The 45,113-nt window shown below is 43.8% G+C and carries 47 protein-coding genes and 1 pseudogene; 28 read left to right on the top strand and 20 right to left on the bottom strand.

The window, feature by feature from the left end:
- Window positions 1-166: 166 nt before the first annotated feature.
- From NXS09_RS10375 to NXS09_RS10355, 5 genes are all read right to left on the bottom strand, one after another.
- Window positions 167-427, bottom strand: a complete 261-nt coding sequence (locus NXS09_RS10375) for a hypothetical protein (protein ID WP_259292447.1) — start codon at window positions 425-427, stop codon at window positions 167-169.
- A 344-nt stretch (window positions 428-771) separates the two neighbouring features.
- Window positions 772-1,026, bottom strand: coding sequence for a hypothetical protein (locus tag NXS09_RS10370; RefSeq protein ID WP_259292429.1), 255 nt, complete (start codon window positions 1,024-1,026; stop codon window positions 772-774).
- 341 nt (window positions 1,027-1,367) lie between these two features.
- Window positions 1,368-2,642, bottom strand: a complete 1,275-nt coding sequence (locus NXS09_RS10365) for a hypothetical protein (protein WP_259292446.1) — start codon at window positions 2,640-2,642, stop codon at window positions 1,368-1,370.
- Between the two features lie 283 nt (window positions 2,643-2,925).
- Window positions 2,926-4,293 (bottom strand): tRNA uridine-5-carboxymethylaminomethyl(34) synthesis GTPase MnmE, encoded by a 1,368-nt coding sequence (gene mnmE, locus NXS09_RS10360; protein ID WP_259292445.1) that lies wholly within the window; start codon window positions 4,291-4,293, stop codon window positions 2,926-2,928.
- 71 nt (window positions 4,294-4,364) lie between these two features.
- Window positions 4,365-5,282, bottom strand: a complete 918-nt coding sequence (locus NXS09_RS10355) for a hypothetical protein (RefSeq protein WP_259292444.1) — start codon at window positions 5,280-5,282, stop codon at window positions 4,365-4,367.
- Window positions 5,283-5,404: 122 nt separating this feature from the next.
- Here NXS09_RS10355 and NXS09_RS10350 point away from each other — a divergent pair, with 122 nt between their 5' ends.
- A complete protein-coding gene (locus NXS09_RS10350; protein WP_259292443.1) occupies window positions 5,405-5,737 on the top strand; it encodes a zinc ribbon domain-containing protein YjdM in 333 nt (110 codons plus the stop codon).
- Window positions 5,738-5,807: 70 nt separating this feature from the next.
- Here NXS09_RS10350 and NXS09_RS10345 read toward each other — a convergent pair whose 3' ends face one another.
- From NXS09_RS10345 to lpxC, 3 genes are all read right to left on the bottom strand, one after another.
- Window positions 5,808-6,635 (bottom strand): zeta toxin family protein, encoded by an 828-nt coding sequence (locus tag NXS09_RS10345; RefSeq protein ID WP_259292442.1) that lies wholly within the window; start codon window positions 6,633-6,635, stop codon window positions 5,808-5,810.
- On the bottom strand, window positions 6,632-6,868 hold the full coding sequence (locus tag NXS09_RS10340; protein WP_259292441.1) for a hypothetical protein: 237 nt from the start codon (window positions 6,866-6,868) through the stop codon (window positions 6,632-6,634). Before NXS09_RS10340 ends, NXS09_RS10345 begins: the two co-directional genes overlap by 4 nt.
- A 315-nt stretch (window positions 6,869-7,183) precedes the next feature.
- Window positions 7,184-8,101 carry a UDP-3-O-acyl-N-acetylglucosamine deacetylase gene (lpxC, locus tag NXS09_RS10335; protein ID WP_259292440.1) on the bottom strand — a complete coding sequence of 306 codons (918 nt, stop codon included), beginning with the start codon at window positions 8,099-8,101 and terminating at the stop codon, window positions 7,184-7,186.
- Between the two features lie 487 nt (window positions 8,102-8,588).
- Here lpxC and gap point away from each other — a divergent pair, with 487 nt between their 5' ends.
- The 4 genes from gap to NXS09_RS10315 all read left to right on the top strand — a co-directional run bounded on the left by gap (window position 8,589) and on the right by NXS09_RS10315 (window position 11,616).
- Entirely contained in the window at window positions 8,589-9,596 is a 1,008-nt protein-coding gene (gap, locus tag NXS09_RS10330) for a type I glyceraldehyde-3-phosphate dehydrogenase (protein ID WP_259292439.1), read from the top strand.
- A 315-nt stretch (window positions 9,597-9,911) separates the two neighbouring features.
- Entirely contained in the window at window positions 9,912-10,577 is a 666-nt protein-coding gene (locus NXS09_RS10325; protein ID WP_259292438.1) for a CsgG/HfaB family protein, read from the top strand.
- 17 nt (window positions 10,578-10,594) lie between these two features.
- Complete coding sequence (locus tag NXS09_RS10320) at window positions 10,595-10,963, top strand: DUF4810 domain-containing protein (protein WP_259292437.1); 369 nt, start codon at window positions 10,595-10,597, stop codon at window positions 10,961-10,963.
- Window positions 10,963-11,616: a DUF799 domain-containing protein gene (locus NXS09_RS10315; protein WP_259292436.1), complete on the top strand. Its 654-nt coding sequence runs from the start codon at window positions 10,963-10,965 to the stop codon at window positions 11,614-11,616. Before NXS09_RS10320 ends, NXS09_RS10315 begins: the two co-directional genes overlap by 1 nt.
- Before the next feature lie 71 nt (window positions 11,617-11,687).
- Here the strand turns inward: NXS09_RS10315 and NXS09_RS10310 are convergent, their stop codons facing one another.
- Window positions 11,688-12,014 (bottom strand): FKBP-type peptidyl-prolyl cis-trans isomerase, encoded by a 327-nt coding sequence (locus tag NXS09_RS10310; RefSeq protein WP_259292435.1) that lies wholly within the window; start codon window positions 12,012-12,014, stop codon window positions 11,688-11,690.
- A gap of 202 nt (window positions 12,015-12,216) precedes the next feature.
- On the opposite strand from NXS09_RS10310, the gene NXS09_RS10305 reads away from it, so the two are divergent.
- From NXS09_RS10305 to NXS09_RS10295, 3 genes are all read left to right on the top strand, one after another.
- The gene (locus NXS09_RS10305; RefSeq protein WP_259292434.1) at window positions 12,217-13,167 is read left to right on the top strand and encodes a D-2-hydroxyacid dehydrogenase; all 951 of its coding nucleotides are present in this window, start codon (window positions 12,217-12,219) and stop codon (window positions 13,165-13,167) included.
- Between the two features lie 250 nt (window positions 13,168-13,417).
- Complete coding sequence (locus NXS09_RS10300; RefSeq protein WP_259292433.1) at window positions 13,418-14,665, top strand: M48 family metallopeptidase; 1,248 nt, start codon at window positions 13,418-13,420, stop codon at window positions 14,663-14,665.
- A gap of 113 nt (window positions 14,666-14,778) precedes the next feature.
- On the top strand, window positions 14,779-15,510 hold the full coding sequence (locus NXS09_RS10295; protein WP_259292432.1) for an LOG family protein: 732 nt from the start codon (window positions 14,779-14,781) through the stop codon (window positions 15,508-15,510).
- A 105-nt stretch (window positions 15,511-15,615) separates the two neighbouring features.
- On the opposite strand, the gene NXS09_RS10290 is transcribed toward NXS09_RS10295, so the two are convergent.
- Window positions 15,616-16,107, bottom strand: a complete 492-nt coding sequence (locus NXS09_RS10290) for a dihydrofolate reductase (RefSeq protein WP_259292431.1) — start codon at window positions 16,105-16,107, stop codon at window positions 15,616-15,618.
- 361 nt (window positions 16,108-16,468) lie between these two features.
- Between NXS09_RS10290 and NXS09_RS10285 the strand changes: the two genes are divergently transcribed.
- Both NXS09_RS10285 and NXS09_RS10280 read left to right on the top strand, forming a co-directional pair.
- Window positions 16,469-17,356 carry a DegV family protein gene (locus tag NXS09_RS10285; RefSeq protein WP_259292430.1) on the top strand — a complete coding sequence of 296 codons (888 nt, stop codon included), beginning with the start codon at window positions 16,469-16,471 and terminating at the stop codon, window positions 17,354-17,356.
- Between the two features lie 349 nt (window positions 17,357-17,705).
- On the top strand, window positions 17,706-17,960 hold the full coding sequence (locus NXS09_RS10280; protein WP_259292429.1) for a hypothetical protein: 255 nt from the start codon (window positions 17,706-17,708) through the stop codon (window positions 17,958-17,960).
- A gap of 77 nt (window positions 17,961-18,037) precedes the next feature.
- Here the strand turns inward: NXS09_RS10280 and gnd are convergent.
- A pseudogene (gene gnd / locus NXS09_RS10275) lies at window positions 18,038-19,484 on the bottom strand (decarboxylating NADP(+)-dependent phosphogluconate dehydrogenase).
- Window positions 19,485-19,967: 483 nt separating this feature from the next.
- Between gnd and ggt the strand changes: the two are divergent.
- The 3 genes from ggt (at window position 19,968) to NXS09_RS10260 (ending at window position 22,905) form a co-directional block, all read left to right on the top strand.
- On the top strand, window positions 19,968-21,755 hold the full coding sequence (gene ggt, locus NXS09_RS10270; protein ID WP_259292428.1) for a gamma-glutamyltransferase: 1,788 nt from the start codon (window positions 19,968-19,970) through the stop codon (window positions 21,753-21,755).
- A 217-nt stretch (window positions 21,756-21,972) separates the two neighbouring features.
- A complete protein-coding gene (locus NXS09_RS10265; protein ID WP_259292427.1) occupies window positions 21,973-22,503 on the top strand; it encodes a rhodanese family protein in 531 nt (176 codons plus the stop codon).
- 90 nt (window positions 22,504-22,593) lie between these two features.
- Complete coding sequence (locus NXS09_RS10260) at window positions 22,594-22,905, top strand: ArsR/SmtB family transcription factor (protein ID WP_259292426.1); 312 nt, start codon at window positions 22,594-22,596, stop codon at window positions 22,903-22,905.
- 56 nt (window positions 22,906-22,961) lie between these two features.
- Here the strand turns inward: NXS09_RS10260 and efeB are convergent, their stop codons facing one another.
- The 3 genes from efeB to efeU all read right to left on the bottom strand — a co-directional run bounded on the left by efeB (window position 22,962) and on the right by efeU (window position 26,372).
- Window positions 22,962-24,239 carry an iron uptake transporter deferrochelatase/peroxidase subunit gene (gene efeB / locus NXS09_RS10255; protein ID WP_259292425.1) on the bottom strand — a complete coding sequence of 426 codons (1,278 nt, stop codon included), beginning with the start codon at window positions 24,237-24,239 and terminating at the stop codon, window positions 22,962-22,964.
- A gap of 101 nt (window positions 24,240-24,340) precedes the next feature.
- A complete protein-coding gene (efeO, locus tag NXS09_RS10250) occupies window positions 24,341-25,522 on the bottom strand; it encodes an iron uptake system protein EfeO (protein WP_259292424.1) in 1,182 nt (393 codons plus the stop codon).
- A gap of 1 nt (window position 25,523) precedes the next feature.
- Window positions 25,524-26,372, bottom strand: coding sequence for an iron uptake transporter permease EfeU (efeU, locus tag NXS09_RS10245; protein ID WP_259292423.1), 849 nt, complete (start codon window positions 26,370-26,372; stop codon window positions 25,524-25,526).
- 412 nt (window positions 26,373-26,784) lie between these two features.
- On the opposite strand from efeU, the gene mltA reads away from it, so the two are divergent.
- The 3 genes from mltA to NXS09_RS10230 all read left to right on the top strand — a co-directional run bounded on the left by mltA (window position 26,785) and on the right by NXS09_RS10230 (window position 29,384).
- Window positions 26,785-28,116, top strand: a complete 1,332-nt coding sequence (gene mltA / locus NXS09_RS10240) for a murein transglycosylase A (RefSeq protein ID WP_259292422.1) — start codon at window positions 26,785-26,787, stop codon at window positions 28,114-28,116.
- A gap of 219 nt (window positions 28,117-28,335) precedes the next feature.
- Window positions 28,336-28,737 (top strand): DUF4878 domain-containing protein, encoded by a 402-nt coding sequence (locus NXS09_RS10235; RefSeq protein WP_259292421.1) that lies wholly within the window; start codon window positions 28,336-28,338, stop codon window positions 28,735-28,737.
- A 128-nt stretch (window positions 28,738-28,865) separates the two neighbouring features.
- A complete protein-coding gene (locus tag NXS09_RS10230; protein ID WP_259292420.1) occupies window positions 28,866-29,384 on the top strand; it encodes a C40 family peptidase in 519 nt (172 codons plus the stop codon).
- Window positions 29,385-29,526: 142 nt separating this feature from the next.
- On the opposite strand, the gene NXS09_RS10225 is transcribed toward NXS09_RS10230, so the two are convergent.
- Complete coding sequence (locus NXS09_RS10225) at window positions 29,527-30,276, bottom strand: OmpA family protein (RefSeq protein WP_259292419.1); 750 nt, start codon at window positions 30,274-30,276, stop codon at window positions 29,527-29,529.
- 82 nt (window positions 30,277-30,358) lie between these two features.
- Complete coding sequence (locus NXS09_RS10220) at window positions 30,359-30,952, bottom strand: phosphoribosylglycinamide synthetase (protein ID WP_259292418.1); 594 nt, start codon at window positions 30,950-30,952, stop codon at window positions 30,359-30,361.
- Between the two features lie 283 nt (window positions 30,953-31,235).
- On the opposite strand from NXS09_RS10220, the gene NXS09_RS10215 reads away from it, so the two are divergent.
- Window positions 31,236-31,808, top strand: a complete 573-nt coding sequence (locus NXS09_RS10215) for a YdcF family protein (protein WP_259292417.1) — start codon at window positions 31,236-31,238, stop codon at window positions 31,806-31,808.
- A 31-nt stretch (window positions 31,809-31,839) separates the two neighbouring features.
- Here NXS09_RS10215 and NXS09_RS10210 read toward each other — a convergent pair whose 3' ends face one another.
- Together NXS09_RS10210 and NXS09_RS10205 are read right to left on the bottom strand one after the other, a co-directional pair.
- Entirely contained in the window at window positions 31,840-32,316 is a 477-nt protein-coding gene (locus NXS09_RS10210) for a CYTH domain-containing protein (RefSeq protein WP_259292416.1), read from the bottom strand.
- Window positions 32,317-32,333: 17 nt separating this feature from the next.
- A complete protein-coding gene (locus tag NXS09_RS10205) occupies window positions 32,334-32,756 on the bottom strand; it encodes a CopD family protein (RefSeq protein ID WP_259292448.1) in 423 nt (140 codons plus the stop codon).
- 125 nt (window positions 32,757-32,881) lie between these two features.
- Between NXS09_RS10205 and NXS09_RS10200 the strand changes: the two genes are divergently transcribed.
- The 3 genes from NXS09_RS10200 to NXS09_RS10190 all read left to right on the top strand — a co-directional run bounded on the left by NXS09_RS10200 (window position 32,882) and on the right by NXS09_RS10190 (window position 33,912).
- A complete protein-coding gene (locus NXS09_RS10200; protein ID WP_259292415.1) occupies window positions 32,882-33,175 on the top strand; it encodes a hypothetical protein in 294 nt (97 codons plus the stop codon).
- A gap of 230 nt (window positions 33,176-33,405) precedes the next feature.
- Complete coding sequence (locus tag NXS09_RS10195) at window positions 33,406-33,642, top strand: hypothetical protein (RefSeq protein ID WP_259292414.1); 237 nt, start codon at window positions 33,406-33,408, stop codon at window positions 33,640-33,642.
- Window positions 33,643-33,675: 33 nt separating this feature from the next.
- Window positions 33,676-33,912: a hypothetical protein gene (locus tag NXS09_RS10190; protein ID WP_259292413.1), complete on the top strand. Its 237-nt coding sequence runs from the start codon at window positions 33,676-33,678 to the stop codon at window positions 33,910-33,912.
- Between the two features lie 269 nt (window positions 33,913-34,181).
- Here the strand turns inward: NXS09_RS10190 and NXS09_RS10185 are convergent, their stop codons facing one another.
- Window positions 34,182-36,056: a ribonuclease catalytic domain-containing protein gene (locus tag NXS09_RS10185; protein WP_259292412.1), complete on the bottom strand. Its 1,875-nt coding sequence runs from the start codon at window positions 36,054-36,056 to the stop codon at window positions 34,182-34,184.
- 213 nt (window positions 36,057-36,269) lie between these two features.
- Window positions 36,270-36,947, bottom strand: a complete 678-nt coding sequence (gene tsaA / locus NXS09_RS10180) for a tRNA (N6-threonylcarbamoyladenosine(37)-N6)-methyltransferase TrmO (protein WP_259292411.1) — start codon at window positions 36,945-36,947, stop codon at window positions 36,270-36,272.
- A 103-nt stretch (window positions 36,948-37,050) separates the two neighbouring features.
- Between tsaA and NXS09_RS10175 the strand changes: the two genes are divergently transcribed.
- From NXS09_RS10175 to NXS09_RS10140, 8 genes are all read left to right on the top strand, one after another.
- Complete coding sequence (locus NXS09_RS10175; protein ID WP_259292410.1) at window positions 37,051-37,686, top strand: nicotinamidase; 636 nt, start codon at window positions 37,051-37,053, stop codon at window positions 37,684-37,686.
- Window positions 37,687-37,735: 49 nt separating this feature from the next.
- A complete protein-coding gene (waaC, locus tag NXS09_RS10170) occupies window positions 37,736-38,710 on the top strand; it encodes a lipopolysaccharide heptosyltransferase I (RefSeq protein ID WP_259292409.1) in 975 nt (324 codons plus the stop codon).
- A gap of 212 nt (window positions 38,711-38,922) precedes the next feature.
- Entirely contained in the window at window positions 38,923-39,672 is a 750-nt protein-coding gene (locus NXS09_RS10165; RefSeq protein WP_259292408.1) for an electron transfer flavoprotein subunit beta/FixA family protein, read from the top strand.
- A gap of 11 nt (window positions 39,673-39,683) precedes the next feature.
- Entirely contained in the window at window positions 39,684-40,619 is a 936-nt protein-coding gene (locus NXS09_RS10160) for an electron transfer flavoprotein subunit alpha/FixB family protein (RefSeq protein ID WP_259292407.1), read from the top strand.
- 163 nt (window positions 40,620-40,782) lie between these two features.
- Window positions 40,783-41,838, top strand: coding sequence for a threonine aldolase family protein (locus tag NXS09_RS10155; RefSeq protein WP_259292406.1), 1,056 nt, complete (start codon window positions 40,783-40,785; stop codon window positions 41,836-41,838).
- Window position 41,839: 1 nt separating this feature from the next.
- Complete coding sequence (locus NXS09_RS10150; RefSeq protein WP_259292405.1) at window positions 41,840-42,469, top strand: IMPACT family protein; 630 nt, start codon at window positions 41,840-41,842, stop codon at window positions 42,467-42,469.
- Window positions 42,470-42,658: 189 nt separating this feature from the next.
- Window positions 42,659-43,930 carry a phosphoribosylamine--glycine ligase gene (gene purD, locus NXS09_RS10145; RefSeq protein WP_259292404.1) on the top strand — a complete coding sequence of 424 codons (1,272 nt, stop codon included), beginning with the start codon at window positions 42,659-42,661 and terminating at the stop codon, window positions 43,928-43,930.
- Window positions 43,931-44,259: 329 nt separating this feature from the next.
- The gene (locus tag NXS09_RS10140; protein ID WP_259292403.1) at window positions 44,260-44,829 is read left to right on the top strand and encodes an L-threonylcarbamoyladenylate synthase; all 570 of its coding nucleotides are present in this window, start codon (window positions 44,260-44,262) and stop codon (window positions 44,827-44,829) included.
- The last annotated feature ends 284 nt before the right edge of the window (window positions 44,830-45,113 follow it).

The raw sequence follows: 45,113 nt of genomic DNA, 5'->3' as shown, positions 1-45,113 counted from the left end.
GCTGTTGGCTGCGTACACACTGATAATATTGTACGGCTTGGTATTTAAAGTCTAATGTATATTTGCTCATAAGAAAACTGCACCTTAATGGGTTGGAGGGGTGTCCAACTTTTGGGGTGCAGTTCAAGGTTTCAGACGGCCTTTTTAATCTTGTAGTCAATATTTATTAGCGGCTTTCGGTACGGCCTAAGTGGTCATAGTGGTATTGGAAAACCGCATCGGAAGTTTGTCCACGGGGCGCAATAAATTTAACGCTGTCATCATTTTTACGCGCGCGAATCATACCTTCATGTTGCACTGCTTGTAACCCTGCAATCGGGCCTGAATCGTTAGCATGGTCATATTTAGGCATATGAGCGCCGCGGGCGGAAGCAAAAGAAGCGGCGAAAGTAGCTAAAGCGGCGAAAGTAAGTACGGTTTTTTTCATAATGAAAATCCTCTGACGTATATGTGTTTGGCATTTAGTTTAGCATTCGGCAACATTTGAAATCTGCCGTCTGTCTTGTTTGTGTGTGTATTGTATAAAACAACACATCCCCGATAAATACCATTTTCATTTAACATTCGTTTCTTAATGAGAAATGATTAAAGGATGATACCCTCTATAACCATTATGATTTTTTAAATCCATATTCAGCCATGCAAGATTAAAAATCTGATTTTCCAAACAACTTATGCTTATTCATAATTCACTATAAAATCAACCTATATAAACAGGCCGTCTGAAAGTTTTACCTGCTTTCAGACGGCCTGTTTTTAATATTGTATTGATTAACGGGCTTCGGTACGGCCTAAATATTCGTAACCAGCAATTTCTTTTTCACCAGTGCTACCGGGAAAAACAAATCTAACCATATCATCATCTTTAGTAACCACTACCGGACCGTTATGTGAAACTTGCTCTAAACCGGCAATCGAGCCTGAATCGTTGGCATGGTTATATGCCGGCATATGGGCGCCTTTGGCAGAAGCGAAAGAAGTAACAAGAGTAGCTAAAGCGGCGAAAGTAAAGATTGTTTTTTTCATGATCATTGTCCTCATGTGTATTTTTATTGGGTTTTAAATATCAGGCAATGTTTTTTATCGGCTGCCTGTTTTGTTGATGTGTGTATTGTATGAAATAACTAATGGTTGATAAATAGCTATTTTATTGAATATTCATTTCTTAATAAGAAACTATTAAATATTGATAACCCATATAAAACCGGAAACTGCTATTTTTCAGACGGCCATATTTTTCACTATCGATAAAACCAATCTGTATATCCCCATCACATCAATCGAGACGCCCGCAATATAAAACTACTTATTAAATCCCAAATAAAAAGCCGTCTGAAAAATTTCAGACGGCCTAAGCATATTAGTGATTATTCTTGTATTTCTTCGCCTTCAAATGTATTCAGAGATCTAATATTTTCATCATCTTCTTCTTGATCTTCATCTACATTAGTCGGGCCTAATTTGAATGCACCTATTAATTCAGGCAAGGTTACAACTTTTTCTTGATCAGGCTGGAATGTAAACACCGGATTACCAAAATGGTTTAAGCGCGTCGACATTTCAATATTAATCGCTTTTTCTTCACCATTAACCTGTGAGTAAGTACGACGGGCAACCATACGGCCTTTGCCGTCTAAATAGATGCTTTCAATCATAGGGCTGCCGAATATTCTTTCAAAGAAATTGAAAGTATAGCTTCCACTATCGGCATCTTGTTCTGTTGTTTTTCCGAATATCTTCGCAACAATTTCATGCACCTGTTGATATCCTTCTTCAGTTGCCCCTTTTTCAAAATCTTCTTGCTGCATGCGGGTCAGTTCATTATCGAAGTCGCGATAAAGATTATCGTAGTATGTTTTTAGGTTTTCATTATTCCATATAATATTAATGTGATATTTGGCACCGGCCTGTCTACCAAATTTGTCCATATCGATTAATTGATAGGCATCGGACGGAATGTCTTTGTATGCGGTATAACTTGATTTAATAAATGCTTTAATAGCGGAGCGTAGAGGGATTTCTGCTTTATCCAAGTCTTTCCAATCAAGCCGGATACCCTGCCCTGCCAATCTTTGGGTTAATTCTTTATTCTCTAGAAAAATATCCAACAACATTGGCAAAGTGGCGGGTAAATCCACTGTTACCGTCATATTTTTTCCATCTAAAAGCATCGGAATTTGTATTTTGCTGTATTCATTTTTATTGTTATTCACAATTTCGGGAATAAACTCTATTTTTTCAGCATGTAAATCCACAGCACCTTTCATATTGATCTGTACATTTTGAAAATATTCCGTCATAACAGGGCGGCTTTGTGCAAAATCCACCACTGTTCTACCAAATCTTTCTTTTATCAAATCATGGATTTCAGATAATTCTATCTCTGATTCAGAATTATCCAGCTTATCATGAAATTTTTTTTCTGTTTCGGCTGCCATTTCAGCCGCCATTTCGGGAGCTAAACCTTTATCTTTATCACTTAAGAAAAAGCGTGCATTGCTTTCAAAATTGTAGCTGTAATCTTTTGTGAGGCTTCGTTCCATCGAAATGGTCATCATTTCTTGCGGCGTTTTATTATTTAAATTGCTACATGCACTTAAGCCTAAAACCGCTGCAGTAACGGCCAATAAAGTTTTCTTCATTATTTTTACCTTTTATTAAATTGGTTTAATTTTTTCAAAGAAAATTTAATTATGCATGAATTATTTATTTTTATCCAACAATTAAAGTTAAACATCATAGGTTTTTGATAAAGGCTAATCACGTTGGATTTATGCTGTTAGCGGCCTGATATAAAGCACTGTGATTAAGAATATTTATCTTGGAAAATCGCTAAAAATAATAGGAAATAGGAAAGTTGCTATATTTCAAATAATTAGGCCGTCTGAAACCTTTCATTTCAGACGGCCTATTTTATACGGCTTGTTATTTACCGATGCAGAATCTGGAAAAGATAACACCCAATAAATCATCTGCCGTAAACTCACCTGTAATTTCACTACAAGCCGCTTGTGCCAAACGCAAATGCTCGGCCAGCAATTCGATTTGGTCGTTGCCGCATAGCGCGGCATTTTCCAATTCGATTTCTGCCGCGTGTAGGGCGGTAAGGTGGCGGCTACGGGCTAAAAACAGGCTTTCGCTTTCGCCCTGCCAGCCGATTTCTTTTAATAATGCCTGTTTGAGCAAATCCAAACCCTCGCCGGTTTTGGCAGAAAGTTTAATCAGCGTATCGGCGCCGGTTTCGGTTGATTGGCCGTCTGAAATCAGGCGCACTGTTTCGCCGGTTAAATCGCTTTTATTGTGGATTTCGATTTTTTTCAGGCCATCCGGCAAGCCGTTGAGTATTGCCTGTGTTTTGGCATTAATGCCCTCGCGCGGATCAATCAGAATCAGCGCAACATCGGCCTCGCTAACCGCCTTTTGGCTGCGCTCGATACCGATTTTTTCGACAACATCATCGGTTTCGCGCAAGCCCGCGGTGTCGATAATATGAACCGGCACGCCGTCGAGCGTGATTTGTTCGCGTACCGTATCGCGGGTGGTGCCGGCAATATCGGTAACAATCGCAATATCATCGCCGGCCAAAGCATTCAGCAGGCTGGATTTGCCGACATTGGGCGCGCCCACCAAAACCACATTCATGCCCTCACGCAAAATCGCGCCCTGTTGGGCACTGTCGATTACGGTTTTCAGACGGCTTTGCAGATTGGCCAGTTTGCCGCGGGCATCGGCGGCTTCGAGAAAATCAATGTCTTCTTCGGGAAAGTCTAATGTTGCTTCGACCAACATGCGCAGGGTAATCAGTTCATCGACCAAAGTGTGGATATGTTGCGAGAATGCGCCTTTTAACGAACGCACGGCCATACGGGCGGCAGAACGGCTGGAAGCATCAATCAGGTCGGCCACACTTTCCGCCTGCGCCAAATCCAGTTTATTGTTGAGAAAAGCGCGTTTGGTAAATTCACCCGGCTCGGCCATACGCGCGCCCAATTGCAGGCAGCGTTGTAGCAATATATCCATCACCACCGGCCCGCCATGCCCTTGCAGCTCGATAACGTCTTCACCGGTAAAGCTGGCAGGGGCGGCAAAATAAAGCATCAGGCCGTTATCAATGGCTTGGCCGTCTGAATCAAAAAAATCGGTATAAAGGGCAACACGTGGCTTAGGGCTTTTGCCGCCGCTGATTTCTTGCGCCAACGGCAGCAGGTTTTTACCGGATAAACGGATAACGCCGACACCGCCGCGCCCGGGCGCGGTGGCAATAGCGGCAATCGTGGGATTAGACGGAAGCATAAGGATATTCTCAAAAAATAATATTAGTATAGCAAAAGGCCGTCTGAAAAGGGTTCAGACGGCCTTTGTGGTTATGTGTTATTTTTGGTTTCAGGTATTGGTTTTAGATATTGTTTTTTCTTTATTTTATCAGTTATTTTATATGGCCATAATATTATGCTTTTTGGATTACTTTGTGGTAAAGGATGGTAAAATGCATAATTATCCTTATTATCCTTGCTTTCTAATCCAACAACTTTAATTTTATTGCCAAAGACTTCATAGATTCTTTCATATGCTAATTTTCTAATTTCTAATAATTTATCATCAACACCCCATGCTAAAATAAAAACTTCATCAGGATTTAAATATTCTTTTAAAAATTTTTTTGGGTCATCTAAAAATATTGAATAAATTTTATTTTCTTTATTATCCAAACCATTTTTATTCAAATATTGTTGGATTTCTTTTACTTTTTCTTTATATTCTTTATCTTCTTTATATTTTTTTACTAAACGTTCTTTTATTTTATCAAGTTCATTATTATTGGAGAAATTATTGAAATAAAAATGAATAAAATCGGTACTCTTAGAATTCATAAAATCAGATAGATTAATAACTTTAGCATAGTTTAATTTAGGTTCACATTGATTCATGACTCTCATTATTTGATATTGAGTATCGTCAGGAATTGCCGTTACAAACTCCATTTCTTTTGGTTCTGGTAATTCATTACTTCTATCTTTATATTTATCTTTATCTTTGTCTATATCTTTATCTTTAGGCCTACCCCCTCCCGGATTCATCATAATCACATTTAAATCATTATCTTCTTTTTTAAAATCATCTTTAAACTTATCATTTTTTTCGTCATAAAATTCTTCATAAAATTCTTTTCTTATTATCTCTAAATATCTTCTAAATTTAACCCCGCTTGAATTTTTATAAAAAAATCCCCTAACTATAAATTGATCTTTAAAAGGTTTTTCTAATTCGTTTTTATCTGCCATAACTCTACCCATATAAAATTAAAAATCATCATCCAAAAATACTATCATAAAATAGCCAAGTGCCAATAAGTGTTATCGCTTATAATGCCGTTTTTAAAATAATGATATTTAAGGAACACAATATGACTTTTCCCGCCTGCCCGCAGTGTAGCTCGGAATTCACTTATCACGACGGCATCCAGCTTGTCTGCCCCGAATGTGCTTATGAATGGCAGGAAGGCGAAGCGGCCGATAGCGAAGACGTTTTGTCGGTAAAAGATGCCAATGGTACGCCGCTGGCCGATGGTGATACGGTGGTTTTGATTAAAGATTTAAAGGTGAAAGGCAGCTCGATGGTGATTAAACAGGGTACTAAAGTGAAAGGTATCCGTTTGCAGGAAGGTGATCATGATATTGCCTGCCGTATTGATGGCAGCTCAATGAATCTGAAATCGGAATTTGTGAAAAAAGCCTGATTGCTATGCTTGAATAAAAAAGGCCGTCTGAAAGGTTTCAGGCGGCCTTTAATTATATGATTATAATAAATTAATGGTTTAGCAATTGCTTAACCCTATCTAAATTTTTCATAATCTTGGCAAGATAATCTTTATCGGCGTTTCTGTTTTGAGCCGAATTTAATATATTTTCCCAGCCGTTTTTCAATTCTAAAATGGCCTGCTCATCCATTTCCCGACCTTGAATCAAAGCTTCATAAGGCGTTCTTTTTTCTTCCGGTGATAATGAATCAAAAAGAATTTGGCCTGCCCGTGTTACCACTCTGATACGGTCAAATTGTTTTGCTTGGTTTTTAACGGTTTCGGTAAAGCCGTTAAAGGCTAAACGGTGATAATCATCCGGAACCAATCTCGGCGAATGGGCATGGGCGTTTACTTGCAGTTCATAGCGTTGATAGATGCCTAAAATACTTTGTTCAAAATGAACGGCAACTATCATCATTTCTACTTGATAGCCTTTTGCTTTCAATTTATCCACAAAAGCGCCCACTTGATCGGGGTTTCTGAATGTGCCTTCTTCAACAAAATTGTAATGGTTGGCAATCACTTGATTTCGCAATAAAGCCACCAATTTTCCGGCATCTGCCTGAGTAACTTCAGATGGAAATTTATTTTTGCCTTTAGGCAGTTTTTCCCGCATACGGTCGGCATCAACATGAATATAACCACCGCTTTTGCGCAGCTCTTTTTTAATTTGAACCGCTATTTGGGTTTTTCCGGCACCGGGTTGGCCGGAAACCAAAATGGCAATCGGTTTATTATGCTGTGATGCTTTATCGATACGGTGTTGATAAAATCTTTCAACAATGGTTTTGCTCTGATTATCAGATAATGGTTTATATTGAGGTTGTGAAGTCATAATAATTCCCTTATCACGTCGTCTTTATCCAATAAACGTTTAATAATATATTCATCATCAAGATCTAATTCATCCATTAAATCATCAACCAATTTTTGTTTTGCTTCTAAAAATTTTAAATATTTCTCGTTTGGTTGGTCTTTTTCGGATTCGTTAAAAATCTCATTCACCAAGGTTTGTTGGCTTTGCCCTAAAATTTCAATGGCGACTTCATATTCAAACGGTTTTAACATTGCCATACTCCGGTGCAAATAATTTAAAATGCAAAAATGTTTTTGTGTAATAAAGTATAAAAACGGCCTGCAAAATAGCAGAGCTCGTTTTGGTTAAGAAATAATATTACTTTTATATTATTATGATTTATAAAGAAAAATCATTGTTTATGGTTATAATATTTATCTACTTATTTAAAATAAGTATTAAAATGGAGCAATCCTGTTGAAATAAAGTTCCATGCTTTTTTATTTTTTATAAAAGCCCGATTTATATTGAATAGAAAAAAGCCGTCTGAAAGGTTTTCAGACGGCTTTTTTATTTAGGTTTGATTATCAGGCGACATTAGGCAAACCGTGGAATGCAGCCGGCAAGTCTTTATCGTTGGGGAATTCGACCCATTCATAAGCGGTTTCATCGGCTAAAATAGCGCGCAATAAAGCATTGTTAATGGCATGGCCGGATTTATAGCCTTCAAAAGCGCCGATAATCGGATGACCTAAAATATATAAATCGCCAATAGCATCTAAGATTTTATGGCGCACAAATTCATCCGGATAGCGCAAACCTTCAGGGTTTAAAACATCGGTATCATCAATCACAATGGCATTGGAAAGATTGCCGCCCAAGCCGAGATTGTGGGAGCGCATCAGCTCGACTTCCTGCATAAAACCAAACGTACGGGCGCGGGCGATTTCGTCGACATAGGATTTACCGGCAAAATCAATTTCAAAAGTCGGATTGCTGCGGTTGAATACGGGATGGTCGAATTCAATGGTTAGGGTTACTTTAAAGCCATTATAGGGCGTGAAGCGTACCCATTTTCCGGGTTCTTTGATTTCTATTGTTTTTAAAACTTTCAAAAAGCGTTTTTGCGCTTTCTGATCAACAATACCGGCATCTTGCAGCAGATAAATAAACGGCAGGCTTGAGCCGTCCATAATCGGGATTTCGGGTGCGTTTAATTCGATTAATACATTATCCACACCATAAGCAGCCAATGCAGACATAATATGTTCGATGGTGCCGACACGGACGCCGTTTTCGGTAACGATGGTTGACGATAAGCGGGTATCGTTAATCAGATAAGGCGTTAACGGAATCACTTCGCTTTGTTCCCCTGTTAAATCGGTACGGCGGAAGGAAACGCCGCTGTTTTCCGCTGCCGGATGCAGGGTAAGCGCGACACGTTCGCCGGAATGGAGGCCGACACCGGTAACATGAATGGATTTTGCCAGTGTTCTTTGCAGCATATTGTTGTCCTTAGTTTCTTGCTTGTTTTGATAATACGATAAAATAGAACCAACAACATAATATTTTTAATAGTATTTACTTATTACAAGATAAAAACCTTGTCTATCGGCTATTTTAGCTTTTGGATATCTTGGTGTAAAAAATGTGGATAAGTGAATTTTATCCATACAATGAAATTTTATTTCAGTTTTTATTCGTTAGTTACGGTATTATTTAAAAATACCTGCTCACAATCTTTTTTTAAAATAGAATATTGTTTTTAATATTTAAAATAGGGTTATCCACAAAAATAACAACGGCTCATTATCATTATCCGGTTATATTTTAAATTATATTAAATAGCTTATTTTCAATAGTTTAGATAATTTATTTACTTAACTTGAATCACATTTTATGTATTTTTATAAAAATAACACTAGGAAGTAATTTTATTTCATGATACAAAGGGTACATTGATTTAAAAATTTTACAATAAGGAGCAAATAAATGAGCATTAAAGTTGCTATCAACGGTTTCGGCCGTATCGGTCGCTTGGTTTTGCGCAAAATGATTGATCACAAAGATTTTGAAGTTGTGGCCGTGAATGATTTAACACCTGCCGATATGCTGTTGCACCTGTTTAAATACGACACCATGCAGGGCCGTTTTCAGGGGGAAGCGGTATTAAAAGATAATGCTATGGTGATAAACGGTAAAGAAGTAAAAGTGCTTTCCGAACCGAATCCTGAAAATCTGCCCTGGGCTGAGTTGGGTGTTGATGTAGTGCTGGAATGTACCGGATTCTTTAATAAAAAAGAAAAAGCCGAAAAACACATTCAGGCCGGTGCTAAAAAAGTGATTCTTTCCGCGCCCGGCGGCGATATCAAAACCATTGTTTACGGTGTGAACGAAAATACTTTAGATGGTAGTGAAACGGTGATTTCCGCCGCTTCCTGTACCACTAATGCATTGGCATTGATGGTTGATGTTTTGCATAAAAAATTTGGTATTGTCGAAGGGTTAATGACAACTATTCACGCATATACCGGCGATCAGAATACGCTTGATGCACCACATCGCAAAGGTGATTTCCGCCGCGCCCGTGCGGCCGCAGAAAATATTGTTCCGAATACGACCGGTGCGGCAAAAACCATAGGTTTGGTGATTCCCGAACTGAAGGGTAAATTAGATGGTGCGGCGCAACGTGTGCCGGTAGCTACCGGTTCTTTAGCAGAATTGTTTTCTGTATTGGAACGTTCCGTAACGGCTGAAGAAATCAATGCGACTATGAAAGAAGCAGCCAATGAAATTTATGCTTATAACGAAGATCCGATTGTGTCTTCCGATGTAATCGGCCTTGAAGCCGGTTCTATGTTTGATGCCACGCAAACAAAAGTGATGACAGTAGGCGATAAACAATTGGTGAAAACAGTTACTTGGTATGATAATGAAATGTCTTATGTTTGCCAGTTGATACGCGTATTGGCTCATTTTGGTAAATTGATTAAAAAATAATCTTTTACAGAATAATAAAGGCCGTCTGAAAGGTTTCAGACGGCCTTTTTATATGGAATATTTATACTTAACATTATATTTTATAAAGATAATTTTTTATAAAACTAATTATTGATGTAAAGTAAAAAATTCTGTTGTTCTCTTTATAAACGTATGATATAAATGTTAATTTACGAAATATAAAATTAAATATTGATAAGTTTTAACCTGAGTAATCAATTTTAGATTGCTGTAAATTGGCGATATAAACGCGGCTTATACAACGGGTTGATATCGTTTTGTTATTTCTTACGTTTTGTAGAAAGTAGTATTTTTATGAATCAAAAAATTTTCTTAGCCATTGCCGTGGCTTTGTCGGCTGCCGGTTGTGCAACCGAATCTTCTCATGTGGTCGAAGTGGCGAAAGTCGCTTCTTACAACACGCAATATCACGGTGTTCGTGCGCCTATTTCGGTGGGCAATTTCGATAACCGTTCCAGCTTCCAAAGAGGTGTGTTTTCAGACGGCCAAGACCGTTTGGGTAGCCAGGCTAAAACCATTTTGGTAACGCATTTGCAGCAAACCAACCGCTTTAATGTATTGAACCGCACCGAATTGAGCGCTTTGAAACAAGAAGCCAATATTAGTGGTCGTGGTCAGGCATTAAAAGGGGCTGATTTTGTGATTACCGGCGATGTAACCGAATTCGGCCGTAAAGATGTCGGCGATCATCAGCTCTTCGGTATTTTAGGCCGTGGTAAATCGCAAATCGCCTATGCCAAAGTGGCTTTGAACGTGGTGAATGTGCGTACTTCCGAAATCGTATATTCGGTTCAAGGAGCCGGTGAATACTCATTATCAAACCGTGAAATTATCGGCTTTGGCGGTACTTCCGGTTACGACGCAACTTTAAACGGCAAAGTATTGGATTTAGCCATCCGTGAAGCCGTGAATAATTTGGTAGCCGGTATTGAAAACGGCGCTTGGACACCTGTACGTTAATAAGAGGCCGTCTGAACATGAAAATGCATAAAATGAAATATGTCATGATGGTGGCGGCTGCAATGGTTTTGGCCGGTTGTTCGATGGGCGGTAATAAAAAGCTCTATTATTGGGGTGATAACAGCGAAACCGTTTATCAACATATGAAGAGTGACGGCGAACCGCTAGGCAAACAAATTGATGAAATGACGAAATATTTTAAGAAAGCGCAAAGTAAAAAACAAAACGTTGCCCCCGGTGCTCATGCCCATATGGGTTTGCTGATGATTGATAGCGGCAACACTGATGAGGCTATCGAACATTTTGAACAAGAAAAACAATTATTTCCAGAGTCCGGTGTATTTATGGACTTCTTGTTGAAAAATGCCCGTGGAGGTCAATTATAATGCGCAGCTTAAAATTATTGCCTTTGGTGGCCGCTTTAGCATTATCGGCTTGTGCCACACAACCGTATGATTACACGGCTTTTAAAGAAAGCGATCCCAAATCGATTCTGGTTTTACCACCTTTAAACGAATCCCCCGATGTTAACGCAACGGCGGGCATGGCTTCTGCGGTTACCTTGCCTTTGGCCGAATCCGGTTATTATGTTTTCCCGGTAGCGGTGGTACAAGAAACGTTTAAACAAAACGGTTTAACCAATCCGGCCGATATTCATGATGTGCAACTGGATAAATTGAATCAGATTTTCGGTGCCGATGCGGTTTTGTATATTAAAGTAACCGAATATGGCACGAAATTTATGGTGATTCAAAGCGATACCCGTGTCAGTGCCGAAGCGAAACTGGTCGATGCCCGTACCGGTAAGGAATTGTGGACGGGTTCGGCAACCGCTTCTACGCTTGAAAGAGGCAGTAGCCAAGCGGGTTTATTGGGTGCCTTGGTGCAGGCCGTGGTTGAACAGATTGCCAGCTCGGTGAGCGATAGAGGTTATGATATTGCGCAGATGACAGGTTCACGTTTGTTGTCGGCCGGTACGCCCAAAGGCATTTTGTACGGGCCAAGATCGCCTCATTATCATACCCAACATAATAAATAATCGATCTTGATTATAAAGGCCGTCTGAAAGATTTCAGACGGCCACTTTTATATCAGATAAAACAAAACGTTTTATTCATAAACTTTCAATAATTCCACTTCAAAAATCAAAGTGGCATTAGGCGGAATCACGCCGCCGGCACCGTGTGCGCCGTAGCCCATTTCCGGTGGAATCGTCAGTTTACGTTTACCGCCTTCTTTCATGCCGCCGAAGCCTTCGTCCCAGCCTTCAATCACTTGGCCGACGCCTAAAGTGATGGTGAGCGGTTGGCGGCGGTCTAAGCTGGAATCGAACTTGGTGCCGTCTTCCAACCAACCGGTGTAATGCACGGTGATTTCTTTGCCTTTAACGGCTTCGGTACCGTGTCCGGTAACGATGTCTTCAATTTTCAAACTCATGGTGTTTTACTTTCTTTATCGGTTTATACACGCCGCAAGGATAGCATAGAGCCGGCGGTGAAAAAACCGTAAGCCGGTTATTGCCATCATAAATGCTTCATATTGAAGAAACACGGAAACGCTTTGTGTTTTGCGATGGCTTGTCTTGTATCATAATCAGCGATATAAAAACGCATAATATGATGTGATGGAAAGGGAAAGAATGAATACTTTAAAAGTTGTGGTATTGGATAGAGGCACATTGCCGGGCGGGGCATTTGCCTTTGATTTTCCATTTGAAATCAAAGAATATGAAAATACGCTGCCCGAACAAACCGCCGAGCGTATTCAAGAAGCGGATATTGTGGTTACCAATAAAGTGGTGATGGATAAAAACAGCATTGCCGCCGCGCCAAATCTCAAACTGATTGCCGTAGGTGCAACCGGTGTAAACCATATTGATATGCAGGCGGCTAATCAAGCGGGGGTTACCGTATGCAATGTCCGCAATTATGGTAATGATTCCGTTGCCGAACATGCTTTTATGCTGATGATTGCGCTCATGCGCAATCTGCCGGCCTATCAGCGCGATATCGCAGCAGGGGTGTGGGAAAAATCGCCTTATTTCTGCCATTTCGGTGCACCGATACGCAATTTGAACGGCAAAACCTTGGCTATTTTCGGGCGTGGCAGTACCGGACGCACTTTGGCCGGTTTTGCACGGGCATTCGGTATGAAAGTGATATTCGGCGAACACAAACACGCGCAAACCGTGCGCGAGGATTATGTTTCTTTTGATGAAGCCATTCAATCCGCCGATGTGGTTTCCCTACATTGCCCGCTCACGGCGGAAACTACCAATATGATTGGGGAAACGGAATTACAGCAGATGAAAATGGATGCCATATTGATTAATTGCGCCCGCGGCGGTTTGGTTGATGAAAATGCTTTGGTGGCGGCTTTAAAATACGGCGGCCTTGGCGGAGCGGGTGTGGACGTATTAACGCAAGAGCCGCCGCGTGATGGGAATCCGCTGCTAAAAGCCCGTTTGCCGAATTTGATTATTACGCCGCATATGGCATGGGGCAGCAATGAAGCGACTAGCCGTTTATTTGATATCTTGCTGGATAATATCAATCAATTTGTTGCCGGAACGCCTAAGAATGTGGTTTGACGGATAAGCAAAAGGCCGTCTGAAAGGCGGATATTTTCTGCCTTCAAAGTATAAAAAAAGCATATAAAAAAAACCCTTGAAATCAATCAAGGGCTGAACTTCATGTTTTTCCGAAAGGATAAACAGTTATGAAAAGTTGCTGTTAGTTATTATACTGAGGCGGTTTATTTAAAGCCAGTATAGCCGTATATTGGTTAAAACATTGTAGGGTTTACGCTACAATATTGTTTCTATTGGATTTATATTTTAAATGAATAACCATACCATCTATATCTTATTTTTATTTTTCTTCGCCCTTTCCACTCTACTACAACTGTATCTTTCCATCCGCCAAAGCCGTGCGGTATTGAAACATCGAGGCGATGTGCCTAGTGATTTTGCATCGGCCGTATCGCTTGAAGAACATCAGAAAGCCGCGGATTACACATTGGCGAAACAACGCTTTGCCCGCTACCGAATTTTATTTGAAGCATTTTTATTGCTGGTGTTCACATTGGGCGGCGGTTTAAATGTTTTGGCGGCATTAAGCATTAAGTTTTCAGACGGCCCTATCACACAAGGCGTATTGCTGATTGCCCTTTTTACTTTGGTAAACAGCATACTCAGCCTACCGATGGAATGGTATTCGACATTCAAACTTGAAGCCCGCTTCGGCTTTAACCGCAGTACCCCGGCTACATTTTTTGCCGACCGTTTCAAAGGCTTATTATTGGGTGCGGTTATCGGCGTGCCGCTATTGTATGTAGTGATTTATTTAATGGGCGTTACCGGCAGCTTGTGGTGGCTTTGGGTGTGGTGCGTGTGGCTCGGCTTTTCCATGTTGATGTTGTGGGCTTTTCCAAAATGGATTGCGCCTTTGTTTAACCGTTTCGAACCTTTACCCGAAGGCCGTCTGAAACAACAAATTGAAAACCTGCTCAGCCGCACTGGTTTTCAAAGCAACGGTATTTTTGTAATGGACGGCAGCAAACGCTCGGGGCACGGTAATGCCTATTTCACCGGCTTGGGCACCAATAAGCGGATTGTGTTTTACGATACCCTGATTGAAGATATGCAGCCGGACGAAGTCGAAGCGGTATTGGCGCACGAACTTGGCCATTTTAAACATAAGCATATTGTCAAACAGATGATCATCACTTTTGTTTTGGCGTTGGTTATCTTGTTTATTTTAGGGCTACTCATGCCACAAGCTGCTTTTTATCAAGGTTTGGGGGTCGCTTATCCCAGCCATGCTATGGCATTGTTGCTGTTTTTTATGGTGTTACCGGTTTTTACCTTCCCGTTTTCGCCTTTAAGCAGTTTAATGTCGCGTAAAAACGAATTTGAAGCCGACCGTTTCGCCGCCAAAACCGCTTCCGGCAACGACTTGATTAACGCCTTAATCAAACTCTACCGCAGCAATGCCGCCAGTTTGGTATCCGACAAATGGTATGCCCGTTTTTACGACTCACATCCGGGCGCAAGAGAACGGATAAGCGCCTTGAAAAAGGCCTCATAGCCAGTTTGTATTATGATGGTTGGCCAACATTAAATTGAGCATATTCAATTTTTCAGACGGCCTTTTCCCACATATTCGGTTAAAATGCCGCATCCTAAAGCGAAAGTTAGACTATGAATCTTTATCATAAATTACCTGCACCGATTTTATCGGAAGAAACCCGCCGCGATATTCAGGCGCGTGAATCGTATCATGTGTTGAAAATCATTTCCGAGTTTGTCGAATCAGGCGAAGAGTTGCGGGCGATTCAACCTGCCGTCAGTATTTATGGCAGTGCGCGTACATCAACCGATCACCCCGATTATCTGTTTACCGAAAGCCTGTCGCGTAAACTTTCCGACGCCGGTTTTTCCGTCATTTCAGGTGGCGGGCCGGGCATTATGGAAGCGGCCAATAAAGGTGCATTTGCCGGAAAAAGCCCGGCTGTCGGACTAAATATCGTATTGCCGCACGAACAAAGTGCCAATCCGTATCAGAATTTATCGATTAAATTCCAACATTTTTTCCCGCGCAAAGTGATGTTTGTGAAACATGCCGTTGCCTATGTGGTGATGCCCGGCGGTTTCGGCACAATGGACGAATTGTTTGAAAGTCTAACATTGGTGCAAACCGGCAAAACCCCCAGCCGTCCGATTATTTTAGTCGGTTCCGCTTTCTGGAAAGGCCTGCTCGATTGGATTAAAGAACAATTGCTCGGCAACGGCCTGATTTCGCCGGAAGACTTGGATTTAATCCAGCTGATTGATGATGAGGATGAAATCATCGAACATATTTTCGCCCACTATGAAGACCGCTTAGAAAATATGTGTGAATCACAAAACAATACTTGGGAATTGGGTTTGTAATAGAGGCCGTCTGAAAACTAGTCTATATTTATTTATTAAATCAATAAATTTTTGATTTTATTAAGAACTGAATCATATTTTCAAACAGATTCAGTTCTTTTTTATTTATATTGAATTTAGTTTTTCATAATGCACAAAAGCATATACGGTACCGTTTGCAGCCGTGTGTGATTCCCGGCTTTTTATTTGCCATTCTTTGCCGATAGGCGGGAAAAAGGCATCACCGTCTATCTGCCGTTCTATTTCCGTGATGCGTAAATCGGTGGCAACAGAGAGTGCTTCGGCATAGATTTGCGCGCCGCCGATAATCATAATTTCAGCGGCATCGGCACATTTTGCCAATGCATCTTTTAGAGAGGGTGTGGTTTCCGCACCTTCGGCAATATAGTTTGCTTGTCGGGTAATCACGATATTACGGCGGCCGGGTAGGGGTTTTTTCGGTAGGGATTCCCATGTTTTGCGCCCCATAATAACGGGCTTTCCGGTGGTATACGCACGGAAAAAAGCGAAGTCTTCAGGCAGGTGCCAAGGCATGGTGTTGTTGATGCCGATGCAGCCGTTTTGGGCGCAGGCAGCGATAAGGGTGATTTTTTGCATGGGCTATTCCGTAGGTTGGTTTTCGGATAAATGGATTTTAGTCGAATATTAAAATATTGTCTGAAGCCATTGTTCTTCTCAATTTTAGTTTTATATGCCGATATCAATATTTTATTTAATTTAAATATTTTGTTGTTTATTTTTAATGAAATATTTGTTAAACACTAAAAATTTTACTCTAGATATTAGTTTGTTATTGATAATCATGGACAAAATAAAAAATACCACTTATGATTAAATCAAACTGATTATTTTATTATAAAGAAACAAAATAAAGATATTGGCGTTGTGCCGCCACAACGCGAATAATCTGATTTTTGTTATACGAATGAGTTATTTTAAAGAAATGAAGGGAAACATCGTGGCCGGCTCTTATTCACTCTACCGTTGTGCTGTTTTATCAACTTCTACCGGTATGCTGGACAGTGTTCTCGACCGCAATAGTCCTATTGATATTTTGCGTTTATCCGTTCATATGGGCGGTCATAAATATGCGGACGGATTGGATTTAAAGGCTGCGGAATTTTCAGATTGGTTGCGCAACCATCCTAAAGAAGTGATTACCACTTCCCCGCCGGATATGGAATATTTGCGTAAAACATTTTATTATTTAAAATCACAAGGTTATCATGAAGCTATCGTTACCACTATTAGTAGTCGGCTGAGTGATACAGCGGAATTAATACGTCAATTGGCAGAAGAAATGGCCAATGATTTGGTGATTCATGTAATCGATACCGGCACTACTGCCATGCCGGAAGGTTTTTTTGCGTTGGAAGCGATCCGCTTGCTTTCTTTGGGGAAAAAACCTGCCGAAGTCGTGGGTTATTTAGAAAAGCTCAAATCACGTTGCGACGTACTTTTGGCGGTTCAATCGCTAACACCACTAACAAAAAATAATGGTTTATTGCGTATGGGTGCGGCTGTTAATGACTGGTTGGGCTTGAAAACCGTATTACGTTTTAATGAAAAAGGGATTTCACATTTGGCCAGTGTTCAAAACAATGATCAGATGATTGACCGGTTAATTGAAGCATTAATGGTGATAACGGCAGATAAAAATCCTACCCATTTGGTGATTTCGGGCGGTTATTGTGGCGATGAAGCGCTTTACCAAAAATTTGCCTGTAAGCTGAATAAAAAAACCGGCTTGCATTTGGAAAACGGTATTCCGGTTTCACCGGCGGTGGGGGTATATACGGGATTAGATGCCATAGGTATCGGTATCGTTGAGCGCTTCCACGATTAATTTGATAACATCATGAAATAAAAGGCCGTCTGAAAGTTTTCAGACGGCTTTTATTTGGGATTTAATAAGTAGTTTTATATTGCGGGCGTTCCGATTGATGTGATGGGGTATATATAGATTGGTTTTATCGATAGTGAAAAATATGGCCGTCTGAAAAATAGCAGTTTCCGGTTTTATATAGGTTATCAATATTTAATGATTTCTTATTAAGAAACGAACATTCAATAAAATCGCTATTTATCAACCATTAGTTATTTAATACAATACACACATCAACAAAACAGGCAGCCGATAAAAAACATTGCCTGATATTTAAAACCCAATAAAAATACACATGAGGACAATGATCATGAAAAAAACAATCTTTACTTTCGCCGCTTTAGCTACTCTTGTTACTTCTTTCGCTTCTGCCAAAGGCGCCCATATGCCGGCATATAACCATGCCAACGATTCAGGCTCGATTGCCGGTTTAGAGCAAGTTTCACATAACGGTCCGGTAGTGGTTACTAAAGATGATGATATGGTTAGATTTGTTTTTCCCGGTAGCACTGGTGAAAAAGAAATTGCTGGTTACGAATATTTAGGCCGTACCGAAGCCCGTTAATCAATACAATATTAAAAACAGGCCGTCTGAAAGCAGGTAAAACTTTCAGACGGCCTATTTCTTATCGGGCAATGTAATTAAATATCGTATGTTGTCGATGCGGTATCGCCGCCTTTACCCGTCCAATTGGTGTGAAAAAACTCACCGCGTGGTTTATCGGTGCGCTCATAGGTATGCGCGCCGAAATAGTCGCGTTGTGCTTGCAACAGATTGGCCGGTAAGCGCGCTGGTATAACCGTCGAGGAATGTGATGGCTGAAGTCATACAGGGCATGGGAATGCCGCATTCGATGGCTTTAGCGGTAACCTTACGCCATGCATCCAAACAGTTTTCAATGATTTCTTTAAAATAAGGATCAGCGCCCAAGAAAACCAAATCGTGATTGGTTTCATAAGCATCGCGGATATTGCCTAAAAATGCGCTGCGGATAATACAGCCTTCACGCCACAATAAAGCGGTTTTGCCGTAGTTTAACGCCCAATCGTGGTTTTCACTGGCTTCGCGAATCAACATAAAACCTTGTGCATACGAAATAATTTTGGATGCCAACAATGCTTCGCGCAATGCTTCCACCCATTCGGTTTTATTGCCTTCCACCGGTTTGATGGTTTTATTAAACAATTTGCCTGTTTGGGTACGCTGTTCTTTTAAAGCCGATACGCAGCGGGCAAATACCGATTCGGTAATCAATGTAAGCGGAATGCCCAAATCTAAAGCATTGATGCCTGTCCATTTACCGGTACCTTTTTGGCCGGCAGTATCCAAGATTTTTTCAACCAGCGGTTCACCGTTTTCATCTTTAAAGCCTAAAATATCGGCTGTAATCTCAATTAAGTAAGAATCCAGCTCGGTGCGGTTCCAAATGCTGAAAATCTCATGCATTTGTTCATAATTCAAACCTAAGCCGTCTTTCATAAATTGATAGGCTTCACAGATGAGCTGCATATCGCCGTATTCAATGCCGTTATGCACCATTTTCACAAAATGTCCGGCACCGTCGCGGCCGACCCAATCACAACAAGGCTCACCTTCGGGCGTTTTAGCCGCAATCGCCTGCAAAATCGGTTTCACATAAGGCCAGGCTTCTTCATTGCCGCCGGGCATAATCGAGGGGCCGTGTCGTGCACCCTCTTCACCACCGGAAACACCGGCACCGATAAAACGGATGCCTTTTTCAGCCAATTCGCGGGTTCGGCGGGTTGAATCGGTGAAATTGGCATTGCCGCCGTCAATAATAATATCGTCTTTATCAAGGAGGGGAACAAGTTGGCTGATAAAGTCGTCTACTACTTCACCGGCCCTAACCATCAGCATAATTTTTCTGGGCTTTTCCAATTTATCGACTAATTCTTGCAAAGAATGGGCACCGATAACTTCCGTATCTTTAGCAGGACCGTTAAGAAAGTTATCTACTTTGGAAACAGTGCGATTAAATGCGACAACTTTGAAGCCTTTATCGTTCATATTGAGAATCAGGTTTTGACCCATGACGGCCAAACCAATGACGCCGATATCACCTTTCATTGGAAAATCCTTTTTTATGTGAATGCCTAAGTGTGAACTTTAACTGATTCGGTGTAGTTAAACAACGCTTAAAAAGGAAAGGCTGAGTAAAGCAGTTTTATTTGAAAGCCTGCTTTTTAAAGCATTACAACTTATATTTAAATAATAAAAAGATATTGATATTGAAATATGGTTTTTTTTGTGGATAACTTATTTTTTATTTTAATTTCAATTTTTTATTTACATTTTTTAGTTTGGGAAAACCCTATTTTCCTTTTGCGGAAAAATGTGGACGGTTTTTCCGTTTTTTAAGTGTTTGTGGAGTATAAAATGGTTATCCACAGCTTTCAGACGGCTTATCCCGATTAGACTGTTTTTCTGAAAGCGGTTTTTTAAAGGATAGTAAAAAATTAATATTTTATATTAAACATTGAGTTATATTATTTTTGTAGTATCAGTCAATATTTTTAATAAATATCGGTAAAAACAGATGGGAGAAAAATAATGAAGATAAAAATTTTATGGGGTTTGCTGGCAACATTAACTTTAGTCTCGCAGGCAGCACCTTTGCCGGATTTGAGTGTTGATCCCCAAGTTGTTGAAATTTCCGTTCAAACCGTTGAAAAACGGGCACCGGAACAAGGTACGGGGCTGACCGACCAAAAATTGGTGCGCGCAAAAGAATTTATGGCGGCATCGGCCAATCCGTTGGCAACCGAAGCAGGTTATGACATTTTAAAGCGCGGCGGCAGTGCCATTGATGCCATGATTGCCATGCAGACTACATTAAGCCTTACCGAGCCGCAATCTTCCGGTTTAGGCGGCGGTGCTTTTTTGGTGTATTGGGACAATAAAGAGAAAAAACTCACTACTTTCGATGCGCGTGAAACCGCGCCGGAATCGGCTACGCCAGAGCTTTTTTTAGATGAAGAAGGCAAACCGTTGCAATTTATGGAAGCCGTTGTCGGCGGCCGTTCGGTTGGGGTGCCGGGTATTCCGAAACTATTGGAAGATGTGCACAAACGCTATGGAAAACTGCCGTGGAATACCTTATTCGATAAACCGATTGCATTGGCACAAGAAGGTTTTGCCGTATCACAACGGATGGCACGTTCTATCGAGCAGAACCGCGAACAATTACAACGTTATCCCGCTACGGCAGCTTATTTTCTACCCGGTGGCAAACCACTTGCAGAAGGTACGGTTTTGAAAAATCCCGAGTTTGCCGCTACGGTTAAATTATTGGCCGAAAAAGGCAGCGAACCGTTTTATAACGGCCAGCCCGCTATCAATATTGCGAAAGCGGTAAGCAGTGCGCCGGATAATCCCGGCTTGATGACGCCTAGTGATTTGCAAAGCTATCGGGTTATCGAACGGCCGCCGGTTTGTGCGCCTTATCGCGAATATGAAATTTGCGGCGTGGGTGCGCCGAGTTCGGGCGGGATTGCTTTGGGTCAGATTTTCGGTATTTTGCGAAATTTCGATATGAAGGCATTGGGGCCGGAAAATATGTTGAGCTGGCGGCTATTGGGTGATGCTTCCCGCTTGGCGTTTGCCGATCGCAATTATTATGTGGCCGATCCCCAATTTACCGATATACCCGAAAATATTATGCTTCATCCGGCTTATTTAAGGCTGCGTGCCGGTTTGATTGCCGATCATTACGGGGCTTTGAAAAACATTACGCCCGGCGTGTTTTCGCGTACGGAACAGGCAGGCAAAGGTAATGATTTGGAATTGCCTTCTACCAGTCATTTGGTGATTGTGGATAAAGAAGGCAATGTGGTTTCGATGACGACATCTATTGAAAATGCTTTCGGTTCGACCCTAATGGCCAATGGTTATCTGCTGAATAACGAACTAACCGATTTTTCGTTTACGCCGGTTGACGAAGAAGGCAAAATTGTTGCCAACAGTGTGGCAGCTGGTAAACGACCGCGTTCTTCCATGTCGCCGACCATTGTTCTGAAAAATGGTGAGCCTTATCTGGCACTCGGTTCGCCCGGTGGTAGTCGTATTATCGGTTATGTTGCTAAAACCCTGATGGCACATCTTGATTGGGGTATGGATATCCAGCAGGCGATTTACTATCCGAATTTTTTAAACCGTACCGGCGTTTACGAGCTTGAAGAAAATACCTCTGCCGCTGCCAAAGCCCCTACTTTGGAAAGATTGGGCTATCAGGTACAGGTACGCGATTTGAATTCGGGTGTACAGGGTATCGTTATCACGCAGGAAGGCTTGGAAGGCGGGGCGGATCCGCGTCGGGAAGGCAAAGTGATGGGCGATTAAAATGACTTAGCGGAAACTTTTTAAATCGGTTTTCCGGCTATTCGATTAGAGGCCGTCTGAATATGTTTCAGACGGCCTTTTTCTTTTTTAAAAAGCATTTCTTTATATATAATTTTTGTTATATAATAAAAATTATATATAAAAATTATGCGGAAATATAGCGCCGATGTTTTCAAGATAAACGGCAATATTAAATCATGTTTAAAAAGGAATTTTTATGTTTGCAAATACAATAACCGCAGTTGATGTTCAAAAAAAATTACAGCAGGGCGCTGTATTGGTGGATATACGAAATCCCGACGAATACCGTCGCGAGCACATTAAAGCAGCTATATTGCAGCCTTTGGATCAAATAAACGAACATGGTTTGCCGACAACATTACAACAAGCAGAATGTTTGATTTTCCATTGTAAATCCGGTATGCGTACCCGTAATGCGGCGGAAAATCTGGCACGGGCGGCGGCCGGTAAAGAAGTATGGGTTTTAGAAAACGGCTTGGACGGTTGGAAATCATCGGGGCTGCCGATAGAAAAAGACCGATCCCAACCTTTAGAAATGATGCGGCAGGTTCAGATTGTTGCCGGTTCGTTGATTTTATTGGGTGCGTTGTTGGGGTGGGCGGTATCACCGTCGTTTTATTTATTATGCGCTTTTGTCGGTGCCGGTTTGTTGACTGCGGGATTAACCGGTTTTTGCGGCATGGCACGGCTTTTAGCATTGATGCCGTGGAATCGGCGGGCACAATAATCAAAGGCTGTCTGAAAAATCTTTAACGCTTTGACGGTATTTGCTTATACAATTTATAAATACAAAATTGCGGATATAAAGTGAATCGATATGCAGGATATGTTTGCCAAATATGACGAAGCCACGGCTTTTCTAAAATTGATGGCCAATACCAACCGGTTGGCTGTGTTATGCAGTTTGCAGGATCAAAAATACAATGTAACCGAATTGGCCAATATGACCGGATTGCCGCAGGCCGCCATGTCGAGCCAGCTTGCTCTGCTGCGCGAGGCCGGTTTGGTGGATTGTGAAATCAGGCATCGGGAACGTTTGTATTACATTGCCGACGAACGTGTCGGCAAAACCATTCAATTACTGTATTCGTTTTTTTGTGAAGATAATGAAAATGGTAATAAAAAATAACCGTTTATTTGTATAAAAAGGCCGTCTGAAAACTTATTTTCAGACGGCCTTATATTTTAAGCAGTCAGCAAACTTTGTCCTAAAAATTCGCCTTTTTCAATACCGGGCAGGGTGAAGAAATAGCCGCCGCCAAACGGGCTGATGTATTCCTCTAAAGGCTCGGTATCCAAAAGTTTCTGTACAAAGATAAAGCCGTCTTCAAGGTTGGCCTGATAGCAGATAAAGACCAAACCCACATCAAGCTGCCCGGCTTTGGAAAGCCCGCGTGAATAATCGAACGGACGGCGGAATAACTGGTGTTTTTTCATAAATTCCGGATCGCGCGGATTGGCTACGCGGATATGGCTGTCGGTCGGAATCACTTCGCCATCGGGATCTTTGCTGTAATCAGGGGTATCTTGCTCATGTTGCATACCCAAGGGTGCGCCGCTGTATTTTTCACGGCCAAAAATAGTTTGTTGTTCCTGCAACGGTGTTCTGTCCCAGAATTCGACAAAATGGCGGATGATGCGCACGGCCTGATAAGTGCCGTTTTTGGTCCAAGCCGGTTCGTCCATACTGTTGGCGGCGATACCCGTCCATAAAACTTCGTCGGCAATTTTGGGGTCGGATACGTCGGGATTGGCGGTACCGTCGTGGAAACCGAGTAGGTTGCGCGGGGCGGAACCGGGTTGGGTTTTGGGTAGGAAGCCGTCGATACTCCAACGGATAACGGCCCAATTAGCGGTATTTTTAATAATATCGCGTAAGGCGTTTTGGCAGGTTTCGGGTGAGAACGCACAAATTTGTATGCTTAAATCACCATCACACCATTGGGCTTGGAGTTTATCGTTAAAGAAATCTTTTAATTCCTGCAAATGGATGGGCTTTTTATCGGCGAGGCCAAAACGTTCGTCAAACAGACTGGAACCGACGCTAACGGTAATGGTTAAGCCGTCAGGCTGGAAAACTTTGCCGAGAATACCGCTGCCGGAAGGCGGGAGTTTGATATCTTCGTCTTGCAGTTCGCCGCCATGAGTAAGAAATTCGATTCGTGCGGTTATAATACGCAACAGCTTTTCCAAATCTTTTTGATTTTTGGCGGATACGTCAAAGGCGGCCATAATGCCGAATTGCTGCGGCGGTGTGGTAATACCGGCCTGATGCATACCGTAGCAGTCGTAACTTTCCGGGTTATGCTGCATTAAGGCGGCTTTTTCTTCCTCTTTGCCCTTTTTTGTACCCCATGCAATACCGCCTGCTGCGGCGACAATGCCGGTGGCGCCTGCTGCCAATGCGGTTTTCAGCAGGGTACGTTTTTCGGGTTGGGCTGGGGATTGGTTGTCTTTATTCATAATCAATAGATATTTATTTGGTATTTCTTAAATGGCTTTCAGACGGCCTAACTTATTGTTTTTAGGCCGTCTGAAAAATGTCGGCAATACTTTAAATAGGATTATTCAAGACCTAAAGTACCGCGTAATTTAGATAAATCTTCAGCCAATGCGTTAATCGGCGCCTGTAGGGTTTTGCGGTCGGCATCGGTGAGTTTATCGTAAGGTTCATAACCGCCGTCGGCAGTTTCATATTTCGCCAGAATGTCATTAACCTGCTTGAAGTTAACATCCGTTTGATCCAAGATTGCCTGATTTTTCTCGGCAATCATCGGGCGGAATAACTCGACAATTTTTTGCGAGCCTTCAACGTTGGCTTTAAAGTCGCTCAAGTCGGTACGGCTGTAACGGTCTTCTTCACCACTGATTTTGCTGTTTGCTACTTCTTCGATCAATTCGGAAGCACCGCCGACCACGCCACCTACCGGGAAGGTTAGATCTTTAATTTCTGCTTGAAGTTTGTTGACATCAGCCTGAAGTTTGTCGGCAATCGGCGCCAAGCCTTCGGTGCTGTTGTCTACCCACAAGCCGTATTCGATACGGTGGAAACCGGTAAAGGCTTCGTCTTTGGCGCCGGCTTTGAAATCGTCTTCACGCGCATCAATGGCGGGGTCGAGTTCGTTGAACAATTCGGCAATCGGTTCGATACGTTCGTAATGACTACGGGTATCGGCAAACATAGATTTGGCTTTTTCTATTTCACCGGCTTTCACTGCGGCAACAAATGCAGCGGTTTTGGGAACCAGTTGGTCTACTTCTTTTTGAACATAAACTTTATATTCGGCCAGCGGTTGGGCAAGTCTTTCCAAATCGGCTTCACCGCCTGCGCGTTTAAAGCCGCTGTCGGTTACAGTGAGTTTGCCGCGCGGATTGTTTAACAGGCCGCAAGTCATGGCGTATTCGCCCGGCAGCAGGGTAACAGTCATTTTATCGCTCAGGCCGGGGGCGATATTTTCACGCTCGTCTACCACCATCACGCCTTTTAGAATTTCCCATTCCAGTTTGCGTCCACTGTTGTTTTTAATATTGAACACGACTTTACCACTGGGGATAGTTAATTCCATCGGTTCGCAGGCCGTATCGTTCACCGATACGTTAAACGAACCGTCTTCATTGGTTGCGGGAGCCGCCGATGCGCCGCTACCGTCGGTTGTTTGAGCGGTTTGCTCCGCTTCGGGCGGTTGGCAGGCAGCCAAACCGAATGCCAGTAAGACTGATAAAGCAGTCATATTCAGTGTTTTCATGTTAAACCTCTTTTTCATGTGTTTTTAAAGATTGTGGAGGAACAGCAGGTTTGCTGCCGCGTAAGAACCAATACATAACCGGTATGAGATATATCAGCCATACCAATATTTCGCCTTGGGTCGGATGGTCGGTATAACCGAAGAAGCCGCCGAGCAAAACACCTAAAGGACTGTCTTGATGCAAAATATGCGAAGTATCGAAAGCGATGGTTTGCAGATGGTTCCACACCCCCGCTTCATGCAGTGCACGCAACGAACCGGCCAAAAGCCCTGCGGCCACCACAATTAGAAAAGCACCGGTAATGCGGAAAAACTTAGCCAGATTCAAACGCATACCGCCCTGATAAACCAACATACCGATTAAAGCAGCAACGGCCAAACCGGCCAATGCGCCTACCGGCATTTGCCAAGACGGGCTTTGTTGGAAAACCGCAATCAGAAAAAATACGCTTTCCAAGCCTTCGCGGGCAACGGCTAAAAATGCCATACCGACCAAAGCCAAGCCCTGACCATTCCCTCGATTTAAGGCCGCCTGAACGGATTCTTGAAGATGTTGCTTCATTGAGCGGGCGGCTTTTTTCATCCATAAAACCATATAGGTCAGCATGCCGACAGCCACCAGCCCGATAAGGCCGACAACCAATTCCTGCTGTTTCTGCGGGATTTCACCTGTTGCGGTATATATGGTATAGCCTAAAATGACACACATCAGCACGGCTAGGATAACCCCTAACCAAACTCTAGGCATCAGCCTACTGTTTCCGGATTGTTGTAAAAACCCGGCAACAATGCCGACAATCAGCGCGGCCTCAATGCCTTCGCGCAACATAATTAAAAAAGCAATAAACATAAAAACCAAACTTTTCAACAGCTGTTCTTTTTTTACGGTATACCTGTTTAAATTTAAATGCAAATTATTTTTATTATTAATTGCAATTAAAATCATGACCATAATAAGGCCGTTTGAAATAGTTTCAGACGGCCTTGTAATAAAATTTTAATTTTAAAATAAAAGTTTATACATATTAAATAAGAAAACGGAGCATTACTTAAGCTTATGTTAGAATGCTTTGATTTTATTGTACCGATGCTTTTCAGACGGCCTTTACACAATCAAAACCGTTTGAAAATGAACCAAGTGTGGTTAGGTTGGTCTTTCCAGTTGCAGCGAAGCCCTGCTTTTTATGCTGTTTTGTTATTGAAATATTTTTAAAAATCTGCCGTTTAATCTATATTCAACGGCTTGCATGATAAATCGAGTTATGAATCGCCCAAAAATCTACCGTTTTGCCATTTTGAGTATTACCGCCGCTTTTTTAGCCGCCTGCGGTACCAAACAAACCAAACCTCTGCCGATGCCGCAACCCATGCCGCCTGTGAAACCCGGCGCACCGATGCCGACCGGCACACCCTCGCCTTTGGGTTATATCTATACACCGGGCGGCGGGGCCAGTTATAAAGTAGTGTCGTACCAAGCCATTCCGCAATGGCAACAACAGAACTTTGTCGAAAGCCTGCGGGCATTCCGCCTCGGTTGTGAAAAACTCCAAGGCCAAGCCAATTGGCGCAATGTTTGTGCACAAGCGGCGCAAACACCTTATCAAAACGCTCAGGCCAAATCTTTTTTCGAGCGCTATTTCACCCCGTGGGAAGTGAGTGAAAACGGTAAATTGGGCGGCACCATTACCGGCTATTACGAACCGGTTTTACACGGCGATGCCAAGCAAACCCGCCAAGCCCGCTTTCCGATATACGGTATTCCCAATGATTTTGTTTCCATCGATTTGCCGGCCAATCTGCGCAACAGCAAAGGCACTGTGCGCGTGCGCCAAACCGGCCAAAATAAAGGCGCAATTGATGCCAACGGCCCTTATAGCGCCAATTTGGCACAATTCCCCATCAGCAACCGTACCCGTGCTTTAAAAGGGCGCTTTGTCGGCAATCAATTCGTGCCCTATTACACCCGTGCCCAAATTAACGGCGGCGCACTCGACGGTAAAGCGCCGATTCTCGGCTATGCGGATGATCCGGTCGAATTGTTTTTCCTGCATGTTCAAGGTTCGGGCCGTTTGAGAACGCCCGACGGCCGCTTTATCCGTTTGGGTTTTGCCGATAAAAACGAATATCCTTATGTTTCGATTGGCCGCTATATGGCCAACCGCGGTTATTTGAGTCTCGGCCAAACCACCATGCAGGGTATCAAGGCCTATATGCAGCAAAACCCGCAACGTTTAGCCGAAGTTTTAGGGCAGAATCCCAGCTATATTTTCTTCCGCCAACTGCCGGGTAATGGCGAAGGCCCGATTGGTGCACTCGGTACACCGCTATTGGGGCAATATGCCGGCGCGGTTGACCGCCATTACATTACCTTGGGCGCACCGCTATTTGTGGCCACCGTTCACCCAACCCAAAAATATGCCCTTAACCGCCTGATTATGGCGCAAGATACCGGCAGCGCGATTAAAGGCGCGGTTCGTGTCGATTATTTCTGGGGCTATGGTGATGAAGCCGGCGCGGTGGCGGGCAAGCAGAAACATACCGGCTATGTATGGCAGCTATTACCGAATGGTGTGATGCCCGAATACCGCCCTTAATTAATGATTGTTTCGATATTCATTAACAGGCCGTCTGAAAAACTTTCAGACGGCCTCTGTTTATATATTTTTTGTTTTAACTTTTATTACATAATGAGTGATTACTATATGACTGGAAGTATGCAATTACCGGATTTTAGAATATGATTCTAAAGAATTAGAAATCTAAAACCAACCAATACCTGATGAATACATTATTTCTATAAGGAGACATTTAATATGCGTATATTGTCAAAGTCACTTTCTACCCTTGCTGTAATGATGTTGGTTGCTTGTTCCGGCCATTCTCCTGAGGATACCGCTAAAGATTTTACTCAAAAAAGTTATGAAGGCGATGCAGATGCCGTTATTGCGATGATTCATATTCCCGATCAAGAAAAAAATAAGCCCGGAGTAGAAGATATGCTTAATGGCAAAGTGAAAGCCGCTGTTGCCCGGGGTAAAGCTTATGCAGAGCAACATGGCGGTATAGATGAGGTTTCTGCTGATCCCGCGGTTATTTCCGGAGAGAATAATGATATAGCCCGAGTAGAAGTACATACTCGTTTTAAACAAGGCCAAACTAAAGATGACAATGTTAGATTAATCAAAACCGATGACGGATGGAAAGTTCGATTATAAAAAAACATATTCGGAAAAAGATGGCTGATGTTAAGTTAAAGCCATCTTTTTTGTTCATTCCATTATGTTTTTTATTTATTTTCATTATTTATTTTGATAAGTCGGAAGATAATCAACGTACGGCTATTGTGCTTCCGCCGGCTGAATTATTGCAAACCGGTGATTGGATTTTTCGAAGCGGCCGTTCGGCGGATAGCCAATTTATCAAAAGGGTGAGTCATAGCCGCTATTCGCATATTGGTATGGTGGTTCAAACCCAACCGCATATTATCATTGCCCACGCAACCACCGATGATGATCCCAAACATCCGAATCAGGTACTGTTAACGCCGTTAAGTGAGTTTACGACGGCAGACAAAGCCGATGCCATTGCCATTGCGCGCCCCAAATTTTTAAGCCGATACCAACGGGCGCAAAGTGCCAAAAGTGCCGAAAATATGGTTGGCAAGGCTTTTGTGATGACCAAGCGTTCCGAAGAGCCTTTTTATTGCACATTGTTGGTTTTCGATGCGGTACATCAACAAAATCCGGATTTCAATCCGCAATGGCAGTATTTGGATATTGCCGTTTTTGGTGGTGAATACCTGTTTCCCGAAGCCTTTACCCATGCCGATGTGGAATGGATATATCAATATCCGGGTAAATAAAAAGATATTTGAGGCTTTTGTTTCTTTATCAAGTATGTTGCATGATAAGGTTCTGATTGACTAAACCCATCATTTAAAAAGATTTGATGCCAAGGCATCAGCAGATTGAATGCTATTTTGCCGAGGCATCAACTGGGTATTTTTATTGAGTAGGTTGTTGTTTTGCAATAACGATTTCTACACGGCGGTTTTGGGCGCGGCCTTCGGGGTTGTCGCTGCCATCGGCATTTTCATTGTCTGCGATGGGGAGGCTTTCGCCTTTGCCTTCAACTTCCATGTCTTTTGTTACGCCGTTTTTTGCCAACCAGTCTTTAACAGATTGGGCCCTTGCAACAGAGAGTTTGATATTATAATCTTCCTCGCCTTTGCTATCCGTATGGCCTGTAATGGTAATTTTGCCTGTGCCCTGCTCGTTGATAATGGCGGCAGCTTGTTGCAATACGGCAGTTGCATCGGGTTTTAAATCGGCTTTATCAAAATCAAATAATACGTCGGACGACATATTCACTTCCACGCCTTTTTCGGTTTCTTTGGTAGAAATTCCGGTAACGTTGCCATGAAGCTGGGAGCCGCCTGAATTCAAACCATTATTACCACCATTCATTCCGTCTTGGTTTGCATTCATATTCACTACATTGCCGCTAAGCTTGCTGGCTCGGGCAGAAAGTTTACTGGGTAAAGGTGCCCGTTCTGCCGCTCTTATTTCTGCATCGGTCGGCATATCTTCATCCATTGATATGCTTGGATTAGTCGGCATTTCTGCATCAGTTGATATTTCTGCATTAGTCGGTATTTCTTGCGAAGATTCCGATTCCGTTATTTCTTGGGGGCTGCAGGCAGATAACAGAAACATCGGTATTAAAATGCCGGATACGGTTTTCAGATTCATCATATTCTTACTTCCGTTGTAGAAACAATTGATTTAAGTAAAAAGCTGCTTGAATCTTTCAAACAGCTTAATATCATAATGTTTATTATCGGCTGACAGGTATAGCGTCAAACGAACCGATTTGGGGTAAATCAATGCTGATGCTGGGAGTACTGGGAGGAGGTGCCGGAAACTTCAAAGTCATTTTAATAGGGCCGTTCTCATAGATACGAATTTCAGTTTTATTTGAAGCTAATGGGGAAGCCATGTAAACACCGGCTTCATCTTGTAATAAACTTACCTTTTGCGCTGCGGCATCATCAATATAGCTTACATTGTCTAGTTTGGTCTCGTAGCTTACATACCGATAGCTACCATCAGGTTTACGCTTTGGTACGAATAAAAATTCGACTGTCAGAATCTGACCAACCACACGGGCTTTGGTTAAATGCACCATATTCCCATCGCCGTATTCTTGGGTTTGAATCGGTGTTGTTTCAGGCATAGCCACGGTTGCTTTTTGAGAAACTTGCGGAACGGTTTCTTCCGAGCGGATTAAATTTTCACCTGAAGAAGGAGGTACTGCCGTTTGCTCCTGTTTGGGCGCTTCTTTGTCGCCACCGCTGATACTTGAAATTTGATCGCAGCCTGCTAAAAAGGCAGAAGCGCAAATTAACGAAGCTAATATTTTAACTTTCATTATAATTTTTCCCTAAAAAGTTTCTAAAAAAACCTAATTAATAAAAAAGGTTATGCCCGAATTCTTATTAAAATTATATATTAACGATTTTAAAAATAAAAGGTTTTCCCTTGATATATGTCACTATATAAAACCATTTAAATAATCTTTATGGACATAGCGGCCAAGCAAAAGAAGGAGCTGCCATACTTTTACCAGCAATATACAAACGCTTACGCTATATATTTTTCTAAACTGAATGAATCGAATTTTATTGAACATTAAAAAAGTCATATTTATATGTGTGGCATTGTCTTTTATCTTATTGCTGGCGGCGGTATCTTGGGTGGGCTATCAGGATGCCGTTATTAGTAAACAAACGCCGGATATGATGCAAACGGCGGATAGCGCGTTGGTGTTGAGTACCCGAGTTTATATGAATGGCAAACCGAACCCGTGTTTATCGGCCAGAGTCGGCGCTGCCGTTGAGCTTTGGCGGGCGGGAAAAGTGAGAAAGCTGGTGATGAGCGGCGGCATTAACCGCGATTTCCGACACGGCTCGAAAACCATGCAGGCGATGGCGGAAAAAATGGGCGTGCCCGATTCAGCTATTCAGCAAGAAACGGAAGCGGACGACACCTTTAAAAATATCGTATACAGCACACCCTTATTGCAAGGCGACCGCAGCGTGATATTGGTGAGTTCGGGCTTTCATATGCCGCGCGCAAGCTGGCTGGCCGCCCGCCAATGGCCGGATAAACAGATTCAGGTTTATGCCCATCATCATAGTTGCTATGACAATAGCGGTGATTATTTATTGGTGTTGCTTAGAGAAGTTGGCGCGATTGTGAAAAACGGTGCATTGGATAGGTATTGAAGCGGGTTCCGATGCACGTTCAAAAAGCGGCTTATTCTAGATTTTCCCAAGTAGCATACGGATGTTTGCTTAAATAGGCATTGGTGAAACGGCCGTCTGAAGTGATTTCCCGCCCTAACCAATCGGGTTGGGGAAATTCGGCCTGTTCGTTGTCTAATTCCAATTCGGCCACGATTAACGGGGCGTTTTCGCCGAAATATTCGTCAATCTCGAAAATAAAGCCTTGATGGTTGATTTTATAGCGGTGTTTTTCCAGTTTGAAGCGGCACATGGTTTGCATGATTTGCTCGGCATGTTGTAGCGGAATTTCATATTCGAATTCGCTGCGGGTAACGTCGGAAATATAACCTTTCAGGGTGAGCCATGCCTTATTGCCGATGATACGCACGCGTATAGTGGCTTCTTTTTCCACACTCAAATAGCCTTGCAACATTTTTTCAGGCGTACCGGCTTCGGTGCGCCAGTTGTCGTTTTTTAATAGGAAGCGGCGTTCGATTTCGATGGTCATGGATTCAGACGGCCTTTTTAGAAGGGTTTGAAGACAACAAGATAAAGTGCGGCAATCATAATCAGCACGGGGATTTCGTTAAAAACACGAAACCATTTGTGCGAATAGCGGTTTCGGTCTTCTTGAAAATCCAACAATATGCGGTAGCAGTAAAAATGATAGGCCAGCAGTATTACGCCTAAGGTAACTTTAGTATGCACCCAGCCCATACCCCACCAGCCGTTAATAAACGGAATAATAAAACCGGTGAGCACGGCGGCGATGCCTAACGGGGTCATAAATTTAAACAGCCGTTCCGACATACCGAGCAAACGTTGGTATTCGCTGCGGTTGCCCGCTTCGACCTGTGCCAGATTCACATAAATACGCGGCAGGTAAAACAGGCCGGCAAACCACGAGATAATAAAAAATATATGCAGCAGTTTGAACCATAAATACATTTCAGACGGCCTTTGGAAAATAACAGACATATTGTAGCGTTAAATAACGCCCGACGGTTAAGATTTGTAGGCAGCGGCGGCTTTTTTGCTAAAATACATCCGCATTTTACGGAAAGGAAAACAAAATGATTAAACAATTTGAAATACACGGCGGGGTAAAAAAACAGCTTCAGGAATTTCTCGACGGCCGCAATACCGATTTGAAAACGGCGATGGATAGCGAACCGCTAAACCGCGAAGTGGCGGCAATCGTGCATAACGGCTTGCCTGCAATGGTGAGAAAAATCTATTCGCTGGAAAAGATGCAGAAGTTTTTTTGGGAGAAAAAAGATTTGATGGTGGATTATGTGGCGGCACGTTTGGCGGCTGCCGATAAAAAGCCGAAAGGCAGTAAAAATACCCGTCAGAAAAAACGCTGATTTTTGCTTTATGACGGATTAAAGATAAAGGGAACGGTATTTCAAACCGTTCCCTTTATTTTGTTTCATATACGGCAAAATCATACATAAAACCGATTGGCCGATACAGATAAAATATTCATGGCATACCGTTTTTCTGCCGATCATGTCTATTTTCTTATTTTTATAGACAAAAAATAGTATCTATATTTAAATATAAAAGCATATTTATCTTCTATGGGAGTGCTGTTATGTTGAAACCGTTTGATTATGAAGTTGCCATTGAAATTTTAGGACAAAGCCAACAAGACCTGGTGAATGAAATTTTTAAAGAATCTGAAAAAGATGAGCCAAACGAGAAATATTTGCAATTTTTAATTGCCAGAAAAGCATTGATTTATGATTTTTTGGATGATTTACACCCTAAAGATGAATATATTATCAAACGTTTATTGGATAAAGATGATGTGATAAGGAAGTTGTTATAACTTTAATACTGAACAATAAATAGGAGTGTCGTCATGTTAGAACCATTTGATTATGAAGTTGCCATCGAAATTTTAGGACAAAGCCAACAAGGCTTGGTGAATGAGATTTTTAGAGAACGTAAGCGTGATAAGCCAAATGAGAAATATTTGCAATTTTTAAGTGCCAGAAAAGCATTGATTTATGATTTATTGGATGGGCTAAATCTTGATGACGAATATATTATCAAACGTTTATTGGATAAAGATGATGTTATAAGGAAGTTGTTATAGTTTTGGTTTTTGCTACCGTCCGTAGGGGCGGATTATATATCCGCCCGCGTCGACACAGCAGTAACGCGAATCAAAACAACCTCATTCCGATTCCGACCATAACCCAATATCAAGCACGTTCAAACCTATACAAACGGGCGCATATACAATCTGCTCCTACATATTCAACCTACATGGTTTTTACAAAGGTATCTATTTAGTGTGAAAAATTAAATAAAGCCGTCTGAAACCTTTCAGACGGCTGCTTTATTTGTGGTATTACCGCCCGATTAATTGACTGGCAAAGCCGACGGTGCGACGGCTTTCAAGTAGTTTAATGCGATAAATTGTTTATCGGCGTCCACTTCGGTCACCGACAGCAGTAATTGGGATTTCGGCAGCGCGTCAAAAGGGATACCGGTGGCGCGTACGACCAGCGGCAGTCCGTTGATACGCACTAAATCTTCTTTCAACAGGGTGGCGCTCAGTTCTTTGAGGTTTTCCTGCCGGATATACACCAAGCTCCAGTAGCTTTCCATTTGGCGTTGGAAATCGGCATAGGCGGTATAGGTGGTATCAAAATCGCGCAGTGCGCTGAAAAGCTCGGCATCGTTGTTGTGAAACAAAGGCTCGGCATTTTCATCAATCAGGCTGATGAGTTGTTTTTGATTGATGTAGTCGGCGGCGCGGCGTAATGGTGAGGTAAACCAGCCATAATGCTGAACGCCCATGCCGCTATGCGGTTCGGATTGGGTACTCATGCGCACTTTGCTGTTGCCGGGTTGTACGCGGAACAGGCCGGGCAGGTCGTTTTCATCAAGCATTTCCGCCCAAGTGCTGTTGGCGAGAATCATCATTTCGCTCACTAAAGTATCGATAGGCGAACCGCGTTCGCGGCGGGCCACGGCAACGCTGCCGTCTTCGTTGAGTTCTATGCTGTAATCGTATTGCGGCAGCCGTTCGGGATCGTATTTGCCGCGTGCTTTTTGGCGGGCGATGGCGAATTGGTGCAGCCAGATTAAATCTTGATGGTGGTTGAACATGGCGCGGCCTTCGGCATCCAGCCCGGTTTGGGCATTGAAATGCGGCTCGATGGCTTGAATACGCAGGTTTTCGCTAATATAAACGGCTTCGATTTTGTGGGTGGGTTCGCTGATATTGAATTCGCTGTCGACATCAAAATAGATGCTGACGGCGGGGCGGTGTGCGCCGGCATCAAGGCTGAATCCGGTAATCCAGTTTTTCGGCAGCATGGTGATTTTGCCGCCGGGGAAATAGACGGTGCTCAGGCGTGCCATAATGATTTTTTCAATATCGCTGCCGGGGGTAACCGCGAGCGACGGTGCGGCAATATGGATGCCGATGCGTTTGCTGCCGTTGCCCAAGTCGGTAACGCTCAGGGCGTCGTCGACTTCGGTGGTGCTGTCGTCGTCGATAGAAAATGCCTGTACGTCGGCTTGCGGCAGCGGTGCGTAGGCGGGTATGTCGATATGGGGAAAGCCGGTGCCTTGCGGAAAGTGTTTCACTTCAAAACCGTCGTGAAGATATTGGGGAATCGATTGAACCGCGCCGGTTTGCATGGCCAATGCCAGCGGTGTCGATTTCATGGCATCCGCCGCTTTGGTAAAGGCTTTGTAGGTGAGTGCCTGTTTGTCGGGCGCGTGTAGGATGGTTTTCAAATCGGCGGCAATTTCAGACGGCATCTCACCCTGTTGCAAACGCGCCGCCCAGCTTTCAATTTGCGCTTCCTGCTGTTTTTTGCGTTCGATAGCGGCCAGTGCCTGTTTGAGGGTTTCTTCGGGCGCGGCTTTGAATACGCCCTTGCCTTTTTTATAGAAATAAACGGGGGCGGAATACAGGGCGATTAAAGTGGCCGCCAATTCGATTTTGGTCGGGGTGTGGCCGAAATATTCTTCGGCAATGGCTTCGGCAGTGAATTCCGTGTCGCTGCACACTTCCCAGAGTAAATCGGTGTCGATTTCAGCAGCTTCGCTTTGGGCTTTAGTGAGAAAATCTTCCGCTGATGTGTCGAATTCGACGAATACATTGGCCGCTTTCACTTTGGTGCGCTTGCCGTGCATGGTGTCGGCTTGGTAGTTGGTATCGTTTTTTTGAACGACGGCGGCCACTTTGAACTGGCCGGATTCTTCGTAAAATATGTTCATATAATTTAATTATTTAAAAACTCGCGTGATTTTAACAGGAATCGTTGAGGCCGTCTGAAAGATTTGGCCGCTTTTATAAAGCATAAAGGCCGTCTGAAAGCCATTCAGCAGTTTGTTGTTTTAGCGTTTTGGTGCTTGCTTTGGTTAAGCGGAAAAATATTTTTTATTGTTTAAACAAGCCATTGAATTTTTATAAAAAGATTTAGTGAATATTCAGGGGCTTGGTAAAACGGAAAGCACCGATGCGGTGCCGTTTTGAATCTGAAATTTCACTTCATATCCGGCGATATTCATTATATAGATGCGTTCGGGAATATCCTGATAGGCGGGGCGCGGGTCTTGGGCGATGCTTTGGCTAATCAGATTGCGCTCTGATTCCGATAAATGTTCCGCTCCTACGGCAGCCTGCCAGCTAACGGATAATTCTTCCGGCTTGGCAGTGGCGAAACCGCCGGCGGCATCGGGCTTGGCTTCCACAAAAGGAATATAGGGTTTGATGTCGATAACGGGGGTGGCATCCAATAAATCGGCACCGCTGCAGTACAGACGCACGGTTTTATCGGTTTCGATGCGTTCCAGTTTGAGCAGCGACAAGCCGATATGGTTGGGGCGGTGCGGGCTACGGGTGGCAAAAACGCCCATTTTCTGTTTGCCGCCCAAACGCGGCGGCCGTACCAATAACGACCAGCCTTCGTCTAAAACATCGTGAAAAATAAAACTAATCCATACATAATCGAAGCTGTCTAAGCCGCGCACGCTGTCGGCAGTGAATCGTTTATCGAGTTCGATACAAACTTCGGCGGCGGGCACTAAGCCGGGCTGACGGGCGACGCCGAATTTTTGTGTATAAGGGGAATGTACGGTGCCGATGGGGGTGATGGTGTATTGCATAGGCCGTCTGAAAGCCGTGATAAAAACTGCATCATAACACTGTTATCGGTTTCAGACGGCCTTTGTTATAATGGCGTCTGCTTAAAACAAGAAGGCCGTATATATGATTGTATCGATTGATGTGGATGCTCAAAAAACCTTTTCCCCTTTGTGCCCGGAAGAATTGCCGGTGGCCGAGGGGGATACCATTGTTGCCGAATTAAATGCTCAGGCGGCATTGGCGGATTTGCGGGTGATGACTAAAGATGCACATAGTATGTCGGCCAAGTGGTTGGTGGACGATGCCGAAGATATGTTGCAGCCAACCGGTATGCCCGAAGCAGATTTAACGTGGGTAGCGCATGCGGTGGTGGGCAGCGAGGGTTATGAATTGCTCGACGGCCTGCCGAAAGCAACCGAATACGATTATTGCGTATGGAAAGGTGTCGACCCCGAATTTCACCCTTATGGCGCATGTTTCCATGATATTGGTGAAAAATTAAGCACGGGCTTGCTGGAATGGCTGCATAGCAAACAAACCGATTTTGTATTGGTAGGCGGATTGGCTACCGATTATTGTGTGAAAACAACGGTTTTACAGTTGCTTAAAGGCGGCGATTGGAAAGTGATTGTGAATGCGGCAGCTTGTCGCGGCATTGCGCCGGAAACCATCGAAGCAGCTTGGAACGAAATGATGGATGCCGGTGCGGTTGTGTTGGAAAATGCAGAGACTATTGATAAATATATTAAAAATCAATAGTTTGATTTTGTTTCACGTGAAACATATTAATTCAGGGTAAGGCATGGTTATGAAAACGCTATTGGTGAGACTTTCCAGTATGGGCGATTTAATCCATACCATGCCTGCCGTTGAAGATTTATCGCGAATGCGGCCGGATATCGAGCTGCATTGGTTGTGCGAGGCGGGTTTTGCCGATATTGCCCGCTTGCATCCGTTTGTAAAAAAAGTTCATGTGATGCGTTGGCGACAATGGCGCAAACAATTGCAAAGCATGGATGTTTGGCGCGAAATGGGCCGTCTGAAAGACGATTTGCGCGGGCAGCGGTTTGATATGGTTTTGGATGCGCAAGGACTATTGAAAAGTGCTTTGTTTGCCAAAGTAGCCAATGCGCCGGTAACCGGATTGGATTTTCATAGTGCGCGCGAACGGTGGGCGGCATTAAGCTACAACCAGAGCTATGCCGTACCGAAAGGACGCAGTGCGGTTTGGCGTAATCGGGCTTTGTTTGCGCAGGCATTCGGTTATGAGATGCCGTCTGAACAACGGTTTGGCTTGGTTGTCCCGCCGGAAGCAGCATTAACAGGGCTTGCGCCGCACTATTATGTCGGCCTGCATGCAACCAGCCGCGACAGTAAGCTATGGCCGGTAGAACGGTGGCTGGCGTTGTTTGATAAACTGCATCAATACGATAAAGCGGTTATCTATTTGCCGTGGGGTAATGAAGTTGAGAAACAGCGTGCAGAGCAAATGGCGGCAGAACGGCCTTTTGTACAGGTATGCGATAAATTGAGCCTGCTGCAAGCGGCTTACCTGCTGGGTAATGCGGCCGGTATTATCGGCGTGGATACGGGGCTGCTGCATTTGGCCAATGCATTAGATAAACCGGTGGTCGGTATTTATACCGATACTGATCCGGTCAAAACCGGCGTTCAAGAATCTCCGTGGGCGGTGAATCTGGGCAATGTGGCCGATATTCCCATTGTCGATGAAGTTTTTAATAGCTTGTTGGCCTGTATGAAAGCGAAGGCTGAGGCCGTCTGAAAGATTTGATTTTAGTGTACGGTTTACACGCCGGTATATGGCTTTTAAAATACCGTAAAACCCTGAAAAAAGGGTTTTAATTCAGGTATAATGCCGAAAATTTACCAAGCCATTTTTGCAAAGAAAATGTAGGGTTTTTTCTGCAAAAACAGTTTATTTTGGCGATAATAATTGATTCAATACCGGATAGCTTCCGGTTTTAAGGAGTGTTCATGAAAGCACTGGTTGCAGTAAAAAGAGTGGTGGATTACAACGTTAAAGTGCGGGTAAAAGCCGATGGATCGGATGTGGATATCGGCAATGTGAAAATGTCGATGAATCCTTTCGATGAAATTGCAGTAGAAGAAGCGGTTCGTTTGAAAGAAGCCGGCAAAATTACTGAAATCGTTGCCGTATCGTTGGGCGGTAAAAAATCTGAAGAAACCTTGCGGACGGCATTGGCCATGGGTGCCGATCGTGCCGTGCATGTGGAAACTGATGCCAAATTGGAGCCGCTTCACGTTGCCAAATTGCTGAAAGCCGTGGCTGCCAAAGAATCACCCGATTTGCTTCTATTAGGCAAACAGGCGATTGACGATGATGCCAACCAAACCGCGCAAATGTTGGCCGCCCTTTTGAATGCGCCGCAAGGCACGTTTGCCTGCAAGCTGGAAATGAAAGATGGCGAAGTATGGGTAACGCGCGAGATAGACGGCGGTGAAGAAACCGTGGCATTGAAACTGCCTGCCGTTGTGAGCGCCGATTTGCGTTTGAACGAGCCGCGCTTTGTGAAATTACCCAATATTATGGCAGCCAAGAAAAAACCATTGGAAAAACTTTCCCCTACCGATTTGGGTGTGGATGTGGCGGCCAATGTGAAAGTGTTGAAAGTGGCAGAGCCTAAGCAGCGTCAGGCCGGTGTGAAAGTGGGTAGCGTTGCCGAGCTTGTTGAAAAATTGAAAAACGAAGCCAAAGTCATCTGAAGGGTTGTGAAATGAGTGTTTTAATTATTGCAGAACATAATAACCAGCAATTGAATCCTGCTACGCTGCATGCGGTTACTGCTGCGGCTAAATTGGGCGAAGTACACATTTTGGTAGCCGGCCATCAGGCGGCAGGTGTTGCCGAAGCAGCCAAACAAGTACCCAGTGTGGCTAAAGTATTGCTGGCCGATGCGCCCTATTACGAAAACGGCTTGGCTGAAGAAATCACCCCTTTGGTGGTGAAGCTGGCCGGCGATTACCAACACATTGCGGCTACGGCGACAACATTCGGTAAAAATCTATTACCGCGTATTGCCGCTCTTTTGGATGTGCCGCAAATTTCCGATTTAACCGAAGTGGTTGATAATAAAACATTTGTTCGGCCGATTTATGCGGGCAATGCTTTTGAAACCGTGCAAAGTGATGCGGCTAAATTGGTACTGACTTTCCGCGCCACTGCTTTCGATGCGGCGCCTTCTTCAGGGGGTAATGCCGAAGTGGTGACGGTAGAAGCCGCCGAGCAGCAAAATTTAAGCCGTTTCGTTTCGCAAAAACTGATTCAATCCGACCGTCCGGAATTGACGCAAGCCGATGTTGTGGTTTCCGGCGGCCGTGCTTTGGGTAGTGCGGAACAATTTAATGCCGTGATTACCCCGCTTGCCGATGCTTTGGGTGCGGCAATAGGTGCTTCACGCGCTGCGGTGGATGCCGAATATGCGCCGAACTCGGCCCAAGTCGGCCAAACCGGTACGGTAGTCGCGCCGAAACTTTATATTGCCGTCGGTATTTCCGGTGCGATTCAGCATATTGCCGGTATGCAAGACAGTAAAGTGATTGTGGCAATTAATAAAGACCCTGATGCGCCGATTTTTAATATTTCAGACTATGCACTTGTGGGCGATTTGTTCCAAATTGTGCCTGAACTGACTTCGGCCTTAAAAGCTTAAATGTTTCACGTGAAACATATCTGTATCGTGAACGGTTGATAAAGGTTTAATCTAATCCTTTACGGGCATATATTTTTTAATATCAAAACGATATGATTTCACAAAGGCATCAGGCCGTCTGAACTTGCTATTCAGACGGCCTGATATTTTGGGAGGAAAGATGATGAGTACGTTACATAATCCGGAGCAAATTTCTTTTGCTTCAGACAACTATTCAGGCGCACACCCTGAGATTCTTGTCGCATTGTCGGATGCCAACGGCGGCCATGTCGGCGCTTATGGCAATGATCCTTATACCGCTTATTTGCGAACCTTGGTTAAGCGGCATTTCGGCGAACAGGCCGAGGCTTGGCCGGTATTTAACGGCACGGGTGCTAATGTATTGTCTTTACAAGCGTGCCTACCCCGTTGGGGTGCAGTGATTTGCGGCGAATCCGCCCATGTGAATGAAGATGAAAGTAATGCGCCGCAGGCAGTTGGCGGATTTAAATTATGGACGGTTCCTGTTGAGGAAGGGAAAATCAATCCCGATTTGATTGCACGCGAAGCACGCGGCTATGGCTTTGAGCATCGGGCGCAACCTTTGGCCGTCAGCATCACGCAAAGCACCGAATGGGGTACGGTGTATCAGCCGTCTGAAATCGAAGCCATCAGTGCTTTGTGCCGCAAACACGGTATGGTACTGCATATGGATGGTGCGCGTTTGGCCAATGCTGCCGCATCGTTGAATGTATCTTTGCGAGAGATAACCACTGATGTCGGCGTGGATATTCTTTCTTTCGGCGGCACCAAAAACGGCTTGCTTTTTGGCGAGTGCGTGGTGGTTTTGAATCCGGAAAAAGTTTCAGACGGCCTGAAATATCTGCGTAAACTAAACCTGCAATTGGCTTCTAAAATGCGTTTTATATCCGCCCAATTGATTGCATTGTTGGAAAACGATTTATGGTTGAAGAGTGCGCAACATGCCAATGCAATGGCAACACGCCTTGCTAACGGTTTGCAACAGATTGAAGGGGCATCGCTGAAATATCCGCAACAGGCTAACGGTGTCTTTGCACGGTTGCCGAAAGGTATTGCCGATACGGTTCGGGAGCATTTTGCTTTTTATGATTGGGATGATCAGGGTACGGTTCGCCTGATGTGTAGTTTCGATACCCAGCCGGAAGATGTCGATTTATTTTTAGCTTTAGTACGCAAAGCCGTTAACGGGGCCGTCTGAAATGGCGGTAACCACGTATCGAACCATTGCTTCCCCTGCCCAATCCGAATTTAAAGATAAAGGCAGCCGCTTTATTGCGTTTGCTTATCCGGTTCGGATGGCGGCAGAGGTGAAGCAATATGTGGATAGTTTGCGCAACGAACATCATAAAGCACGCCATTGGTGCTATGCCTACCGCTTAGGCACCGACGGCATGCAATTTCGCGCCAATGATGACGGCGAACCTTCCGGCAGTGCCGGACGGCCGATTTTAGGGCAGATAGATTCGGCGGAACTCACCGATATTTTAGTGGTTGTGGTTCGCTATTTCGGCGGCACATTATTGGGTGTGCCCGGTTTGATTCATGCCTATAAAACGGCCACGGCGGAAGCGCTGAAAACGGCTGAAGTTGTTGAAAAAAATATTGAAAAAATAGTTTGGCTGCGTTGCGAATACCCGAATTTAAACGATGCCATCCGGATTGCCGGGCAATATCAGGCCAATATTATCGAACAGGATTTGCAACTGGATTGCCGCTTAACCGTGAGCATTCCGTTGGCAAACTATGATGCCTGTATCGCTGCCTGGCAGCATACACGGGCGATTGATATACGGTTTGAACAAACGGAAGAAACTGCCGATGAAAACTGAGTTGGTAAGATTATGGCTATTCAATCGTTTTTATTAAATTGGTGTGGTCGATATTGGGATAAGTGGTTTTAACCTTATGGGCAGGCCGTCTGAAATGTTTCAGACGGCCTGCCCTGTTGATGTGGAAATCGGCTATAATCTAACGTTTAAATTCACGGTCAGAGCACCTTCATTTATCAAGGAAACCCTATGAAATTACTCGTTATCGGCGGCGGCGGACGCGAACATGCGTTGGCGTGGAAATTGGCACAATCCCCTAAAGTGGAAACAGTTTATGTTGCACCGGGCAATGCCGGCACGGCGGTTGAACCGAAGCTGCACAACCTTGAATTAACTGCTCATCGTGAATTGATTGAATTTTGCCAACGCGAAAATATCGCCTTTACATTGGTAGGCCCCGAAGCACCGCTGGCAGCCGGCGTGGTAGATGATTTTCGTGCAGCCGGTTTGAAAATCTTCGGCCCAACCCGTGCCGCCGCGCGTTTGGAAAGCTCTAAAGATTTTGCCAAAGCCTTTATGGCGAAATATGCGATTCCGACCGCTCAATATCAAACCTTTGAACATGCCGAACAGGCACATGAATATGTGCGCAGCAAAGGGGCGCCGATAGTGATTAAGGCCGATGGTTTGGCCGCCGGAAAAGGCGTGATTGTCGCTGAAACCGAAGAAGCTGCGCATGCCGCTATTGATGATATGTTGTTGGGCAATAAAATGGGCAATGCCGGTGCCCGCGTGGTGATTGAAGACTTTTTGCAGGGCGAGGAAGCCAGCTTTATTGTGATGGTGGACGGCGACCATGTTTTACCGATGGCAACCAGCCAAGACCACAAGCGCTTGCTGGATAACGACCAAGGGCCGAATACGGGCGGCATGGGCGCATACAGCCCCGCGCCCGTGGTAACTCCCGAAGTATACGAGCGTGCCATGAATGAAATTATTCTGCCGACCGTGCAAGGCATGAAAGCAGAAGGCAATGATTTTACAGGGTTTTTATACGCAGGTTTAATGATTGATTCGTCTGGCGCACCATTTACCATTGAATTTAACTGTCGTTTCGGTGATCCGGAAACCCAGCCGATTATGAGCCGTTTAAAAAGCGATTTATCCGATTTGGTTGCGGCTGCTATCGACGGCAAACTGGATCAGGTTGAAGCGCAATGGTATGACGAAACTGCGGTGGGTGTGGTTTTGGCGGCTGCCAATTATCCCGAATCACCGAAAAAAGGCGATGTGATTACCGGTCTTGAGGCTGCCAACCAAATCGGCAAAGTATTCCATGCCGGCACTGCAAGCGATGAATCCGGCAATATTGTCACCAACGGCGGGCGTGTTTTGTGCGTGGTTGGCTTAGGTGATGATGTTGCATCGGCCAAAACCAAAGCATACAGAGCTTTAGCGGAAATTCATTTCGACGGTATGCAATACCGAACCGATATTGCCGATAAAGCCATTAAGCGTTAATCGGTTTTTAGGCAAATGAGGCCGTCTGAAAACTTTTTCAGACGGCCTATTTCTATAAAAAACGGCCTATTTCTATAAAAAACAATATCAATTTTCATCTATTTCTAATATGAATATCGGGATTTTTTTGATGATTTTCCGGTGATAGCAGCGGTTTTATAGAATGGTTTATATCCATTTTATCAATGGGCTATGCCCGTATTTTTCAGGTATGGAAAAAACCTGAGCCAGCCTTATATGATGTTACGGCATTGCATGACCGCTTAATAAAAGGATATACGGCAAAAAGAAATAGCTTGCCGTGAGATAAATTGATAGCATAACCGCCTATGATAAAACATACCCGTTCCCTTTCTGCCACTGCCCGTATCAAGCTTTCCGCCCATTTAAAACGTGGCGGATTGCTGGCATATCCTACCGAATCATGCTACGGCTTAGGCTGCCTGCCTACTCATATGCGGGCGTTGCAAAAGCTGGTTCGCATTAAAAAGCGGCCGCAGCATAAAGGTATGATTGTGATTGGCAGCAGCCTGCCGCAATTATTGCCTTTATTAAACAGGCCGTCTGAAAACACCGCCGCTATGCTTGCTGCCGAATGGCCGGCCGCGAAAACCTTTCTATTGCCTTGCCGCCGTTTATCGATGCTTCTGCGTGGCCGCATGCGCGATAAACTGGCCGTACGCGTGCCTGCTCATCAGGGCGCGCGGGATGTGTGCGCGATACTTGATACGCCACTGGTTTCAACATCATGCAACCGTTCCGGTCGCCGCCCTTGCAAAACCTTGCGAGAGGCGAAAAGGCAGTTCGGGCGTGATGTATGGATTGTCGGCGGGCGTATCGGCGGCCAGAAATTCCCCAGTCAGATTATCGATGGTGAAACCGGAAAGCGGCTGCGTTAAAGCTTTATCGGGCTAAGGTTGGGGTTTGATCGATGTGGGCAAGCATGCGGTTATTAAGCATGGAAGATTTTAGGCCGTCTGAAAATAAAATAATGGTTTACTGTATTTTCATAATGCTAACCATTTGAAAATAATATTAAAAAGGCCGTCTGAAAACATATGAACTGCACCCCAAAAGTTGGACACCCCTCCAACCCATTAAGGTGCAGTTTTCTTATGAGCAAATATACATTAGACTTTAAATACCAAGCCGTACAATATTATCAGCGCGTACGCAGCCAACA

Source organism: Neisseria montereyensis (assembly GCF_024834045.1).
GTDB classification, from domain to species: domain Bacteria; phylum Pseudomonadota; class Gammaproteobacteria; order Burkholderiales; family Neisseriaceae; genus Neisseria; species Neisseria montereyensis.
The sequence above is the reverse complement of the archived record's forward strand: the minus strand, read 5'-3'. Positions and strand labels throughout refer to the sequence as shown.

Excerpts from the sequence above, each read along its gene's own strand:
- NXS09_RS10375 (WP_259292447.1), bottom strand. The coding sequence starts at position 427 with ATGAAAAAAACCGTACTTACTTTCGCCGCTTTAGCTACTTTCGCCGCT.
- NXS09_RS10370 (WP_259292429.1), bottom strand. The coding sequence starts at position 1,026 with ATGAAAAAAACAATCTTTACTTTCGCCGCTTTAGCTACTCTTGTTACT.
- NXS09_RS10365 (WP_259292446.1), bottom strand. The coding sequence starts at position 2,642 with ATGAAGAAAACTTTATTGGCCGTTACTGCAGCGGTTTTAGGCTTAAGT.
- mnmE (WP_259292445.1), bottom strand. The coding sequence starts at position 4,293 with ATGCTTCCGTCTAATCCCACGATTGCCGCTATTGCCACCGCGCCCGGG.
- NXS09_RS10355 (WP_259292444.1), bottom strand. The coding sequence starts at position 5,282 with ATGGCAGATAAAAACGAATTAGAAAAACCTTTTAAAGATCAATTTATA.
- NXS09_RS10350 (WP_259292443.1), top strand. The coding sequence starts at position 5,405 with ATGACTTTTCCCGCCTGCCCGCAGTGTAGCTCGGAATTCACTTATCAC.
- NXS09_RS10345 (WP_259292442.1), bottom strand. The coding sequence starts at position 6,635 with ATGACTTCACAACCTCAATATAAACCATTATCTGATAATCAGAGCAAA.
- NXS09_RS10340 (WP_259292441.1), bottom strand. The coding sequence starts at position 6,868 with ATGTTAAAACCGTTTGAATATGAAGTCGCCATTGAAATTTTAGGGCAA.
- lpxC (WP_259292440.1), bottom strand. The coding sequence starts at position 8,101 with ATGCTGCAAAGAACACTGGCAAAATCCATTCATGTTACCGGTGTCGGC.
- gap (WP_259292439.1), top strand. The coding sequence starts at position 8,589 with ATGAGCATTAAAGTTGCTATCAACGGTTTCGGCCGTATCGGTCGCTTG.
- NXS09_RS10325 (WP_259292438.1), top strand. The coding sequence starts at position 9,912 with ATGAATCAAAAAATTTTCTTAGCCATTGCCGTGGCTTTGTCGGCTGCC.
- NXS09_RS10320 (WP_259292437.1), top strand. The coding sequence starts at position 10,595 with ATGAAAATGCATAAAATGAAATATGTCATGATGGTGGCGGCTGCAATG.
- NXS09_RS10315 (WP_259292436.1), top strand. The coding sequence starts at position 10,963 with ATGCGCAGCTTAAAATTATTGCCTTTGGTGGCCGCTTTAGCATTATCG.
- NXS09_RS10310 (WP_259292435.1), bottom strand. The coding sequence starts at position 12,014 with ATGAGTTTGAAAATTGAAGACATCGTTACCGGACACGGTACCGAAGCC.
- NXS09_RS10305 (WP_259292434.1), top strand. The coding sequence starts at position 12,217 with ATGAATACTTTAAAAGTTGTGGTATTGGATAGAGGCACATTGCCGGGC.
- NXS09_RS10300 (WP_259292433.1), top strand. The coding sequence starts at position 13,418 with ATGAATAACCATACCATCTATATCTTATTTTTATTTTTCTTCGCCCTT.
- NXS09_RS10295 (WP_259292432.1), top strand. The coding sequence starts at position 14,779 with ATGAATCTTTATCATAAATTACCTGCACCGATTTTATCGGAAGAAACC.
- NXS09_RS10290 (WP_259292431.1), bottom strand. The coding sequence starts at position 16,107 with ATGCAAAAAATCACCCTTATCGCTGCCTGCGCCCAAAACGGCTGCATC.
- NXS09_RS10280 (WP_259292429.1), top strand. The coding sequence starts at position 17,706 with ATGAAAAAAACAATCTTTACTTTCGCCGCTTTAGCTACTCTTGTTACT.
- ggt (WP_259292428.1), top strand. The coding sequence starts at position 19,968 with ATGAAGATAAAAATTTTATGGGGTTTGCTGGCAACATTAACTTTAGTC.
- NXS09_RS10265 (WP_259292427.1), top strand. The coding sequence starts at position 21,973 with ATGTTTGCAAATACAATAACCGCAGTTGATGTTCAAAAAAAATTACAG.
- NXS09_RS10260 (WP_259292426.1), top strand. The coding sequence starts at position 22,594 with ATGCAGGATATGTTTGCCAAATATGACGAAGCCACGGCTTTTCTAAAA.
- efeB (WP_259292425.1), bottom strand. The coding sequence starts at position 24,239 with ATGAATAAAGACAACCAATCCCCAGCCCAACCCGAAAAACGTACCCTG.
- efeO (WP_259292424.1), bottom strand. The coding sequence starts at position 25,522 with ATGAAAACACTGAATATGACTGCTTTATCAGTCTTACTGGCATTCGGT.
- efeU (WP_259292423.1), bottom strand. The coding sequence starts at position 26,372 with ATGTTTATTGCTTTTTTAATTATGTTGCGCGAAGGCATTGAGGCCGCG.
- mltA (WP_259292422.1), top strand. The coding sequence starts at position 26,785 with ATGAATCGCCCAAAAATCTACCGTTTTGCCATTTTGAGTATTACCGCC.
- NXS09_RS10235 (WP_259292421.1), top strand. The coding sequence starts at position 28,336 with ATGCGTATATTGTCAAAGTCACTTTCTACCCTTGCTGTAATGATGTTG.
- NXS09_RS10225 (WP_259292419.1), bottom strand. The coding sequence starts at position 30,276 with ATGATGAATCTGAAAACCGTATCCGGCATTTTAATACCGATGTTTCTG.
- NXS09_RS10220 (WP_259292418.1), bottom strand. The coding sequence starts at position 30,952 with ATGAAAGTTAAAATATTAGCTTCGTTAATTTGCGCTTCTGCCTTTTTA.
- NXS09_RS10210 (WP_259292416.1), bottom strand. The coding sequence starts at position 32,316 with ATGACCATCGAAATCGAACGCCGCTTCCTATTAAAAAACGACAACTGG.
- NXS09_RS10205 (WP_259292448.1), bottom strand. The coding sequence starts at position 32,756 with ATGTATTTATGGTTCAAACTGCTGCATATATTTTTTATTATCTCGTGG.
- NXS09_RS10200 (WP_259292415.1), top strand. The coding sequence starts at position 32,882 with ATGATTAAACAATTTGAAATACACGGCGGGGTAAAAAAACAGCTTCAG.
- NXS09_RS10195 (WP_259292414.1), top strand. The coding sequence starts at position 33,406 with ATGTTGAAACCGTTTGATTATGAAGTTGCCATTGAAATTTTAGGACAA.
- NXS09_RS10190 (WP_259292413.1), top strand. The coding sequence starts at position 33,676 with ATGTTAGAACCATTTGATTATGAAGTTGCCATCGAAATTTTAGGACAA.
- NXS09_RS10185 (WP_259292412.1), bottom strand. The coding sequence starts at position 36,056 with ATGAACATATTTTACGAAGAATCCGGCCAGTTCAAAGTGGCCGCCGTC.
- tsaA (WP_259292411.1), bottom strand. The coding sequence starts at position 36,947 with ATGCAATACACCATCACCCCCATCGGCACCGTACATTCCCCTTATACA.
- NXS09_RS10175 (WP_259292410.1), top strand. The coding sequence starts at position 37,051 with ATGATTGTATCGATTGATGTGGATGCTCAAAAAACCTTTTCCCCTTTG.
- waaC (WP_259292409.1), top strand. The coding sequence starts at position 37,736 with ATGAAAACGCTATTGGTGAGACTTTCCAGTATGGGCGATTTAATCCAT.
- NXS09_RS10165 (WP_259292408.1), top strand. The coding sequence starts at position 38,923 with ATGAAAGCACTGGTTGCAGTAAAAAGAGTGGTGGATTACAACGTTAAA.
- NXS09_RS10160 (WP_259292407.1), top strand. The coding sequence starts at position 39,684 with ATGAGTGTTTTAATTATTGCAGAACATAATAACCAGCAATTGAATCCT.
- NXS09_RS10155 (WP_259292406.1), top strand. The coding sequence starts at position 40,783 with ATGAGTACGTTACATAATCCGGAGCAAATTTCTTTTGCTTCAGACAAC.
- NXS09_RS10150 (WP_259292405.1), top strand. The coding sequence starts at position 41,840 with ATGGCGGTAACCACGTATCGAACCATTGCTTCCCCTGCCCAATCCGAA.
- purD (WP_259292404.1), top strand. The coding sequence starts at position 42,659 with ATGAAATTACTCGTTATCGGCGGCGGCGGACGCGAACATGCGTTGGCG.
- NXS09_RS10140 (WP_259292403.1), top strand. The coding sequence starts at position 44,260 with ATGATAAAACATACCCGTTCCCTTTCTGCCACTGCCCGTATCAAGCTT.